The sequence below is a fragment of the Paenibacillus foliorum genome, from assembly GCF_013141765.1.
In the GTDB taxonomy this organism is placed as follows: Bacteria; Bacillota; Bacilli; order Paenibacillales; family NBRC-103111; genus Paenibacillus_S; species Paenibacillus_S foliorum.
The window spans coordinates 230,686-288,356 of record NZ_WHOD01000045.1; the positions used below are offsets into that span (position 1 = coordinate 230,686).

58 protein-coding genes (2 of these 58 only partly in view) are annotated in these 57,671 nt (G+C 42.0%); 1 reads left to right on the forward strand and 57 read right to left on the reverse strand.

Annotation, left to right across the window (positions count from 1 at the left end):
• The 57 genes from nusA to sucC all read right to left on the reverse strand — a co-directional run.
• Positions 1-693, reverse strand: partial view of a transcription termination factor NusA gene (gene nusA, locus GC093_RS09335; RefSeq protein ID WP_171651585.1) — the 5' portion only. Its footprint begins 405 nt before the window's first position; the window shows 693 of its 1,098 coding nt (coding positions 1-693); its start codon is at positions 691-693; its stop codon lies beyond the left edge, outside the window.
• A 39-nt stretch (positions 694-732) separates the two neighbouring features.
• Positions 733-1,191, reverse strand: coding sequence for a ribosome maturation factor RimP (gene rimP / locus GC093_RS09340; RefSeq protein ID WP_171651586.1), 459 nt, complete (start codon positions 1,189-1,191; stop codon positions 733-735).
• A gap of 167 nt (positions 1,192-1,358) precedes the next feature.
• Positions 1,359-5,666, reverse strand: coding sequence for a PolC-type DNA polymerase III (locus tag GC093_RS09345; RefSeq protein ID WP_171651587.1), 4,308 nt, complete (start codon positions 5,664-5,666; stop codon positions 1,359-1,361).
• 91 nt (positions 5,667-5,757) lie between these two features.
• Positions 5,758-7,206 (reverse strand): proline--tRNA ligase, encoded by a 1,449-nt coding sequence (proS, locus tag GC093_RS09350; RefSeq protein WP_171651588.1) that lies wholly within the window; start codon positions 7,204-7,206, stop codon positions 5,758-5,760.
• A 102-nt stretch (positions 7,207-7,308) separates the two neighbouring features.
• Positions 7,309-8,565 (reverse strand): RIP metalloprotease RseP, encoded by a 1,257-nt coding sequence (rseP, locus tag GC093_RS09355; protein WP_171651589.1) that lies wholly within the window; start codon positions 8,563-8,565, stop codon positions 7,309-7,311.
• 246 nt (positions 8,566-8,811) lie between these two features.
• The gene (locus GC093_RS09360; protein WP_171651590.1) at positions 8,812-9,954 is read right to left on the reverse strand and encodes a 1-deoxy-D-xylulose-5-phosphate reductoisomerase; all 1,143 of its coding nucleotides are present in this window, start codon (positions 9,952-9,954) and stop codon (positions 8,812-8,814) included.
• A gap of 22 nt (positions 9,955-9,976) precedes the next feature.
• Positions 9,977-10,777: a phosphatidate cytidylyltransferase gene (locus GC093_RS09365; protein ID WP_171651591.1), complete on the reverse strand. Its 801-nt coding sequence runs from the start codon at positions 10,775-10,777 to the stop codon at positions 9,977-9,979.
• A 20-nt stretch (positions 10,778-10,797) separates the two neighbouring features.
• Positions 10,798-11,565, reverse strand: coding sequence for an undecaprenyl pyrophosphate synthase (uppS, locus tag GC093_RS09370; protein ID WP_171651592.1), 768 nt, complete (start codon positions 11,563-11,565; stop codon positions 10,798-10,800).
• Between the two features lie 58 nt (positions 11,566-11,623).
• Entirely contained in the window at positions 11,624-12,178 is a 555-nt protein-coding gene (gene frr / locus GC093_RS09375; RefSeq protein WP_171651593.1) for a ribosome recycling factor, read from the reverse strand.
• A gap of 4 nt (positions 12,179-12,182) precedes the next feature.
• Positions 12,183-12,908 carry a UMP kinase gene (gene pyrH / locus GC093_RS09380; RefSeq protein WP_171651594.1) on the reverse strand — a complete coding sequence of 242 codons (726 nt, stop codon included), beginning with the start codon at positions 12,906-12,908 and terminating at the stop codon, positions 12,183-12,185.
• A gap of 95 nt (positions 12,909-13,003) precedes the next feature.
• A complete protein-coding gene (gene tsf, locus GC093_RS09385; protein WP_171651595.1) occupies positions 13,004-13,654 on the reverse strand; it encodes a translation elongation factor Ts in 651 nt (216 codons plus the stop codon).
• A 92-nt stretch (positions 13,655-13,746) separates the two neighbouring features.
• The gene (gene rpsB / locus GC093_RS09390) at positions 13,747-14,445 is read right to left on the reverse strand and encodes a 30S ribosomal protein S2 (RefSeq protein ID WP_171651596.1); all 699 of its coding nucleotides are present in this window, start codon (positions 14,443-14,445) and stop codon (positions 13,747-13,749) included.
• 203 nt (positions 14,446-14,648) lie between these two features.
• Positions 14,649-15,158 carry a hypothetical protein gene (locus tag GC093_RS09395; protein WP_171651597.1) on the reverse strand — a complete coding sequence of 170 codons (510 nt, stop codon included), beginning with the start codon at positions 15,156-15,158 and terminating at the stop codon, positions 14,649-14,651.
• Positions 15,148-15,729, reverse strand: coding sequence for a hypothetical protein (locus tag GC093_RS09400; RefSeq protein WP_171651598.1), 582 nt, complete (start codon positions 15,727-15,729; stop codon positions 15,148-15,150). Before GC093_RS09400 ends, GC093_RS09395 begins: the two co-directional genes overlap by 11 nt.
• Positions 15,730-15,756: 27 nt before the next feature.
• Positions 15,757-16,083: a hypothetical protein gene (locus GC093_RS09405; protein ID WP_171651599.1), complete on the reverse strand. Its 327-nt coding sequence runs from the start codon at positions 16,081-16,083 to the stop codon at positions 15,757-15,759.
• Positions 16,084-16,115: 32 nt separating this feature from the next.
• Positions 16,116-17,519, reverse strand: a complete 1,404-nt coding sequence (locus GC093_RS09410; protein ID WP_171651600.1) for a flagellar assembly protein A — start codon at positions 17,517-17,519, stop codon at positions 16,116-16,118.
• 22 nt (positions 17,520-17,541) lie between these two features.
• On the reverse strand, positions 17,542-18,327 hold the full coding sequence (locus GC093_RS09415; RefSeq protein ID WP_171651601.1) for a FliA/WhiG family RNA polymerase sigma factor: 786 nt from the start codon (positions 18,325-18,327) through the stop codon (positions 17,542-17,544).
• Between the two features lie 18 nt (positions 18,328-18,345).
• A complete protein-coding gene (locus GC093_RS09420) occupies positions 18,346-18,762 on the reverse strand; it encodes a hypothetical protein (protein WP_171651602.1) in 417 nt (138 codons plus the stop codon).
• A gap of 3 nt (positions 18,763-18,765) precedes the next feature.
• Complete coding sequence (locus tag GC093_RS09425; protein ID WP_171651603.1) at positions 18,766-19,260, reverse strand: chemotaxis protein CheD; 495 nt, start codon at positions 19,258-19,260, stop codon at positions 18,766-18,768.
• A complete protein-coding gene (locus GC093_RS09430; RefSeq protein ID WP_216624566.1) occupies positions 19,257-19,844 on the reverse strand; it encodes a chemotaxis protein CheC in 588 nt (195 codons plus the stop codon). The genes GC093_RS09425 and GC093_RS09430 overlap by 4 nt, the downstream gene beginning before the upstream one ends.
• A 38-nt stretch (positions 19,845-19,882) precedes the next feature.
• Positions 19,883-20,344 (reverse strand): chemotaxis protein CheW, encoded by a 462-nt coding sequence (locus GC093_RS09435; protein WP_171651605.1) that lies wholly within the window; start codon positions 20,342-20,344, stop codon positions 19,883-19,885.
• 56 nt (positions 20,345-20,400) lie between these two features.
• Positions 20,401-22,443 carry a chemotaxis protein CheA gene (locus tag GC093_RS09440; RefSeq protein ID WP_171651606.1) on the reverse strand — a complete coding sequence of 681 codons (2,043 nt, stop codon included), beginning with the start codon at positions 22,441-22,443 and terminating at the stop codon, positions 20,401-20,403.
• 55 nt (positions 22,444-22,498) lie between these two features.
• Positions 22,499-23,605 carry a protein-glutamate methylesterase/protein-glutamine glutaminase gene (locus tag GC093_RS09445; RefSeq protein WP_171651607.1) on the reverse strand — a complete coding sequence of 369 codons (1,107 nt, stop codon included), beginning with the start codon at positions 23,603-23,605 and terminating at the stop codon, positions 22,499-22,501.
• Positions 23,606-23,652: 47 nt separating this feature from the next.
• Positions 23,653-24,528 carry a MinD/ParA family protein gene (locus GC093_RS09450; RefSeq protein ID WP_171651608.1) on the reverse strand — a complete coding sequence of 292 codons (876 nt, stop codon included), beginning with the start codon at positions 24,526-24,528 and terminating at the stop codon, positions 23,653-23,655.
• Positions 24,521-25,906 (reverse strand): flagellar biosynthesis GTPase FlhF, encoded by a 1,386-nt coding sequence (gene flhF / locus GC093_RS09455; protein WP_171651609.1) that lies wholly within the window; start codon positions 25,904-25,906, stop codon positions 24,521-24,523. Before flhF ends, GC093_RS09450 begins: the two co-directional genes overlap by 8 nt.
• Entirely contained in the window at positions 25,903-27,936 is a 2,034-nt protein-coding gene (gene flhA / locus GC093_RS09460; RefSeq protein ID WP_171651610.1) for a flagellar biosynthesis protein FlhA, read from the reverse strand. Before flhA ends, flhF begins: the two co-directional genes overlap by 4 nt.
• Before the next feature lie 23 nt (positions 27,937-27,959).
• A complete protein-coding gene (gene flhB, locus GC093_RS09465) occupies positions 27,960-29,051 on the reverse strand; it encodes a flagellar biosynthesis protein FlhB (protein ID WP_312886486.1) in 1,092 nt (363 codons plus the stop codon).
• 15 nt (positions 29,052-29,066) lie between these two features.
• Positions 29,067-29,846: a flagellar biosynthetic protein FliR gene (fliR, locus tag GC093_RS09470; protein ID WP_171651611.1), complete on the reverse strand. Its 780-nt coding sequence runs from the start codon at positions 29,844-29,846 to the stop codon at positions 29,067-29,069.
• Between the two features lie 12 nt (positions 29,847-29,858).
• Positions 29,859-30,128 carry a flagellar biosynthesis protein FliQ gene (gene fliQ, locus GC093_RS09475; RefSeq protein WP_171651612.1) on the reverse strand — a complete coding sequence of 90 codons (270 nt, stop codon included), beginning with the start codon at positions 30,126-30,128 and terminating at the stop codon, positions 29,859-29,861.
• A gap of 81 nt (positions 30,129-30,209) precedes the next feature.
• The gene (gene fliP / locus GC093_RS09480; protein WP_246314001.1) at positions 30,210-30,920 is read right to left on the reverse strand and encodes a flagellar type III secretion system pore protein FliP; all 711 of its coding nucleotides are present in this window, start codon (positions 30,918-30,920) and stop codon (positions 30,210-30,212) included.
• A 44-nt stretch (positions 30,921-30,964) separates the two neighbouring features.
• Positions 30,965-31,615, reverse strand: a complete 651-nt coding sequence (locus GC093_RS09485; RefSeq protein WP_246313956.1) for a flagellar biosynthetic protein FliO — start codon at positions 31,613-31,615, stop codon at positions 30,965-30,967.
• 46 nt (positions 31,616-31,661) lie between these two features.
• Positions 31,662-32,024, reverse strand: coding sequence for a response regulator (locus GC093_RS09490; RefSeq protein ID WP_171651614.1), 363 nt, complete (start codon positions 32,022-32,024; stop codon positions 31,662-31,664).
• Positions 32,025-32,050: 26 nt separating this feature from the next.
• Positions 32,051-33,352: a flagellar motor switch phosphatase FliY gene (gene fliY / locus GC093_RS09495; RefSeq protein WP_171651615.1), complete on the reverse strand. Its 1,302-nt coding sequence runs from the start codon at positions 33,350-33,352 to the stop codon at positions 32,051-32,053.
• Positions 33,342-34,343 (reverse strand): flagellar motor switch protein FliM, encoded by a 1,002-nt coding sequence (fliM, locus tag GC093_RS09500; RefSeq protein WP_171651616.1) that lies wholly within the window; start codon positions 34,341-34,343, stop codon positions 33,342-33,344. Before fliM ends, fliY begins: the two co-directional genes overlap by 11 nt.
• Positions 34,344-34,383: 40 nt before the next feature.
• Positions 34,384-34,860, reverse strand: coding sequence for a flagellar basal body-associated FliL family protein (locus GC093_RS09505; RefSeq protein WP_171651617.1), 477 nt, complete (start codon positions 34,858-34,860; stop codon positions 34,384-34,386).
• Positions 34,861-35,082: a flagellar FlbD family protein gene (locus GC093_RS09510; RefSeq protein WP_171651618.1), complete on the reverse strand. Its 222-nt coding sequence runs from the start codon at positions 35,080-35,082 to the stop codon at positions 34,861-34,863.
• Positions 35,083-35,139: 57 nt separating this feature from the next.
• Positions 35,140-35,985 carry a flagellar hook-basal body complex protein gene (locus tag GC093_RS09515; RefSeq protein ID WP_171651619.1) on the reverse strand — a complete coding sequence of 282 codons (846 nt, stop codon included), beginning with the start codon at positions 35,983-35,985 and terminating at the stop codon, positions 35,140-35,142.
• Positions 35,986-36,073: 88 nt separating this feature from the next.
• Positions 36,074-36,451, reverse strand: coding sequence for a TIGR02530 family flagellar biosynthesis protein (locus tag GC093_RS09520; RefSeq protein WP_171651620.1), 378 nt, complete (start codon positions 36,449-36,451; stop codon positions 36,074-36,076).
• Positions 36,448-36,906 (reverse strand): flagellar hook capping FlgD N-terminal domain-containing protein, encoded by a 459-nt coding sequence (locus GC093_RS09525; RefSeq protein WP_171651621.1) that lies wholly within the window; start codon positions 36,904-36,906, stop codon positions 36,448-36,450. Before GC093_RS09525 ends, GC093_RS09520 begins: the two co-directional genes overlap by 4 nt.
• A 38-nt stretch (positions 36,907-36,944) precedes the next feature.
• On the reverse strand, positions 36,945-38,510 hold the full coding sequence (locus GC093_RS09530) for a flagellar hook-length control protein FliK (RefSeq protein WP_171651622.1): 1,566 nt from the start codon (positions 38,508-38,510) through the stop codon (positions 36,945-36,947).
• Between the two features lie 27 nt (positions 38,511-38,537).
• Positions 38,538-39,461, reverse strand: coding sequence for a MotE family protein (locus GC093_RS09535; protein ID WP_312886487.1), 924 nt, complete (start codon positions 39,459-39,461; stop codon positions 38,538-38,540).
• A gap of 28 nt (positions 39,462-39,489) precedes the next feature.
• Entirely contained in the window at positions 39,490-39,930 is a 441-nt protein-coding gene (fliJ, locus tag GC093_RS09540; protein WP_171651623.1) for a flagellar export protein FliJ, read from the reverse strand.
• 16 nt (positions 39,931-39,946) lie between these two features.
• A complete protein-coding gene (gene fliI / locus GC093_RS09545) occupies positions 39,947-41,269 on the reverse strand; it encodes a flagellar protein export ATPase FliI (RefSeq protein ID WP_171651624.1) in 1,323 nt (440 codons plus the stop codon).
• Entirely contained in the window at positions 41,270-42,088 is an 819-nt protein-coding gene (locus tag GC093_RS09550; RefSeq protein WP_171651625.1) for a FliH/SctL family protein, read from the reverse strand.
• Entirely contained in the window at positions 42,081-43,097 is a 1,017-nt protein-coding gene (gene fliG, locus GC093_RS09555; protein ID WP_171651626.1) for a flagellar motor switch protein FliG, read from the reverse strand. The genes GC093_RS09550 and fliG overlap by 8 nt, the downstream gene beginning before the upstream one ends.
• Before the next feature lie 12 nt (positions 43,098-43,109).
• Entirely contained in the window at positions 43,110-44,699 is a 1,590-nt protein-coding gene (fliF, locus tag GC093_RS09560) for a flagellar basal-body MS-ring/collar protein FliF (protein WP_171651627.1), read from the reverse strand.
• Between the two features lie 45 nt (positions 44,700-44,744).
• Entirely contained in the window at positions 44,745-45,047 is a 303-nt protein-coding gene (gene fliE / locus GC093_RS09565) for a flagellar hook-basal body complex protein FliE (RefSeq protein WP_171651628.1), read from the reverse strand.
• 26 nt (positions 45,048-45,073) lie between these two features.
• On the reverse strand, positions 45,074-45,520 hold the full coding sequence (flgC, locus tag GC093_RS09570; RefSeq protein ID WP_171651629.1) for a flagellar basal body rod protein FlgC: 447 nt from the start codon (positions 45,518-45,520) through the stop codon (positions 45,074-45,076).
• A 6-nt stretch (positions 45,521-45,526) separates the two neighbouring features.
• Positions 45,527-45,925 carry a flagellar basal body rod protein FlgB gene (gene flgB, locus GC093_RS09575; protein WP_171651630.1) on the reverse strand — a complete coding sequence of 133 codons (399 nt, stop codon included), beginning with the start codon at positions 45,923-45,925 and terminating at the stop codon, positions 45,527-45,529.
• A 229-nt stretch (positions 45,926-46,154) separates the two neighbouring features.
• Positions 46,155-46,928, reverse strand: coding sequence for a GTP-sensing pleiotropic transcriptional regulator CodY (gene codY, locus GC093_RS09580; RefSeq protein ID WP_171651631.1), 774 nt, complete (start codon positions 46,926-46,928; stop codon positions 46,155-46,157).
• Between the two features lie 157 nt (positions 46,929-47,085).
• Complete coding sequence (gene hslU, locus GC093_RS09585) at positions 47,086-48,480, reverse strand: ATP-dependent protease ATPase subunit HslU (RefSeq protein ID WP_281365213.1); 1,395 nt, start codon at positions 48,478-48,480, stop codon at positions 47,086-47,088.
• Positions 48,481-48,496: 16 nt separating this feature from the next.
• A complete protein-coding gene (hslV, locus tag GC093_RS09590; protein WP_171651632.1) occupies positions 48,497-49,042 on the reverse strand; it encodes an ATP-dependent protease subunit HslV in 546 nt (181 codons plus the stop codon).
• 254 nt (positions 49,043-49,296) lie between these two features.
• Positions 49,297-50,625: an FADH(2)-oxidizing methylenetetrahydrofolate--tRNA-(uracil(54)-C(5))-methyltransferase TrmFO gene (gene trmFO, locus GC093_RS09595; RefSeq protein WP_171651633.1), complete on the reverse strand. Its 1,329-nt coding sequence runs from the start codon at positions 50,623-50,625 to the stop codon at positions 49,297-49,299.
• Positions 50,626-50,645: 20 nt separating this feature from the next.
• The gene (topA, locus tag GC093_RS09600; RefSeq protein WP_171651634.1) at positions 50,646-52,730 is read right to left on the reverse strand and encodes a type I DNA topoisomerase; all 2,085 of its coding nucleotides are present in this window, start codon (positions 52,728-52,730) and stop codon (positions 50,646-50,648) included.
• A 127-nt stretch (positions 52,731-52,857) separates the two neighbouring features.
• Positions 52,858-53,961 carry a DNA-processing protein DprA gene (gene dprA, locus GC093_RS09605; RefSeq protein WP_171651635.1) on the reverse strand — a complete coding sequence of 368 codons (1,104 nt, stop codon included), beginning with the start codon at positions 53,959-53,961 and terminating at the stop codon, positions 52,858-52,860.
• 127 nt (positions 53,962-54,088) lie between these two features.
• Positions 54,089-55,021 carry a succinate--CoA ligase subunit alpha gene (gene sucD / locus GC093_RS09610; RefSeq protein ID WP_171651636.1) on the reverse strand — a complete coding sequence of 311 codons (933 nt, stop codon included), beginning with the start codon at positions 55,019-55,021 and terminating at the stop codon, positions 54,089-54,091.
• A gap of 66 nt (positions 55,022-55,087) precedes the next feature.
• Positions 55,088-56,248, reverse strand: coding sequence for an ADP-forming succinate--CoA ligase subunit beta (gene sucC / locus GC093_RS09615; RefSeq protein WP_171651637.1), 1,161 nt, complete (start codon positions 56,246-56,248; stop codon positions 55,088-55,090).
• Positions 56,249-57,028: 780 nt separating this feature from the next.
• Between sucC and GC093_RS09625 the strand changes: the two genes are divergently transcribed.
• Positions 57,029-57,671 carry the start of a YifB family Mg chelatase-like AAA ATPase gene (locus tag GC093_RS09625; protein WP_171651688.1) on the forward strand. 911 nt of this gene lie beyond the right edge of the window, so only the first 643 of its 1,554 coding nucleotides appear in the window; the start codon lies at positions 57,029-57,031; its stop codon lies beyond the right edge, outside the window.

Sequence of the window (57,671 nt, forward strand, 5' to 3'; positions counted from 1 at the left end):
AAAGCCAGCTTCTCTGGCAACCGAACGAATTTCAACAACACCGTCAAAAATTTCTGGTACCTCCAACTCAAAAAGACGCTTCAGTAAACCAGGATGCGTACGAGATAAAATAATTTGTGGCCCTTTGGTTGTGTTCTCAACCTTAGTTATATAGGCTTTAACCCTATCGCCTTGTTTAAATTTATCGGTCGGCATCAATTCGGTCAAAGGCAGTGCTGCCTCAATTTTACCTAAATCAATGTAAATATTACGCAAATCCTGACGTTGTACAATACCTGTAACGATATCCTCTTCTTTATCAACAAAAGCATTATAGATTAATCCGCGCTCCGCTTCACGTATACGTTGAGTAACTACTTGTTTCGCTGTTTGTGCTGCGATCCGCCCAAAGTCGCGTGGTGTAACCTCAATTTCAACAATATCATTCAGTTGGTAGTTTGCATTAATTTCGCGCGAAGCTTCCAACGATATTTCCAGACGCGGATCCAATACATCATCCACAACCGTTTTACGAGCGTACACTTTAATCAATCCAGTGTGACGATTAATGTCGACACGGACATTCTGGGCTGTATTGAAATTTCGTTTATAGCTTGAGATTAGTGCAGCCTCGATCGCATCGATCAACACTTCCTTGGCTATACCTTTCTCCCTTTCGATTTCCGACAGAGCATCAATAAAATCGGTATTCATTTGAACGGAGTTCCCCCTCTCATAAAATCCACAATTTATTTAAAATACGATTGCTAATCTCGCACCAGCCACTTTGTTAAAAGGGATTGCATGCTTCTTTTTGCCGATTTCAATTTCAACCGTTTCCTCATTAAACGACAGTAGTGTACCTTCAAATTCCTTCAATCCATTAACTGGCTCATAAGTGGTTACAAACACATTTTCACCTACAGCTTTATAATAATCCTGCACTTTTTTCAATGGACGTTCCGCACCAGGTGATGAAACCTCTAAGAAATAGGCAGTAGGAATGGGGTCATCTTCGTCTAATTTTTCACTTAAGAATTCACTAATACGGCCGCAATCATCAATATCGATGCCGCCTTCCTTGTCCACATACACACGCAAAAACCAGTTACTGCCTTCCTTTACATACTCTACATCGACCAGCTCAAATCCGTTCTCTTCCATGTAAGTCTGGAGAAGCGACTCTACTACGGATTTTATTTGCGTGCTCAACCTTCTTTTCCTCCTATCGTCAATGAAAGCCGAGTGCTTTCATGTCTATAACAAAATGTAAAGAGTGGGTTTCCCCACTCTCTAAGATCGGAACTTATTACGTTGTTACCAAAGAAGATTATACCATAAGCCTTATAGGTATGCAATATGATGAGTGCCTGCTCTATTTAGAAGAGCGATAATTGATTGGTCTCCGGTAGTCCACGAAAGCATCCCATACTCCCTAGCAGCTCCACAATTGTTTTGGATGCTTTGCTGCGACTTTGAAAATCTTCTATGGATAGGAACGGACCGCCATCCTTTGCAGCCGCAATATTAATAGCTGCATTCTCTCCAATACCAGCCATAGCAGAAAATGGAGGAAGAAGCGAATCACCTTCAACCAGGAATTTAGTCGCGGCTGATTTAAACAAATCAATAGGCTTGAACGAAAATCCGCGAGCTGTCATCTCCAAAGCCATCTCGAGGATAGAGATCATGCTTTTTTCTTTCGGAGTCGCCTGAAACCCTTTATCCTCAATCTCAATCAGTTTGCGTAGGATCGCATCATATCCTTGACACAGCAGCTCCAAATCGAAATCATCCGCTCGAACCGTAAAATAAGTCGCATAATAAGCAATTGGATAATATAACTTGAAGTAGGCTGTACGGACCGCAGAAATAACGTAGGCTGCGGCATGTGCTTTTGGAAACATGTATTCAATACGTTCACAAGATTCAATATACCAAGCAGGAACCTTGTGTTTCTTCATATCTTCCTTCCACTCCGGCGTCAGCCCCTTGCCTTTACGCACGCTCTCCGTAATTTTAAAGGCAAGACCCGCGTCCATACCTGCTTTATAAATCAAATAAAGCATGATGTCATCACGACAGCCGATAACAGTCTTAATATTACAGGTTCCTTTCTTGATGAGCTCCTGTGCGTTTCCGAGCCATACACCGGTACCGTGAGATAATCCAGATATCTGAAGTAAATCAGCAAAAGAGGACGGTTGTGTCTCTTGAAGCATCTGCCTAACGAATTTCGTGCCCATCTCCGGAACTCCATAAGTGGCAACTGGCGTTCGTATCTTCTCAGGCTCAACACCAAGTGACTTCGTAGAGTTAAAGATGCTCATTACCTTCGGATCATTCATAGGGATGGTTGTCGGGTCGACACCGGTCAAATCCTGCAGCATCCGCATCATCGTCGGATCGTCGTGCCCAAGAATATCGAGCTTCAGCAAGTTAGCGTCAAAGGCGTGATAATCAAAATGGGTTGTTTTCCATTCTGAACTCGTGTCATCCGCAGGAAATTGTACAGGTGTGATATCATCGACATCAATATAATCAGGAACTACTACTATACCGCCAGGATGTTGCCCTGTACTTCGCTTGACCCCCGTAAAGCCCAGAGCCAAACGGTTAATCTCGGCTCCACGCCACTTCTTGCCCTGTTCTTCTTCATACTTTTTCACATAACCAAATGCTGTTTTCTCCGCAATTGTACCGATAGTACCAGCCCGGAACACATTTTTCGGTCCAAATAATACCTTGGTATAGTTATGGGCAACGGGTTGATATTCGCCCGAAAAGTTTAAGTCAATATCCGGTACTTTGTCTCCCTTAAAACCTAAGAACGTTTCAAATGGGATATCCTGCCCCTCGCCTTTTAATTTAGTGCCGCAGTTAGGGCAATCTTTATCCGGCAAGTCAAATCCACTTGGTATACTTCCATCGAGGATCCATTCACAATGCTGGCAGGATGCACAAATGTAATGCGGTGGCAGCGGATTAACCTCCGAAATACCAAGAAAAGTGGCAACTACAGACGATCCAACAGATCCCCGTGAACCAACCAGGTAGCCGTCCTCATTCGATTTCTTAACGAGCCTCTCGGAAATCAAATAGTTCGCAGAGAAGCCGTATTTGATAATGGGCACCAATTCCTTCTCCAGCCGCGCCGTAACAACCTCTGGAACCGGCTCACCATATATACGTTTGGCTGTATCATAGCAGGTATTGCGGATTTCATCGTCAGCGCCTTCGATAATTGGTGTAAACAGCTTGGTAGGGAACAGCTCAAGCTCTTCGATCTGATCAGCAAGCTCAGAAGTGTTGGTAACAACAATTTCATAAGCCGTTTCCTTGCCGAGATATTCAAACTCCGCAAGCATTTCTTTCGTTGTGCGTAAATGAACTTCCGGTTTGCGGATATCCTTTAATGGGCTAAATCCAGTTATACCATTGATGGTGATATCGCGGCATATTTTATCACGTGGATGCAGATAATGCACATTGCCAGTGGCTATCACCTTTTTACCAAGCTTACGGCCTATTTGCAGCACCCGGCGGTTAGCGTCCTCCAGCTGTTCTTTGCTGCCAACTAAGCCTTTTTCCACTAGATGCATATTAACGCAGGTCGGTTGTATTTCCAGAATATCGTAAAATTCGGCAACCCGCTCCGCTTCCTCCACGGACTTGTTTAACACAGCTTCATAGAACTCGCCTTTTTCGCAGCCAGATACAATAATTAAGCCTTCTCTCATCTCCATAAGCTTGCTCTTAGGTATGCAGGCAACCCGATGAAAGTACTCCGTATGGGAAATGGAAATTAGGGAGAATAAGTTTTTCTTGCCCACCGCATCTTTGGCATAAATGCAGCAATGAAACGGCCTTGTAGTTTTTAAATTCTTACCTACATTATCATTCAATTGTACCAAATCAATTAAACCGCGATCCGCTGATTCTTTAATAAGGTTAAATAAAATATAACCAAGAGCAACAGAGTCATCTACAGCTCGGTGATGGTTGTCCAAGCCAATTTTAAATTTATCAGCTAACGTGTTCAATCGGTGATTTTTCATTGTTGGAAACAGTAATCTTGCCATCTCTAACGTATCCAAGGAAGGATTAGTCACTTCCGGCATACCTAGCCGTTTACAATTAGCCTGTATAAAACCCATGTCAAACCGTGCGTTATGAGCGACCAATATGCTATCACCGATAAACTCAATAAACTTCGGCAGTACATCCTCGAGCTCTGGAGCATCGCTAACCATATCATCATTGATATTAGTCAGCTGCTGAATATTATAAGGAATCCGTTCATGCGGGTTAATGAAGCTAGCAAATCGATCGATCTCTTTGCCATTCTGCATTCGAACGCCCGCTATTTCAATGATTTTATTGTTTACAATAGATAAGCCCGTTGTCTCAATATCAAATACAACATATTCAGCTTCACGCAAATCCACTGAACGAGCATTAAGAACAACAGGAACCCCATCATCCACTACATTAGCCTCTAAACCGTAGATCATTTTAATCCCGTGCTTCTTCGAGTACTTGTAAGCGTCCGGATAGCTTTGAATTCCGCTGTGATCCGTTACTGCTATCGCTTTGTGACCCCATTTGGCCGCCATTTTTATATACTTATCAATAGAAGTGATTCCATCCATAGTACTCATGGTCGTATGAAGGTGAAACTCTACGCGCTTTTCTTCAGCGTCATCCTTGCGATCAGGGGGAGCCGACACTTCGTTAATATCATTTGGCATCAGCACCAGCTCAGGAATTTGCATAAAACGATCATATTCTACTTTGCCGCGAACCTTCAGCCAAGTGCCGTTTTGAATCAAGCTATAGATCTTTACATCTTCCTTCGTCTTAGCAAAAGCCTTGACCATCATTGAATCCGTAAAATCAGTTATATTAAACGTAAACAAGGTCATCCCGTTTTTGAGTTCTTTCGAATCAAGCCCGAATACAGCACCTTGCAGTGTAATTTTCTTTTCTTCGTCTTGAACCATTTGGATTGGAATCGGTGCATCTTTAATATCGTAACCCACCATTAGCTTCAATTCTGCCTCATTAAGTGCATCTGCTTCCTGGTCAGCTTCGATTGAGATCATCATTTCTTGGGTAACGACTTTTCCTTCTTCAGCAATTTGCTGGGCAAATTTCTCGTACTCTTCTTCCCTCGCCTCATTCATCGCATACTTTACCTGCAGCTCTACGCCGAAAAAATTAGAAAAATACGATTGTATCCATTGACCAATATTTTTCTTTTTTGCTAGCTCCAGGCCTATTGAATCAAGCATAAGCAAAGTTAATTGATCGCCTTGAACTTCAATCTTAGCCTTATTCATCCAGCCGTTGACTGAAGTCGCTTCACGCTGCACCCACTCTACGAACATTCCCCAATACTCATGGGCAACTGAATCAGGAGCAACATCATCGGTATATCTCAGCATAAAACGTATGGCCGCAATATGAGCGAATTGATCACGAATCATTTTGCAAAACGAACGGTATACCTCTTGAGGAACAAGGGAGTTTTTGATGATATAAAATGTCCACTCCCGGTTCGTACGGCTCGTTTCGACTTTATCAATGTAGCCATCTTGAAAAAAAGAGTTTACGACCTCATCTGGCACCCGAGCCTGAGCCATCAGCATTTCAAACCGTTCTCTTTTCACTGCTGTATTACTCATGAACTTCCTCCCCCAAATCCCCGAAAAAAATACAAAGGGCAAACAGGAGATGTTGCTTTCCGATTTGCCCTATATTTACTAATAACCTGTATTAATACGCTCTGCCAAATACTACAGTATGCTTGGAAGCCTCGCCACATACGAGACAATTCGATTTATGCTCAACCGGTTCAAATGGAATGTTACGGCTCGTTGCGCCAGTTTCTTCTTTGACCTGTGCTTCACACGCTTCAGAACCGCACCAGCCAGCTAAGGCGAAGCCGCGCTTCTCTTCTAAGAAGGCTTTGAACTCGTCCAAGCTGTCGACGGAAGTGAAATTATCATCCCTGAACTGCTTAGCTCTATCATACATTTGTTGATGAATTTCCGCCAGCATGTTTTTCACTTCTTCGACAAAATCCTCCTGCTTCACCATCCGCTTTTCGCCAGATATTCTTGAAACAAGCACCACTTGCCCATTTTCCATATCACGCGGCCCTAGTTCAACACGAACCGGAATGCCGCGCATTTCGTATTCATTGAACTTCCACCCTGGAGTTTGATCTGCCCGATCATCTACTTTGACACGCACTCCAGCTTGTTTCAACTCTTTAAAGAGCTCGTCAACACGTCCAACTACCTGTTCACGCGTTTTCGGAGGTCCGATTGGAATCATAATAACCTGTGTAGGAGCAACTTTTGGTGGCAAAGCAAGACCACGATCATCTCCATGCACCATAATCAAAGCACCAATCAGTCTCGTACTAACTCCCCAAGACGTTGTATGACAGAACTGATGCTGATTCTCACGGTCCAAATATTTAATGTCAAAGGCAACAGCAAAGTTTGTCCCCAAATAATGCGACGTACCAGCTTGAACAGCTTTGCCATCCTTCATCATCGCTTCAATGGAATACGTGTCTACTGCGCCAGCAAACTTTTCGGAAGGAGTCTTTTGACCAATAATTACCGGAATCGCTAAGAAATTCTCTGCAAAGTCCTTATAAATTTCCAGCATTTGCATGGTTTCACGGCGTGCATCAGCTTCATCCTCATGGGCAGTATGTCCTTCCTGCCATAAAAACTCGCTTGTCCGCAAAAACGGCTGAGTTCTTTTTTCCCAACGTACAACATTAGCCCATTGATTGATCAGCAAAGGCAGGTCACGGTAGGAGTTAATCCATTCGGCGTACATATGCCCAACCATGGTCTCTGAGGTTGGACGAATAGCTAGACGCTCCTCCAGCTTCTCGCCGCCTGCTTCCGTAACCCATGGTAATTCGGGATTAAAGCCTTCAATGTGATCTTTCTCTTTCTGAAAGAAGCTTTCTGGGATAAACATCGGGAAATACGCATTGCGATGACCCGTTTCCTTGAAACGTCCGTCCAGCTCACGCTGAATGTTTTCCCAAATCTCATAGCTGTCAGGTTTAAAAACAATACAACCGCGAACCGGTGAATAACTCATCAAGTCCGCTTTCTTAATTACATCAATATACCATCTGGAGAAATCTTCACCTTGAGGTGTTATCTCCTTAACAAATTGCTTTTCATTCGACATGGTTGACGTTCCTCCCAAAAACCTTAACGTAGTTAATCTTCACTAATCTTACGTGTTCAAAAAGTCCACTTTTCGAACAACCTCTTATGTTAACTACTTAGTTTATCCTGTAATAAGCCTTAATATATCATTGTAAGTAACAGCGATCATAAGCAGCATCAGCATCGCAAATCCAACAAAATGTACCATGCTCTCTCTGCTTGGATCGACTGGCTTCCCACGTATGGCTTCAAACCCTAGAAAGACAAGTCGGCTCCCATCCAGTGCAGGAAACGGCAGCAGGTTGAATAAGCCTAAATACAAGCTCATTAAGGCTGTCCAGAACGTATACTGTGCTATTCCGGCGCTCGCTTGTTCGCTTGTGAATTCAACAATTCGCACCGGTCCGCCTAGATCATCCATTTTAAACTGCAGCGTTGCCAGCTTACCGAAGCTATCTAGTATCGAAACTGTTGCTGAGGACATACTCTTCCATCCGTTAACTAAGCCGTCAGTAAAGCCAGCTTTGCGGTTTTCGGCCATTAGAGTAACTCCGACAAGGCCTCCACCTTTATCTTCAGGAGTAATTTCCTTGCGCATCTGCTCTCCGCCACGATCTACAATCCATACCATTGGCTTATTAGCTGATTGCTTGATCAGATTTCTAAGTTTTGTTCCGTCAGCGCCTATCGGCTCATTATTTACGATCATTACAATATCGTTGGCTGCTAGTCCGCCTTTATCTGCAGGTGAACCAGGCTCCGTACTGCGAATTTTAACCTTGTCTGGAACTCCGGCCATAAAAACAACAGCCACAAACAGAACAAAGGCCAAAACAAAATTCATCATCGGTCCTGCAAAAATAGAGAGAGAACGTTGTCCAACCGTCTTGCTGCCAAACTGGCGGTTCCAAGGAGCGATCTGTGTTTCCTTGTTTTTGCTAACCATCATAGCTTGAGGATGAACCTTTAGCTGTCTGATTTCCCCATCCACATCTAACTTGATCATTAGATTGTGTTCCAAATCAATTTCTTCCACAACGCCAACTAAACTATCTAGACGTTTATCGAAATCATTCAAATATATATGAGTGATTTCATCGTCGCCATTCAAAGCAAGCGCAATCCGTTGTCCTTGATTAATCTGAACCATTTCCGGATCTTCACCTGCCATGCGGACAAAGCCACCGATAGGTAATAAGCGTAGTGTATACCGAGTCTCATTCTTCTTAAATGAAAGCAGTTTAGGTCCAAATCCGATGGCAAATTCTCTCACTAAAATACCTGCGCGTTTAGCGAAATAATAATGCCCCCATTCATGTATGGTAACCAGTACAAAAAACAAAAGCACTATTTGAAAAACATTCTGCAACGTAGCCAATTCGCAACGTCCTCCCTTTAGCATCGTTTAGTCAAGTATGTGCCATGGCTAGGCTCGTTCTTTAGAGGGTTGTTTAAAAAGCTTAGCTTCATAAAAACCTACTCGGTTCCAGTGTATGCCACTTTTTAAACTCACACTATTAAGTAAGATTAACATTATTCACAATACGAATACAAGCTGCACCATGTTATGAACATATTATCTTGCTAACGAATTCATGCTAGAGAACATCTTTATTCGAACATATTAATTTATACGTTTGGCAGCGACTCTTGCCCAAGCATCAGCTTCCATAATTTGTTCCAAATCAGGATTAGATACAAGAACATGCTTGTCTAAAGCATCCGAAATGATGTCTTCAATTTGTAGAAATTTAATTTCTCCCTTTAAGAAACGTTCAACAGCTGCCTCGTTAGCCGCATTAAATACAGTCGTAGCTGTACCCCCTGCTAAACCACTCTCAAAGGCCATTTTTAAACAGGGAAACCGCTCGTAATCCATCTCTCTAAAATGTAGCTTCCCAATTTGAGCCAAATTCAAAGAGGCTGTCGGCGTCTTCAATCGCTCAGGATACGTAAGCGCGTACTGAATCGGAACTCTCATGTCAGGGTTACCCAACTGAGCTATAATGCTGTTGTCAGCAAATTCCACTAAGGAATGAATGATGCTCTCCGGATGAATAAGCACCTCGATCTGCGAATACGCCAATTGGAACAACCAATGAGCTTCAATCACTTCAAGACCTTTATTTACCATTGTCGCCGAATCAATAGTGATTTTGGCTCCCATGGACCAATTCGGATGCTGCAATGCTTGCTCAACCGTAACATGCTGCAAGTCCTCACGTGTACGATCTCGAAAAGAACCACCTGAAGCTGTTAATGTGATTTTATGTACATTCTTCATAGATTCACCGTTCAGACATTGAAAGATAGCTGAATGCTCACTATCTATAGGTAACAATTTAACGCCGCGGCGCTTTACTTGCTCCCTTACAATATGTCCTGCGGTAACCAATGTTTCTTTATTAGCCAGTCCTATGTCCTTGCCAGCCTCAATCGCAGCAAGAGTTGGACGAAGCCCTTGACTGCCAACCAATGCACTGACCATATAGTCCGCATCCGTTCCAGCAGCAACCTCGAGCAAACCCTCTTCGCCATAATAAACTCGAGTGGATGAAGGAACCATTAGCTTTAATTCATCTGCCAAGCTTTTCGTTGCAACGGAAACTTTCTTGGGCTTAAATTGATTGACTTGCTCTGCTAGTAAGCTTAAGTTATAGCCTCCAGCAAGCCCTTCTACAGCGAAAAGATCCGGGTAATGGGAGATCACATCTAGCGTTTGGGTGCCAATTGACCCTGTTGATCCGAGGATCGCAATGCGTTTCATCACACTTCACCTCAACATTGAATTAGAAATGAGGAATCAAAGAAAGCAGATGAACCGCGGGAAACACAATCAACCAGCTGTCCACTCGGTCCAGTACACCGCCGTGTCCGGGTAAAAGCGCCCCAGTATCCTTAATCCCTTTAACCCTTTTATAAGCAGATTGAATTAAGTCCCCCATCTGCCCAACTATTGCAATTATGAATCCTAATAACAAAGCATGTCTCCAAGAAAGCATGTCCGGTTGAATAATAGAGAAGATGACGGCGACAGCCATGGATATAATAATACCGCCAACTGCGCCTTCAATAGATTTTTTCGGACTGATCGTAGGCCATAAGAGATGTTTCCCAAATGCGGAACCTGTAAAATAAGCACCGGAATCTGTCGCCCATATACAAAAAAAGACAAGCAACGTCCAAAAAATCCCGCCGTTCTCCATTATCCGGGTTTCAATCATATAATGGAAACCAATACCAATATATACTACACCCAAAAACAACATAGAGATATCGTCGATTGTCACTTTGTTTTTAGATGTTACGGTAATACACAGCATAATAAATAAAATCAACCATGGAAGATGGTCTAACGAGGCAAAGGAATAAGCCCCAGCAGCTTTCCAAGGAAATGCTAGACACCCCACAGCCAAGTAGCCTACCCAATTCGTAATTTTATGTATTTGCAAACCGTTCATTCGAACAAATTCATTATATCCAATTAGTGACAGGATAAGGATTAAACCGGTAAACCAAAAGGACCCCAAGTACAATAAGATGAAAAAAGCAAGACCTGCAGTAATCCCAGTAATGATCCTCTGCTTCAAATCCATTCCTCCATTGCTTACTACAAGCCGCCATATCTGCGTGCCCGACGTTGATATTCTGTCACGGCCTCGTAAAAATGCTGTTCTGTAAATTCAGGCCAGCATAAGTCAGTAAACCACAGTTCGGAATAGGCCAACTGCCACAGCATAAAGTTGCTAATGCGGAGTTCTCCGCTGGTACGGATCAACAAATCGGGGTCAGGTAGTGGATGCGTTAATAAATAGCTTGAAAAAACCGAATCATCGATGGCTTCAGCTGTTATTTTGCCGTCCGCTATATCTTGTGCCATCTGCTTTACTCCAGACAGCATTTCTTTACGACTGCCATAATTCAAGGCAAAATTAAGGATGAGTCCTGTATTGTGCTTCGTTTGATCAATAGCATCCTGGACAGCCTTAAGAGTATAGTCTGGAACCCCTTCTTGCCAACCCGTCATGCGAATTTGCACATTGTTAGCAATCAACTCTTCAATTTCCTTCGGGAAAAATTCAAGCGGAAGCTTCATTAGATATTCAACTTCTTCTTTTGGCCGTTTCCAATTTTCTGTGGAGAATGCATACATAGTAAGCACATTTACACCGATTGCATTAGCAGCCATTGTAATTCTTTTAACGTTTTTCATCCCTGAATGGTGGCCGGCAATGCGCGGCAGCCCTCGCTTCTGCGCCCATCGACCATTGCCGTCCATGATGACCGCGACATGGTTCGGAATATTTTCAGCATCAATGTGCGAGATTTGTTCCTCACTCCGTTGATTGCCTCCAAACCATTTTTTGAAAGGTATCATTTCATTTGCCTCCAATAAGGAAAGACTAAAAGCCCCCTCAAGAGGGGGTCTTTTCCAATTATACTTCCATAATCTCTTTTTCTTTTGATCCTAAAACTTTTTCAACTTCACCGATATATTTATCGGTAAATTTCTGAATATCCTCTTGATGCTTGCGAGATTCATCTTCAGAAATACCGTTTTTCTCAAGCTTCTTGATGTCATCATTCGCATCGCGGCGAACATTTCGAATCGCTACCTTAGCCTCTTCCCCAAACTTGCGGGTCATCTTAACGAGGTCTGCTCTACGTTCTTCCGTCAATGCAGGAATAACGATACGGATCATCGATCCGTCATTAGATGGAGTAATACCCAAGTCCGACTTCATGATAGCTTTCTCAATAGCAGATACTGAGCTTTTATCCCATGGTTGGATCATTAAGGTGCGAGAATCCGGGGTATTAATATTGGCAAGTTGACTAATTGGCGTCATAGCACCATAATATTCAACTTGTACACGATCCAGCAATGCTGGAGTCGCTCTTCCTGCACGTAGGCTGGAAAGATCCTTCTTTAGCGAGCTAATTGCCTTATCCATGCGATCTTCCGCACTCTTTTTAATTGATTGTGGCATATTATTAAACACTCCCTTTTACAATCGTACCTATTTTCTCTCCGAGTACTACGCGTTTAATGTTACCACTCTCGGTTATGGAGAAGACGATTAACGGAATATTGTTATCCATGCAAAGCGATGAAGCTGTGGAGTCCATAACACCCAAGTTTTTGTTCAAAACTTCCATATAAGTTAAGGTTTCAAACTTCTCTGCGCTAGGATCCTTGAATGGGTCCGCTGAATAGACTCCGTCTACTCTGTTTTTCGCCATAAGGATTACTTCTGCTTCAATTTCCGCTGCTCTTAAAGCCGCAGTAGTATCGGTTGAGAAGTACGGGTTACCCGTTCCAGCAGCAAAAATAACAACTCTTCCCTTTTCAAGATGGCGAATTGCTCTCCTCCTGATATAAGGCTCTGCTACTTGCTGCATCGTGATAGACGTTTGTACACGTGTAGGAACATCGATTGTTTCCAAAGCATCCTGAAGCGCAAGTGAGTTCATCACAGTAGCTAACATTCCCATATAATCTGCTGTTGCTCGGTCGATTCCTTTTTCACTACCCGCTATGCCTCTCCAAATGTTGCCGCCGCCTACAACAATGGCCACCTCAACATTAAGCTCCACGACTTCCTTTACTTGCAAGGCAATGGATGTCATAACTTCGGAATCGATACCATACCCAAGCTGTCCTGCCAATGCTTCTCCGCTCAATTTCAAAATAACTCGTTTAAAGATAGGACGTTCCAAGCTTAAATACCTCCGTTCAAAAAAGCAGCTATGGTTGTTTATGTTTAAAAAAGAAGGAACACTAAGTGTTCCTACGTTTCTCGATTCCCTATTTATTACTTCTTAACTTGAGCCATAACTTCTTCTGCGAAGTTTTCTTGTTTCTTCTCAAGGCCTTCACCTAGTTCAAAACGAACAAAGCGACGAATAGTGATGTTCTCACCAATTGTAGATACTTTTTCGTTAAGAAGCTGGCTGATTTTTTTGTCTGGATCTTTAATGAAGGATTGCTCCATCAAGCAATATTCTTCATAGTATTTGCTAATACGGCCATCGACCATTTTTTCAACAATATTAGCAGGCTTGCCTTCATTCAACGCTTGATTTTTCAAAATTTCACGTTCTTTATCTAGAGCTTCCTGAGGTACTTCTTCACGACGTACGAACAATGGGTTTGCTGCTGCAATTTGCATTGCGATGTCTCTTGCAAACTCACGGAATTGATCTGTTTTACCAACAAAGTCAGTTTCACAGTTAATTTCAACTAATACGCCGATACGTCCACCTGCATGAATGTAGGATTCAACAACACCCTCAGTGGCAATACGACCTGCTTTGTTAGCTGCTGCTGACAATCCTTTTTCACGAAGCAATTCAGCTGCTTTAGTCAAATCACCGTTTGCTTCTTCCAACGCTTTTTTACAATCGAGCATACCTGCTCCTGTTTTTTCACGCAATTCTTTTACTGCTGCTGCATTTACCGCCATGATTTGGCCTCCTTGTAAGATAGACTATGTACTCTAAAAAAAGGGCGGTGAAAGGATTTTGCACCTTTGAACCACCCTTTCCTATTCAGCCCTTAAGCTGTTGTTTGTTCACCTTGGTGTGCTTCGATAACTGCATCAGCAATTTTAGCTGTCAACAGCTTCACCGCACGAATCGCATCATCATTACCAGGAATGACATAATCGATTTCATCTGGATCGCAGTTTGTATCAACGATACCAACGATTGGGATACCCAATTTGCGAGCTTCTGCAACCGCGATACGCTCTTTACGAGGATCGATGATGAACAATGCGCTAGGAAGACCTTTCATGTTCTTGATACCGCCCAAGAACTTCTCCAAACGCTCTTGCTCCTTACGAAGAATAATAACTTCTTTCTTAGGAAGCACTTCGAATGTACCGTCTTGTTCCCATCTTTCCAATTCCTTCAAGCGATCGATACGCTTTTGGATAGTTTGGAAATTTGTTAATGTACCACCCAACCAACGTTGGTTGATGTAGTACATTCCGCAACGCTCTGCTTCTTCCGCAACGGAATCTTGAGCTTGCTTCTTAGTACCTACGAATAAAATCGTGCCGTTATCGTCTGCAACGGATTTAACAAAGTTGTAAGCTTCTTCAACCTTCTTAACCGTTTTTTGCAAGTCGATAATATAAATTCCGTTTCTTTCAGTGAAGATGTAACGATCCATTTTTGGATTCCAACGACGGGTCTGATGACCGAAGTGTACCCCTGCTTCTAAAAGCTGTTTCATGGAGATTACTGCCATCTTCACACACCTCCTCTAAATTGGTTTTTGGGTCTCCTCCGCCAGATCGCACTTTCGACATAAAACTTCCCACCAGGAAGCACCATTACGCGAATTGATCAGCGTGCGTTTTAACACCGTGAATAACTATACCACAACTGAATATGGTATGCAATACCTGATATAAATAGAACAAAAGCCAAACCTTATAAGAGGTTTGGCTTTTATCTTGTGGTCAGGTTAGTCACCACTTGACTGAGATCTAATGTGCCTTTAAAAACGTGAACCCCAGCTATGATCTTAGCATTTAATTGCTGCTTGGCCATTAACTCTTCAAAAGCCGCGCGATCAGTAATCACACCGCTTTTTACAAGCATATCGGCAACAATACCTGCGGATTGTCCGTCATAAACATAAATATAGGTTTCTTTGACGGGTGAGGGAGCTGGGGCAACAGCAGGCGCCTTATCCTGCTCTTCCTTCAGCTTCTGCTGCACGATAGTATCCACCTGCGCCTGATTGTACAGCTTCTGATCATTTTCATAGACCTTATAATATTTGGAAGCTGCTTCCTTGAGCTGCTGTCGATCCATCTCAGAAGGAGATACAGGATTATTTGCAGCAATACCTTGCTGTTTTCCTGGGGAGGTAGCAAGGTTCATCAATTGCAGCAGTAGAGCGCCAGCAATCAAGCCGGTTCCTAAACCGTACAACAATGATTTGTTAGTGGGCATTCAATCGCTCCTCCTGCTTCGCCAACTGGATGATCAGGTTGACTTCTCCCTTGTTCATACCCAGCTTCTTAGCAATATGATCGATAGCTTTGCCTTGATCATACATATCAAATAATTCGGAATAACGTACTTTTATGTTCATTGGAGTTGAAGCTGTTTCCGGCACATCTTCGATTATCGCAGCTGCAACTTCAACTGAAGCTGAATTAGGCTCTAAAGGTACAGCAAGAGGCATTTCCCTTGGCTGAGAAATTTGCTTTTGCAGGTCTTCTGTAACAACGCCCAGCTTCATTATATCTTGTCCGACTTGACCCGACTGTTTTTCAAGCATTTCAATTCGTGAGGTCAATCTGGCGGATTGTAATTCGTAGTCGCGCTTCGTTTCCGCAAGCAGTTGAATCAGTGCCTTATTTTGTTCATCCAACTCTGCTGTAAAATGCTCCATGGTTTCTTCAATCTCATTAATAGTAGGATTTTGTTGTCCTTTGGATGTGTTTGATTTAGGCATAATCTTAGCATATACAATAAAAACCAAACCAAACAAAACAATATAGACCCAAGGTTGATCCAATGTGTTCACCTTTTTCCAATCATTAGATTACAGAGACAAATCAATATGTTTACCTTTAAAAGGGTGATCAATCCGTCCGATTGCCTTGGAATCTTCCGATTCACTGACTCCCGGTTTGCTTCTTGCCTTTTGCTTGCGACCACCCGACTTGTCCCGCTCCTGATCATGAACGGATGCATGAAGTACATCGTCCGCTTTACTTGCAACCTGCCGCTCCTTCTCCGCTTGTTTAAGAGAAGCCGAAGCAAGCTGTACTTGATCTTGTTGTGGTTTATGATTTAATTGATTCTGCAGCAAACCTGCTTCATCATTTTTGTGTAAGGCGAATTGGAGCTCAACCGGTCTCATACTCATGGAAATTCCTCCTTGAGTTTATAAAGGTTCTATTATAAAGGTGCCATTGCGATATCTCCGTCGGCTAATCTAAACCTTACACGAGTAATAGGATCCTTAATAAATTTAGTATAACGTCCTATTACCACTTTGGCACCACTATAAATAGTAGAAACGACTTCGACCTTAGCCTTGTCAGAATCTTCGAGCGACTTCTCAATCTCAAATATACGATCTTTAATCGTAGCTTGCTCTTCCGAAATTTGTTTTTTGGTGTGATTAAGTTTTATACGCATGGCGACTTTGTCAGGTCCCATTTGACCCGTTGCGGCTAATTGATCCAACAGTACCAATGCTTTATCTGTTTTATCAACATTCTCATTCACACTTCGAAGCTGTGTTCTTAATTGAACGAGTTCATTACGCAGATCAGGCAATACCCCAACCTCAATTACGGTTGCCGTTGACATCGAGTTTCCTATAGTTCGCGCGGCAACAAGCTCCCCTGCTTGAATGGTACCGCCAACAATAAGGCCCTTTGTACCCTTGCAAATGACTTCTTTACTTGCGCGAACTGTTGAATGCATTATACTCTGGCTGACAAGAACCTCATGGGCTATAATCGTAGCGTCTTGTATAAAGGAACTTTTAATACGCTTGCCAGCACGGATAGTCCCTTTATTGTGACCTAAAATACCGGCACTAATTTCAATAGAACCGTCCGCGTCCAAGTCGGCACCTTCAACGCTTCCTGTAATTCGGATATCCCCAGCAGCTTTAATTTTGAACCCTGTCAATACACTGCCTCGAATAACAACAGACCCGACAAAATCTATATTTCCTATGTTGTAGTCAACATCGCCATTTACTTCAAAAATTGGGAATACATTTATTTTATCTCGATCAGATTGCGTGATCATTCCGTCTATAGCTGCATACATGGCGACTTGCTCGGCATCCATAACGACATTTTTCCCAGGTTTGAGACGAGCTTCCTTCCCATCCTTTGCCGGCAATGCTTCACCCGTCACTGCTCTTCCAGGAGTACCTTGAGTCGCAAGAATACGTTGGGCTATCAATTGACCTTTGCGAACGTTATGTATCGTTGTAACCTCTTTAAAATCGACTTTACCGTCCTCAAGCTCTGTCGGCTTTTTGGAATCGTTCCCCAAGTCAAATTGATACTTAATAAATCCATCGTGACCGTTCTTCGGAGGTGTTCCTGTAGCAATAAGTGTTTTGTTCAAAAATATCTCTTTAGGATTGCGGATGATCTCGTTCAGTTTAGAACGATCAATTCCGTGGGAAATTTGATAGCTTTTTAGAACCTCTTCAAGCTGTTCCATGTTAAAAGTCAAGCTGTCTTCATAGTTTTTAAATTGTAAGAAAGCATTAAGCTTATTATCGGATAGAGAAATTTCCATAAAAAAACTTAGTGGAATAGCTTGCTCCGCCATAATTACCCTCACCTTCTAAGTATCAAGAATCTTGAAACAACTGCTCTTGGTAACGTCCCAGTGAGCCACGAAGTCTTAAGATTGCCTTTGAATGCAGCTGTGAAATGCGTGAAGGTGAAAGGTTCATTACTTCAGCAATTTCACTTAATGACAATTCCTCATAATAAAATAGAGAAACCACCGTTCTTTCCTTCTCTGTAAGCCTTTCAATAGCTTTGGCTAAAGTTTCTTTCAAATAAAACTCATTTACTTTATATTCAGGATTTTTAGCTTTCTCATCAATAAGCAGGGAAAGCCTCGTCTCCGAATCTTCTTCACGAATGGGGTCGTCAATAGAACAAACGGTAGTAATAGCTATTTCTTGTACCATTTGCCGAAAGTCATTTTCACTAACTTGTAAATACGAACTAATTTCCTCATCGGTAACAGTACGTAAGTATTGTTGTTCCAGCTTCTGGTAAGCCTCTTCAATCTTCTTTGATTTTTCACGAACGGATCTTGGCACCCAATCCCCCTGGCGCAGACCATCAATGATAGCACCACGGATACGCCAGGAAGCATAAGTTTCAAATTGCAGTCCGCGCAGGTAATCGAATTTTTCAATTGCATCAATTAATCCCATAACGCCAAAACTCGCTAAATCATCTTTTGCCACATTTTTCGGTAAACCTATAGACAGACGGTTCGAAACATAATCCACTAAAGGTAAATAAGTTTCGATCAGCGACTGTTTTGCTTCAATCAAGCCGGATTCTTTCCACTGCTTCCAGACATCAATATTGGATAAATGCGACTTTTGTTGAATCATTAACGGTTGCCACCACCCTTATTCTTCCGTCATGTGACGTACGGCTTGAGCCAACTCCCCTGCATCCATGTTCTGTTTACTAGATAGCTTTGGGGGATTCAACGGAGCAAAGCCCGTTCCTCCACCGGATGAATTAGATCCTTTCAGCATATCGTGCAGTGCTGCATCTTCATCCGGTGTAGACATATCTAGTGTTGTTCCTTTGTGATCATCTGCAGGTTCTTGGTGTAGCGCCTCAGTTACGGCTAATTGGTTAAATCCTGCAATCGTCCCTAGCACCCAACGGAACAAAAAGACGACTGCAAACAAAATAATAAAACTATAAAAACTTCTTAACAATGTCGTCAGCCAAATATTATTGAAAATAGATATCAAAAATGTAAGTACAAACGATATGCCGCCAACGATAAAATTCCAACGAATAGTCCCTAACATAGCCTACAGCTCCTTTACTCCTTGAAGTACACTTCGGATTAAAAGGACGCCGGTCTCACAGTTGAATTCAATAGTTCTTCCATAATTGCCACCCGTGTCTTCAGCCCGTAATGGTATGGAGAATTGCTTCAGCATTAATTTGCAGGATTCAACATTTCTGGGTCCAATACGCATCGTGTCCGAGTTGCTAGCAAAGGCGAACATTTGTGCGCCACCTGCCATTTTTGCTTCTAATCTACTTTTCACAGCACCTAAAGCTTGCATCTTCGAAATCAGATCCGGAATCGCAGTGTCGGCATACTTAGCAATATTCAATTTGCCTTCTCTCGCAATCTCAGAATCAGGCAGCATAACATGTGCCATCCCTGCGACCAGCGCTTTTGAATCATAAAGAGTAAGACCAACGCAAGACCCTAACCCTGTCGTTTTCAGCACCCCGGTCAAGTGTGTAACATTCAGATCAGCCATGGCTACTTTAATAAAATTATCTTGAATCATGGAGTTTGCACTCCCAAAGCAACAAAAATTTTGTCGAATGATTCCGGATCAGGGATGAGGAAAAAATGGCCTTCCACTTCATCGTTACCATCCAAAAATTTCGTGTCAATAAGTAATGCGGAGTCTCCCATTTGACCGAATTGTAGAAGACCATAACTCAGAATAGCACCCGCCATATCAATAGCTAATGCCGGAACTGTCGGTGACATATACAGCTGTGTAAAATCAGCTAATGAAGATAAATAAGAGCCCGCCAAAATATTACCTATTTCGCTTAAAGCAGAAAGTTCCATCTCTGTATAATGTTCGTCATCGACTACCTCAATACCTACCAGATTGCGCAATAATTTTTTGGCTGAATCTAGTGATATTATGAAAAATAGGTTGCCGGGAGTTTCTCCTTCTACCCTTAGGAAAATGGCAATGACTACCTGCTCCGCACCGCCAACACTTTCTGCTATTTCCTCAAAAGCTACCATCCTAACTTTGGGAACCAACATATCTACCGGTTTATCGAGCAATTTCGACAAAGCTGTAGCCGCATGTCCAGCGCCTATATTACCTATTTCCTTGAGAACGTCCATCTGAAAATCTGCGAATCGATCAAATAGTTCCACACAAGTTACTCCTCTAGATTTTCTAATTGGACAATTTCGCTTTTATTTAAGACTTCCTCAAGATTCAAAAGAATTAATAATCGAGTATCGCTTACCTTCGCTATTCCTTGCAAGTATTTGGCTTTAATTCCACCAACCACCTCGGGTGGGTCATCAATGCAATCCGTGTCGACATCAATGACATCATTAGCGGAATCCACGATCAAGCCAACCTCGATATCTTTTACAGCTACTATAATAATTCGTGTATTATCCGTATATTCGCCTTCCTTAAAGCCAAATCTGCCACGAAGGTCAATGACCGGGGTAACCACACCGCGCAAATTAATGACGCCCTTAACAAATTCAGGTGTTTTGGGAACTCTTGTCATTGGCTGCATACGCTCAATCGTACGCACCTTTTCTACCTCAACGCCATATTCCTCGTGTGCCAAAGCAAATACGATTACTTTGATCTCTTCTCCCATATTCCCGTGCCTCCTCTTAGTTATCAACTAGCATCAGTTAAGTTAATTTGCAGGGATTACTTAATAAGTGCATTTGTATCGATAATTAAAGCCACTTGTCCATCTCCCAAAATAGTAGCCCCAGATACTGCAAACAAATTGGTAAAATATTTGCCCAGTGTCTTTAATACGATCTCTTGTTGACCAATAAATTCGTCTACCACCAAGGCGGCCAGTCTTTCACCTTTACGTATGACCACAATCTGTGTTTCACCTTCATTGATCTCATCAGCAGCACCAGGCACTTCAAACAGCTTAGCTAATGGAACTAGAGGGATGACGCTGTTGCGGTAATCTACCATCAAGTTGCTATGTACGACGCGAATCTGCTCTTGTTTAATAGCTGCTGTCTCAACAATGGAAGATAGTGGGATCGCATATTTCTCGCTGCCCATACGAATAAGCATTGCAGATATGATGGACAAAGTAAGCGGAAGTTGAACTGAGAATTTCGAACCTTTACCTAGCTTGGAGGTAACTTGAACTTTTCCTCCTAAACTCTCAATCTTAGTTTTTACAACATCCAATCCTACTCCACGTCCAGATAAATCAGAAATTTTATCGGCCGTACTGAATCCAGATGCGAAAAGCAGCAAGTAAACTTCTTCATCCGATAATCGGGATGCCTGATCTTGCGTCACTACGCCTTTTTTAATAGCCGTCTTAAGGATATTATCCCGATTAATGCCGCGGCCGTCATCTTCGATTTCTATGAAAACATGATTGCCGCTATGATATGCACGTAAGTTGATTGTACTTGTTTCTGATTTTTTTGCCGCAATTCGATCTGCCGTAGGTTCAACTCCATGATCAACCGCATTTCTCAGCAAGTGAACAAGCGGATCACCAATTTCGTCAACTACCGTTCGATCTAGCTCCGTGTCAGCACCGGTAATGATTAAATCTACCTTTTTATCCAAGCTTTTAGCAACGTCGCGGATCATCCTTGGAAATCTATTAAATACCGTATCTATTGGAACCATGCGCAGCTTCAAGACGATTCCTTGAAGATCGCTGCTCACTCTAGTCATATGCTCAACCGTTTCGGTCAGCTCGCTCTTTTTTATTTCGCTAGCTAGCTGTTCAAGTCGAACCCTATCAATCAACAACTCACTAAATAGGTTCATCAACGTATCCAAACGCTCAATATCCACACGAATGGTTCGGTTAGCTACTGGAGCATTTGCTGCAGCCGGCTTCTTAACTTCTACTTTTTCTGGAGACTCCGTCTTAGCTACTGCTGAAGCAGCCGCAATTTCCTGTTGAGCAGCCATAATTGGAGGCTTCATCAACTCTTCTAGTTTAGCCGAGTCCAACACGCTAACTACTGCTTTATCGATTTCCGATACACTAGAGATTTGTTTTTCCAGGCTTGCTCTATCCGTACTAGATATGAAGAATACCGAAAACTCATTGTCAAATCGTTCTTGTTCAATATCTTCAACAGGAGGATTAGATTTAATAACCTCACCGTTTTGTTCCAATACATTGAACACCATATAGGCACGGGCAGCCTTTAGAACACAATCCTCACGAACGCCAACCTCAATGTAAAACACACTAATTCCTGCTTCAATGGACTGTTGAATAATGGATAATTGAAATTCGTCTAAAATTTCAGCTGAGGAAGTTTCTACCTTTGCAGCAGAAGCACTACCACCTGTACTGCCTTTCAAATATTCACCGGTAACGATAGATTTCAAGGCGGCAACGATAACTGTAACGTCCGCCTTCCCCGTCCCTCCTTGAATGATATCTTCAACCATGGACTCCAAGGAATCCAAGCTTTTGAAGATGCAGTCAAAAATAAACGAATCCATTTTTAATTTAAGGTTCCGTACCAAGTCCAATACATTTTCCATCTCATGAGTTAATGATGCCAGATCCTCAAAGCCCATCGTTGCCGACATCCCTTTGAGCGTATGTGCAGAACGGAAAATATTATGTACGATGCTTATATCTTCAGGGTTGCTTTCAAGACTCATCATATTATCGTTCAAAGCTTGTAAATGCTCTCTGGATTCGTCAATAAACATAGATAAATATTGATTCATCTCCAAAACCATACACCTCCGTCAATGTAGTTCATCCCAAATGCTGTAGTCTTATTTCAATTTAATTTGTAATGACTGCTTGTGATATCTTCCGAGCAATTTCCTGCTGAGGCAGAACATGCATAACGCAGTTCAATTCTACAGCTGCTCTTGGCATCCCATATACAATGCATGTTTCTTCCGATTCCGCGATAGTAGTTGTGGCTCCAGCTTGTTTTAATGCCAGCATCCCCTTGGCTCCATCCGCCCCCATCCCTGTCATAAGAACAATATGACGCTTCAATTCTTTGAGCGGAAGCAAAGATTCAAAAAGGATGTCAACGGATGGTCGATGACCGGCCCTAGGATCTTCTAGGTTCAAATGAATTTTGTATGCCCCAGGGCCGTTCCGAGCTATAGTCATATGGTAACCCCCAGGCGCTATATACGCTGTGCCATTTTGAAGGATCATTCCATTCTCGGCCTCTAGTACATTCAGCTCAGATACAGAATCCAACCGCTGTGCCAAAGATTTGGTAAAGTTGGGCGGCATGTGCTGTACGATTACGATTGGAGCTGGCGTATGTCCAGGGATCTGTGAAATGACTTGATGCAATGCCCTAGGACCCCCAGTAGATGTCCCTATTGCAACAAGTTGGCTTACATGTGATGACGGTTTCAATTGTTGTTGCTGCTTTTCTGTAATGGACTGCACGACGGTTTCGGTAGCTACTGCTAATCTGGGTGATGGTTTGGAAACCAACGGATTTAATTGAAACTTGTTAACATTCGTTTTCACTGCTATATGAAGCTTCTCTAAAAGAGCTGTCTTCACTTTATGAAGATCCAAGGAAATGGAACCTGATGGCTTTCCTATAAAATCAACGGCGCCTCTTTCTAAGGCAGTTATAGTTTCCCTTGCACCATCTTGTGTTAAACTGCTCAGCATGACCACTGGTGTCGGCAGTTCAGACATGATTGCCTTTAGAGCATCTAGTCCATTCATTTCCGGCATCTCAATATCCATAGTAACCACGTTCGGTTTAAGCTTTTTAACAAGCTCCAAGGCTTCCTTACCATTTTTTGCGGTTGCCACTACTTGAAACTGAGGATCCTCCGAAATGAGGTCTGTAATGATTTTTCTCATAAAAACAGAATCGTCGACTACTAGCACTCCATATGGTTGCATTATTTGTCTAACACCTCCATGTTGTCTGTTTGGTTGGCAAGAGGTTGTTACTGTTTAAGAAGTCTTATCATTTTTGATAAAAAACCTTTGACCGCACCATCTTGATTTTCTACAGGTGTTTGTCTGGCAATGAAATCTTCCACTAACTTTTCAATTGCTAGAGAAGCCGGGGAAGAAGGAAATTCAATTGTAAAGGGAACCTGCTTTTTAACTGCTTTGGATACATGGCTGTCGTCAGCAACAAAACCTAGTGTCGGTATATCCAGCTGCAGAAACTGTTTGGCTACCATGCTGATCTTGTCTGCCGTTTGCTTGCCTTCCTTCCAATCTGTGGCTCGATTTACAACAAGCTTGAATTTAACGGGCTCGTTCATAGAATTAACCATCTTAATAATGGCATAAGCATCAGTAATGGAAGTAGGCTCAGGCGTAGTAACAACAAATGTTTCCTCTGCGGCCAAAATAAATTTCAACGTTTCCTTAGACAATCCAGCTCCTGTATCAAAAATAATAAAATCAACAGAGCCGTTTAATTCATTGACCTGATTAGCAAAATAATCAAGCTGCTCCTCAGTTAACCTAATTAAATCATTAAAACCGGAACCGCCTGCGATAAACTGCAGGTTATTATAACCCGTTTGAATAATCTCCCATATCGTTTTCTCCTTTTTAAGGAGGTGGTACAAATTATACTTGGCTGTAATTCCCATTAAAACATCAATATTGGCTAAGCCGATATCGGCATCGAACACAAGGACCTTATATCCTTTCTTCTGTAAGGTAAGCGCAAAATTCAAGGTGAAATTAGATTTACCCACCCCACCCTTGCCGCTCGTGACAGTAATAATTCTTGTTGTTTTGGGCAATTGTTGGTTTTGTTGGCTCGAGACGAGATTCCGAAGTCCTTGTGCCTGATCATTCATTGTTACTGGCCCCCAGTATCAAGTCAATGATGTGTTGTTCCGCCAATTCTGTAATATCATCTGGTACGCTTTGCCCATTTGTAACATAAGACAATTGAAGCTTGAAATCATGGACTAGATTGACTACAGAGCCGAACGAGTCGGTTTCATCCATCTTCGTAAACAAAACCTTGTCCAATTTAAATTTAGTAAAGTTGTCAGTTATTGCTTTCATATCTTTATATTTGGTTGTTAAGCTCAATACAAGGAACGTTTCACTCTTTCCCTGAGAGCGTAAAAGCGAATTTAATTCCGATACATACATCTCATTACGGTAATTGCGACCAGCAGTATCCATAAATATAAGATCACAATCTTTTAATTGTTCATAGGCTTTGGACAAATCCTGTGGTGAAAAAACTACCTCTAAAGGAACATTTAAAATGGTCGCATACGTTTTTAACTGTTCTATTGCAGCAATTCGGTATGTATCCGATGTGATAAATCCAACCTTACGGTTATATTTAAGCACCTGTTCTGCCGCAAGTTTAGCAATTGTAGTTGTTTTACCTACTCCAGTAGGTCCAACGAAGTGGACTATTCTCGTATCAGGGGCCATATGCTTCGACTCCCCTACCATAAACAGACCGAGCAATTGCTTACGTATTAATTTCATTGCCAGCTCTTCAGTTAACGCAATACCTTCCGATTTAGCTGTTTCCGTTACTTCAGTAATAATTTCTTGAACGAGAACAGGATCTAGTTCTTGATCCAGCATCCGCTGCTGTAATGGTGCCAATGCGGGGTCTATTGGAGACTGCTGGAAGCTCTGAACTGAAAGCTTGTGCATGAACTCCTTCATTTGCTTAAGTTCTTCGAGCAGCATATCTTCCTTCGTATTAACCGGTACCATTGTTGATGGATGTGATACTTGTGGAGCCTGTGTTAATTGTGGTGCATGTGATACTTGAGGTGCCAGTTGTACTGGTGGAGCTTGAAAAGGAGCCTTTACGGCGACAGGCGGTGAGCTGGGTATTAGCACATCAGGCACCTCAGGAAAAGACAGTGCCGATTGATCCGCTATCTTATTTGGTAATACGGCTCCTGCACTGGTAGTCGGTCTTGAGTACGCGTTCTGAGCAGTTTGTAAAGAATTATAGTTTCTAGGAGCTTGCTCCTGTGACACCGTTGGTGTAGGTGCCGGAGCTTTAGAAGCACTCGCTGCGGCTGTCGAATCTGTTGCAGCAAGCACTTCAATTTTTTTCTTGGAAAACATCCCCATAAAGCCGCCAGAACGAATTTCTTTTGTACTTAAGATGACGGCATCTTTTCCTAAATCCGTACGAATCTTTTGTAAAGCATCTGGCATAGAATCGACTACGTAGCGCTTCACTCTCATAAATTAACTACCCCCATGCTTTGAATTTCAACGTTGGGTTCGAGTTCGCTGTAGGAAAGAACCGGTATATCCTGCATAGTCCGTTCCAAGAGCTGTCTTAAATACATCCGAATGGTAGGTGAGGTCAGCACGATCGGTTGTTGACCTGATTGAATAAGTTTGGTTACTTGATCTGATATACGCTGATAAATCATCTGTGTTGAAGACGGATCTAATGCCAGATAGCTTCCCTGATCTGATTGCTGAACGGATTCAGCAATTTTCTTCTCAAGTGTGGGACCAACAGTAATGACCTTAAGTGAATCACCATGGCTTGCAAATTGTTGTGTGATTTGCCTTGATAAGGCCTGTCTAACATATTCGGTCAAGATCTCAGGGTCCTTCGTATAAGTACCGTAATCTGCCAAGGTTTCTAGTATGGTAACCAGATCACGTACCGATATTTTCTCTCTAAGTAATTTCACTAGCACTTTCTGGATATCCCCAATGGACAGCACATTTGGAATGAGGTCATCCACTAATACTGGGTAGCTTTCTTTGACATTCTCTATTAAAGATCTTGTTTCTTGTCGTCCAAGCAGCTCGTGTGCATGCTTCTTGATTATTTCAGTTAAGTGAGTAGCGACAACAGAAGGTGGATCAACTACTGTATAACCAGATAATTCAGCTCGTTCCTTCATAACTTCATCTATCCACATCGCTGGTAATCCGAACGCAGGCTCTAGCGTGTCGATACCTGAGATCGAATCATCATCTACTCCTGGGCTCATGGCCAGATAATGATTTAATAGAAGCTCACCGCGGGCAACCATGTTACCCTTTATTTTAATTACATATTCGTTTGGCTTTAATTGAATGTTGTCACGTATTCGGATTACGGGTACGACAACCCCCATCTCTAGTGCGCATTGACGACGAATTAAGATAATACGATCTAATAAGTCTCCGCCTTGTTGAGTGTCAGCTAGTGGGATTAGGCCATATCCAAACTCAAACTCAATCGGATCCACCTGCAATAAACTAATGACACTCTCGGGACTGCGGACCTCTTCTATTTGCTGCTCTTCTTCCAGCAATTCTTCCTTCACTTGCTGCTTGACCAGATTTTGCTGCATTTTCATTGCGGCAAAAGCAAGTAGAACAGCGATCGGAAACGTAGTAAAGAAATGAATCGGCGTAAAGATACCAAGTAATGTAATGGTGCCTGCAACAATATAAAGCAATTTAGGGTAGGAGAAAAGCTGTTTAGTTAAATCATGTGCAAGGTTGCCGTCTGAAGAAGCCCTGGTTACAATTAAACCCGCTGCAGTAGAAATTAAAAGCGCCGGAATCTGACTGACTAACCCGTCCCCGATCGTCATGATCGAGTACTTTTCTCCTGCTTCGGCAATACTCATTCCCTTCATGGTCATTCCAATGATCAGTCCGCCCAATAAATTAATAATCAGGATGATAATGCCCGCTATGGCATCTCCCTTTACGAATTTACTGGCTCCATCCATCGCACCATAAAAGTCAGCCTCATTTGAAATTTTCTCACGTCGTTCTTTTGCTTGCTGTTCATTGATCAGCCCTGCATTTAAGTCTGCATCGATCGCCATTTGCTTACCTGGCATAGCATCCAATGTAAATCGGGCAGCTACTTCGGCAACGCGCTCAGAACCTTTGGTAATAACGATAAATTGAACAATAACCAGGATTATAAACACTACGAAACCAACTACGATGTTCCCCTGGGCGACAAATGAACCAAAGGTTTTGACCACATTACCGGCATCCGCATTTGCCAATATGTTACGTGTTGTCGAGACATTTAAAGCTAGCCTAAACAAGGTGGTTATTAACAATAAGGATGGAAATATTGAAAATTGCAAAGCTTCCTGCGTATTCATGGAAACAAGGATAATCATTAAAGCAATTGAGATATTAATGATCAGCAATACATCTATGAGCCATACGGGTACCGGAACAACCATCATCATAATAATACCGATTACGCCTATCAGTACGACTAGATCTTTTACTTTCATCACGTATGTCCTCCTTTCCTAAGTTAGTTAGCCTTGCCCTTCACCTTATATACAAAGGCTAAGACTTCAGCTACAGCTTGGAACATGTCGGCCGGAATGGCTTCTCCAATCTCAACTTGGGCATATAACGCACGAGCCAAAGGTTTGTTCTCCATAGTTACAATACTGTTTTCTTTTGCAATTTGTTTAATCTTTAATGCTATGTAATCTGTACCTTTAGCTAAAACCGTAGGTGCCTGCATGTTTTTCGAGTCATATTTCAATGCTACCGCGAAGTGTGTTGGATTCGTAATAACAACATCAGCTTTTGGAACTTCCTGCATCATACGCTGCATGGCCATTCTACGCTGCTTTTCACGGATTTTTCCTTTTATTAACGGGTCCCCTTCCGTCTTCTTATATTCATCCTTAATATCTTGTTTGGACATTCTCAGGTTCTTTTCAAACTCATACTTCTGATACATATAATCAAACAGAGCCAGTACAATGAGGATAAGTCCTATCTTAATTCCCAATTTAAAAGTAACAGATCCTGCGAATAGAAAAATATTTTCAAGCGGCAGCCTGGCAAGATCCATTAAATGACTTTTTTCACCCCATAGTGTTGAATAAACAACATAGCCGATAATAGACATTTTAAGCACAGACTTCATAAAATCTACTACTGTCCGCATAGAAAATATGTTTTTTGCGCCTTCTATAGGATTTATCTTGTTGAACTTCATCTTAAGTGGATCGCCGGTCATTAGAAAACCTATCTGTAAATAATTACTGAAAATTGCTATGACAACCGTAATTAACAAGATAGGAGTAAGCAGCAACAAGCTTTGAATAACCAATTGCTTAAAAAGCGAGCTTACGTTTTCAATGGATAAATCAAGTAACAAGTAGTCGTTGAATACAGATCGAAACACATCCATCAATTGATCTTTCATATAGCCGCCAAACAAATAAAACGATAAGAATGCAAAAAACAAAATAAATGCAGCAGGCAAATCCATACTTTTTGCAACTTGTCCCTTTTCTCTGGATTCCTGCCGTTTTTTGGGAGTAGCCTGTTCTGTTTTTTCACCCGCGAACATCTGTAAATCTAGCTGTAAACGAATACGTTCCACATCCAGTCCTCCCGGTTAACCTGCAAATAACCCAAAAAACTTTTGCAAGTGGTCGAGCATAGAAATAAAGGTTTCCTTAAATACATCTTGATAAGCTGGGAATAGCAAAATCAATAATATAAAGCCAATGATCATTTTGAGAGGAGCCCCAATAACAAAAATATTAAATTGAGGTGCCACCCTAGTGAGCAAGCCTAACCCAATATCCGTTAAAAAAAGTGCTACGATAAGCGGGGAAGCCATCTGCAAACTGATACCAAATATGGTTGAGAATGTTTTTAATAAAAACTCTGAAATTTGTCCACTGTACATTCTTGTAAACAAGTCATTGGATAATGGTATCCATTCATAACTTTCTATTATTGCTTTAAGCAACAGGTGATGCCCGTTAAAAGAAAGAAACAGCAGCATCGCGATCATATATTTCAAATTACCTATAACTGGAGAGGATGCTCCGGTCATAGGATCAATAACATTAGCAATCCCGAATCCAATTTGGATATCTATAAAGGACCCTGCTATCTGCACGACAGTAAAAAACAAGTAAGCAATAAATCCAAGACAGATGCCTACTAGAATTTCCCGTATGACTGTCAGTAAGTAGAGTGAATCAAGTGGGACTGTTGTTGCAGTGCCTGTTACTGTATAAGCCATTAATGTTACAAAAAAAGCAATTCCCACCTTAAAATGTGCCGGGACATTTTTTGCCGAGAAGACCGGTGCTACGACAAAAAAAGAGGTAATCCGACAAAAGAAGAGCATGAAGCCAGGAAAAAATTGATTAACCCATTCCATTTCATTCACTACCTAGCCGACATATTTATAAAGGTTATTCAACAGGTTGTAAGTAAAATCAACCAACGTTGTCAGAATCCAAGGACCAAAGGCCAATACCGCAAGAAGTACGGCCACAATCTTCGGAACGAAAGCCAAGGTCTGCTCTTGGATCTGAGTGGTTGCTTGAAAAATACTAATGATCAATCCAACTACCAAAGCGAGTACCAGCATGGGAGCACTAGCCTTTAAGACCGTATACACAGCCTCACCGGCCAAATGGATAACAAACTCGGAACTCACGATTTATTCTCTCCTTCTGCTTGGGTCAGATTACCCTGAGAGTTTTTGGCTAGGCAAAAACTAACTATGTTAGCAAAGATCCTACGTATTGTAACTAAGCAGCAGGGATCTCACGACAAGATACCACCCGTCAACCAAGATAAACAACAATATTTTAAAAGGCAAAGATATCATTACGGGAGGAAGCATCATCATCCCCATTGCCATAAGTGTACTTGCTACTACCATGTCGATGACCAAGAATGGAATGAATATCATGAAACCCATTTGAAATGCTGTCTTAAGTTCACTTATTGCATAAGCGGGAACCAATGCTGTGAGAGGTGTATCTGCTACACCGCTTGGTGGCTGCGCTTTGGAATAATCCAGAAACAGTTTTAAATCCTTCTGTCTTGTGTGTTCAAACATAAAGCCCTTTATCGATGTTGAAGCTTTCTCCAAAGCTGCTGATTGCGTGATTTCGCCCTTGAGATAAGGCTGTAATGCGGTTTGATTCAAGTCTCCTAATGTAGGAGCCATAATAAAAAAGGTAAGGAACAAAGCTAAACCTATTAACACCTGATTGGGTGGCATTTGCTGGGTTCCTAGAGATGTTCTGACAAAACCGAGCACTATAATAATTCGGGTAAAGCTGGTCATCAATACAAGAATTGCAGGTGCTATGCTCAATATGGTGATTAACAATATGATATTGATTGTGTTTGAAGCTCCCCCAACATTGCTTGAGGAACCTATATCGATATTAATACCAGGTATCGGATCAGCCGCATAAGCATGTGTATTAATGAACATGATTGCTAACAAGGATACTACGGTTAAAGCTGCAGCTTTCCATTTCATGGCTTATCATTCAACCGATCTTTGTTTTTGTCATCCATCAACAATTCCTCCACCATCTTCTTGCGGTCAGACAAATGTTGCATTTTATTGTGGAATACTTGCTGAAAGGATGCCGTTATATCGGATTCTTCTACTTCTATCGTGTCATCCTGCTTCTTTCTTAGCTTGCTTAACCATCCGCTGAAGGTCTCGAAAGTTACTGTATTAGATGTGCTGGCTGTCAGCATTTCCGTTATATAGGCAACTTCTTCGACATCATCGATCTTCTCCATCAATTGTACGTTGTCTCCGACACCAACAATATATAGCGAACGACCAACTTCAACTACTTGTATGGATTTATTTGGCCCGAGCGGAACCCCACCCAACGAGCGAAGCGAACGACCAAATAAAAATTTATTTTTTTTGGCAAGAAACTTAATAATCACGAAAAACAATCCGATAATAAGGATAAGAAAAAAAATAACTTTGACGACCATCCACATGGTATCAGCAGTGCTTATGCCGGGATAGTCAATACTTGGTGATTCATTAGGAAACCTATCGGCAGAAGCGCCGGATTCCCCATAACAAACTATCGAGAATCCAGCTAATTGAATCATCCCCACGAATATAAATGAACATAATCTGGTTACGAGTCTATTCAAGTTTCACATTCCTTTCGGTTTATGTCAGACTCTCCCCTTACCTTTATTATCCCAACGTTTTCTTAATAGCTTCAATAACACGATCTGCCTGGAATGGCTTCACAATAAAATCTTTGGCACCAGCTTGAATGGCATCAATAACCATAGCCTGCTGGCCCATCGCTGAACACATAATAACTTTGGCATTCGGATCTATTTTCTTGATTTCCTTTAGTGCAGCAATTCCATCCATTTCGGGCATCGTGATGTCCATAGTGATCAAATCAGGACGAACCTCTTTAAATTTTTCAATAGCTTGAGCGCCATCATTTGCCTCACCACAAACCTCATAACCATTTTTAGTCAAAATGTCTCGGATCATCATTCTCATAAAAGCTGCATCGTCTACAATCAAAATTCGGTTTGCCATGGGTAAACAGTCCTCCTAGGGGTTAGTTAGTATTGTAATTTTTGAATTCGATCCCACTGATTTACTATGTCAGTAACACGTACCCCAAAGTTCTCATCAATTACGACGACTTCACCTTTAGCGATCAGCTTGTTGTTGACAAGGATGTCAACAGGCTCACCGGCAAGTTTGTCCAATTCGATAATGGAACCTTGAGAAAGCTCGAGAATATCCTTGATTACTTTATGAGTTCTTCCTAATTCAACAGTTACTTTAAGTGGTATATCCAGCAGTAAATTAAGGTTAGTATCTTCAGCAGGAGTTAGTTGAGTTGGATTAAATCCTGTGAACTGCGCCGGTTGCACATTAACGTCCCTTACAGGGCCGGCACCATAAGCCGCAGGCGGCTGCTGATACATCGGTTGCTGTGGTGGGTACATAGGCTGTTGATACATCGGCTGCTGTGGTGGATACATAGGTTGCTGGTACATCGGTTGCTGTGGCTGCATAGATGGATCTTGATACATTGGCTGCTGATACATCGGCTGTGCATAAGGATCCTGCATAGGTGGTGCTACAGGCTGTTGTTGAACCGGTGCTGCTGGCGCTGGTGTTGGAGCTGCAGGAGCTGCGGATGCAGCCGTTTCCTCAACAACGTCTCCCCCACCCATCAGAATCGATACCATGTCCTTAGCAAAAGGAACAGGCAACAATTGCATGATTGTGGAATCGATCAAATCTCCTATTGTTAAACGGAAGGAAATTTTGATAAAGACATCCTCAGGAGGAAGTGAATTAGTACCTTCTCCTTCAGCCAAATTTAAAATATCAATTCCAGGTGGAGAAATGTTAACAAAACGATTAAAGATGGTCGACATCGATGTTGCTGAAGAGCCCATCATTTGATTCATTGCTTCTTGCACAGCACTGATATGAATTTCTGACAATTCAATATTTTGACCGGTACCGTCTCCACCCATCATCAAGTCGGCGATAACTTGAGCATCACGAGTTTTAATCACAAGCAAGTTTATGCCATCAAAACCATCTACATAATTTACATGAACAGCCACATGCGGTTTAGGAAATTCTTGAACCAATTCTTCTCTTGGAATAATGGAAACCTTGGGAGTCGTAATATCGACTTTCTTACCGAGCAGTGTGGATAAAGCTGTTGCTGCACTACCAAAGGTAATATTACCTATCTCTCCAAGAGCGTCCTGCTCCAGGGAGGTTAGATAATCATCGATATGAACCTCTCCGCTCGCGTTATCAAAACTATCACCGGAAGACTGTCTTAACAATGCATCTATTTCCTCTTGAGACAAATAATCTTTATTATTCGTCATTCTCATCCGCTCCTTCCTCAGTGACAATCTCTGTAATCTGAATAGCCAACTTCCCTCTACTCGTTCCTGGAGTTCCTATGTATTTCAATTTCTCTCCAATCCGGATGTTCAATAAATCTTCTACTGGTTTATTTAATGCAATGACATCACCAGCATTTAAATTTAGAAACTCTCGAATCGAAATTTGGGATTCACCTAATTCAGCAATAATAGGAACTTTGGCCTTATGTAATCTGGATTGAAGTGCCATTACTTCTTCTGGTGCACTTGTTTTCTTTTGCGATACAAACCAATGATGGACAGACAACCTTGGCATAATGGGCTCAATTACCACATGTGGAATACATAAATTGATCATGCCCGTTGTATCCCCTATTTTAGTGCTTAGGGAAATTAACGCAATCGTTTCATTGGGTGACACAATCTGCATAAACTGCGGATTGGTTTCCAATGCTTCCAATCGAGGTGATAGATCAATGACAGTTTTCCAAGCTTCTTGGAGACTCTCGAACGCTCTGCTGAATATTCGTTCCATTACAATGGTCTCAATCTCAGTTAGTGCGTTGATTTTAGTGGGTGAAGTCCCTGCTCCGCCAAGCAATCGATCCAACATGGCGAACGCTACGTTAGGATGAACTTCGAGCACCATTCTTCCTTCCAAAGGTTCTGCTTCAAAGATATTAAGTATCGTCATCTTTGGAATAGAGCGGATAAACTCATCATAAGGCAATTGTTCGACTTGTACCACATTTATTTGCACAAAAGTCCGTAATTGCGCCGAAAAATATGTCGTTAAATAGCGTGCGAAATTTTCATGAATTCTAGTTAAGCTTCGAATATGGTCCTTTGAAAATCGAACCGCCCTTTTAAAATCGTAAGCTCTGACTTTTTTCTGGGTATCTTCCTTTTTTAGCTCTTCTGCATCCATCTCACCGGAAGATAACGCGGCTAACAAGGCGTCTATCTCATTCTGCGAAAGCACATCAACCATCTCGTCACCTCCTTCATGCAATTTCTTTTAAGTAGCACCATTATTGAAGAACACTATCCGTAATCCAAATTTGCTTGATTTTCCCGGAGGAGAGCAATGGGTTCATTTTATTCATAAGGGCCGACGTAAGATTATCCAAGCCTTTGCTGCCTTGTACCTGCTCTGGGGTCATATCGGAGAGCGTTTGTACGATTATGGCTTTCATTTTAAAATCCAGCTTTTCAAATTCATCCTTGGCCTTCGTATTTTCCAATTCAATAGCGAAGCTTGCTTTAATGAATCTATTGTTAGTTGCAAGATTCGTCAATATATCTTTTAAAATTACAGTGCTGGCCTTAGTTTCTTCAGGAGAAAGCTTTTTGGCCGGTTTTACTTCTTTAGCTGAATTTTGTGCGAGCTCTTGAGGATCTGAGCTTGCCTTTTCCATGTAGTTCCATAATATGAAAGCTGCTGTCAAAATTAAGGTTATAGCAATAAGGACTGCCACCACTAGCAAGAATATTTTACTTTTAAACAACTACAACCCCTCCGAATCCAAACTCTTAATTGTTCCGGCAACCGCACCAATAGATTTCATATACTGGGTCACTAGCTGGACCACATCTTTCTCTGGTTCTAATACGGTGATTTTTTTACTTGTTATTAATGTAATCATAGTATCAGGAGTTTCCTCGATACTTTCAATCAGCAGAGCATTAATTGTAATTGTCCTCCCATTGAGCCGTGTTAGTCGAATCATGACTATCCTCCGTTTTATAAAAATTAGAGGGAGAGGTTAAGCTCCCCATCATTTCTATTATTGTTTCAAATTGACAACTTCCTGCAAAATTTGGTCAGAAGTAGTAATAATTCGTGAGTTAGCTTGAAAAGCACGCTGAGCAACTATCATTTCTGTAAACTCGCCAGTCAAGTCAACATTTGACATTTCAAGTTGACCAGCCACGATTGCGCCTGTTCCATTAGTTGGATCATTCGCTGTCAGAATCGCTCCGGAAACAGGTGCTCCAGCATCATTAGAGTTTGGAGATTGACGGTATAAATTTCCACCAACCTTTTCAAGACCAGAAGGATTAGCAACTTTCCCTATTCCGATAAAAACACCTGAGCTAGTAGTTGTTCCTGTACTATCAACCGTAATGATCTCACCTGAGTTAGAGATGGAATAAGCAGTTACAGGTCCACCAGCACCCAAATTGTCTAGGTCGATTATTGCATTATCCGAACTAAGCACATACATACCGTCTGAAGTAACTAACTGGTTGTTTGCATCAAATGAAAAGTTCCCTGCACGAGTTAAAAACGGTTCACCCGTTCCTGGTGTATCACTAACAAGGAAGAATCCATCCCCGTCAAGTCGCAAGTCTGTTGGTACATTGGTAGTCATTGCACTTCCTGGTGTATGTATCGTATCAATGGCGCTTATCGACACACCCAGACCGATTTGCTTTGAGTTGACTCCACCTTTGGTTCCATCTACGGATGGAGTAACGCCTGCAACCGTTTGGCTGAGTATATCCTTAAACATAACGCGTCCGGCTTTAAAGCCAACTGTATTTACGTTGGCGATGTTATTACCGATAACATCCAATTTAGTTTGAAACCCTCTCATGCCGGAAACTCCGGAGTATAGAGATCTTAACATAGAATGTTGCCTCCCGTTGGGTAATAAGATTAGGTTGCTTCGGTCGTTCCACAACCAGGGGCTTCCTTATAAAGGTCCGGCCCTTCTGTTACGAAATAATGACCGCACTGTCAATTTGGGTGAACAAGTTATCTTTCATTGATGCTTCATCAAGGGCGGTAACTACAGTCCTGTTCTTAATATTCACAATAAGTGCGGTATCGTTGATCAGCATTAGAGAATCTTTAGCGCCTTTGGACGCGGCTTTATCAATAGCAGACTGAATTTTGGCCAATTGTTCCGGCTGGAACTCAATCCCTCTTTGGCGAAGCCTCTGCTCTGCATGGTGACTAAAACGGACTAACTCATTTTGTAGCACATGTTGAAACGTTCCGTCCTTCGTTTGGGATGGAGCATCGTTTCTCTTTAGCTGCTGAGTCCTTAAACTTCCCGGATATAGCTGGCCTACAGAAATTCGTTCGGTCATGGCTTAACCTCCGAGTTTGAAATTTCTGTAATTCGATCCAACTTAATCTGTTCCTTATCAACCACAACATACTGTCCATCTGCTTTCACAACTATGGAGCCAACAACACCCTTTTTAATGACAGGATTGTTGCTATCACTTGTAACATTAGTCCAGGAAATTTCTTTTCCAATCAATCCCGATGCAAAGCCCAAGGTTTGACGGAGATTCTTCATTTCCGTGTTCATATTGGTTAACTGCTCGACAGACGTAAATTGAGCCATTTGTGCTATAAATTCTTTATCCTGAAGCGGCTCCATTGGATCTTGGTTTTTAAGCTGAGTCATCAATATTTTCAAAAACTCATCTTTGCCTAATTTGCCAGCATCCTCTTTTTTTACAGTACCTGAATTTTCGATGTTCGTCTTAGCGTAATAAGGATACACATTCCTGGTACTTACTATTGAATCAGACATTCGTTCACCTCCTAATCATTCATAAGGCCGTGTTATGCCTATGCCGTTGTATCGATAGAAGTTTGTCCAAGTCGATTTGTAACCGGTGTAGATGTAGCAGCTTCTTGAGCCAATTCTTCATCCAAGGATACAACATTATTCGTGCCGTTACCCTTTTGCTGCTTATTGGACTGTTGGGATTGCTGCTGCCGTTGATCTTGGAACATTCCTGATTGGAAAGATTGGCTTTGTGTTACTTCCAACTTTTCTACATGAATACCCTGACTCTGCAATGTAGTTCTAAGCTGGCTCAATTGACTTTCCAGCATTTCTTTGCCAGTCAAGCTATCTGCCATAAACTGCGCGATCAATTGGCCGTTGTGGATCGTTAGTTTCACATCTACTTGACCCAAGTGCTGCGGGTATAAGGAGAGCTTCGCTTCCGTGATCCCTTCTGCCCTTGCGTCTACGGTAAAGGATTTAATAATAAATTCAGTCATCTCTTCCGTAAAGTTATGTGAGTGCATTAGTAAAACCGGAGTTTTAGAAAGTTGTTCCCCGCTTTGAACCTGCTTCAAAAATTCATGCATAGGCATTACGTTATTATCAGCAGTTGAATCCACTATGACATCCTCTAACGGCTCAAATAATGGAGTATCCTTAACTACTTCATCCACGGTTGTCTTAAGCGGGAACGCTTTAGCTGCCAAAAATTCCAATTTAGGATTAACAGCCGTTACATTCACTTGGAATGTAGTATCTTTTTTAAATGGATTGGTAATGGTCGATGTTCCTGCTGTTCGATCTGTTGATGGAGTCGAAAATAGCTGAGCAGCAACTTCGCTATCTGTAACCGAATCCGTTGAAGTATCTCTTTCCAATTGAACGGCAATTAATGGCGATAATACTTGCTGTAGATCTGCAACTATTTTTTGCATAGCATTTCCAGTCAAAAGATTGGAATTCTGATCACGGTTAGATTGTAAAAGATCCTTAAAGCTTTCCAGTAGTTTATGAGCTTCAGCTTTGGTCACTGGCTTTAGTTCATCAACTGATACAGTCTGAGCGGAATCATTATCAGTAGTCGATGTTTCCAAAGGAACAAACAGCAACGGATTCAGTCTAGCGTTCTGTGAATTTCCAATCGCCTGCGGTAGAGCTTCATTAACCGTACCTTCTCCCGCCTCATTTCCTTGAGTTGGAGTCACGGTTAGAGCAGTTTGAGTTTGAGTCAGCAGAAGAGCTTGGATTTGTGCCAACCAAGCCTGTACACCAGGATCCTCAACCAAGGCAGAAGAACCTTCAGTATCCGTATCTATAAGCTTGATTAGATCATCTAACTGTTTCAATGAATCGGCCAAGCTCTGATCCGATGAAACCGCTGAATCTTCTTTTAGAGCAGCCATTAACTGAGCTAACGCATTTAAACCAACAAGGGATATTTGTGCATCACCTTGACTTACTTCAGCTTCACCTGCAAGCATTCCATTCAAAGTTGCCGAAAACCCTGTTTTGGCTTGACCGGTTAATAAAGGTGCTGCAGATGTATTTCCGTTAGCATTGGTTGATGCATTCGATGAAGCTGAATTGGTTGGAGCTACTGATACTTGCGCTTGAATTTCCATAATTTTCTCTTTCACCTCCTTTCGATATTATTGTGCTAAACGTGTGGAAATTAGTGCTGCTGTTTCCTTCTCTTGATCAGAAATAGCTGTAATGATTTTGGAACGACCTGCACTGTCCATAGAACTTAATATAGAGATCACCTTCTCTGGATTCGTTTTTTGTATCTCCAAGAGTACGGTTGCAGCGCTCTTAGGAGTCATATTCGAGAAGGTTGCTCCTAGATCATCCTTGCTAAGCTTTTGACTGGCATTTGGATCTGGAGTCGATACCTGCTTGAGACGTTCTTGAAGTGCTGCGATTTGCTTGTCTTTTGTTGTTGTGAGATCTTTCAACAATATCGATGCGTCTGCAGCCATTTTAGGATTCATCTTTTCAAGTACCTTCACCCTCTCATCAACTTTCATCATACTAAGCACCAGTACCATCTCAGCTGTGGTTAAATTCTCCATAATTGGCGCAGCCTTTGAAGGTGACATCTTAGCATACATCGAAGATAACTGTTGAATTTTGGCGGTGTATTCATCATCATTTTGCGTTTTCGATTTCATTTGCTCTTCTAATGTACTATTTTTAAGCTGAAGCTCCTTAATTGTTTGGTCCCTTTGTTGAACAATAGTATCTGTTTTCTTAAGCTCCTGATCTTTTTGCTCCAGTTTGGAATTAAGCGCTTGAGCTGTCTCTTCCGCTACAGGGGCCGAAGTTGTTTGCTGCTGAGCTACCTTATCAGACGGCTTTCCCTCTGTTGATTTGACTTTTGGTTCTGGGATAACCGTATTAATAATGGGTATTTTGTTCGCTGCGCGTAGAACGTTATTCATCACATCGTAATCAAAAATAGTCAACAATACGCCAAGCAGTACAGCAGTGAATACAAAAGGGATCAAGAACCAAATTAGAAACCGTTCCATTGCGCCATACGAGGAGTTATTCTCAACATCCACATCTGCCACTAACCACACCTCCTTGTACGTTTATGCACTATGACAATCTCCGAAATCGGTTTGTAGCCATTTCGTCTAACTGCTCTTGCTCCTTCTTAAGAGCCGTTACGGTAAAACGTTGCTGCGCCCTATCTTTGGCTTTACACCAAATTTTTTCTTCCAGCATTTTTCCATTCAACACTTCCTGCTTGGTAACCATAACTTGCTGTGCTTGTTGCAGGTCTTTGTTTTTTGTCACAATTTTTTGGTCAATGTGGTCAACAAAATGCTGCAGCAACAATATTTGTGAAATTGTCGCTTTGTTCGAAGATACAATATGTAGTTGATCATGCAGGTCATCTTTCTCCGAGTGAAGCTCCGTTAATGAAGACTCCTCTTCCCTTACTTTGCCTATCGCTTCGGAGAGCATCCACTCCGCTTGAGTTTTCTCATTGGTTTTGAGATCAACAATTTTTTGGAACGCATATCGGAATCTCATAATTCGTTTTCATCCCTCATCCTTTTTGGAATTCTTGGATTAATCTTTCCTGAGCATCGCTATAAGTCAACTTGTCAGTCACTCTTTGCTTTGTGTAATCCCAAATGGATTGAATATATTCTAAGGAAAGATCAATCTCAGGATTAGAACCTTTTTGATACGCCCCTATATTTATAAGATCTTCCGAATCTTTATAAACAGACATCAACCGTTTCAATTGTTCGGCAGCGAGCATATGTTCTGAGGGCACAATTTCCTTCATTACACGGCTCACACTGGACAGTACATCGATCGCTGGATAGTGGCCACGATTCGCAATACTCCGGTCAAGCACAATATGTCCGTCCAAAATACCTCGTACTGCATCTGCGATCGGCTCATTCATATCATCGCCATCTACAAGTACGGTATAGAAAGCGGTAATTGAACCCTTAGGTCCGGTGCCTGAGCGTTCCAGAAGCTTAGGCAGCATGGCGAATACGGATGGAGTATATCCTCGTGTTGCAGGAGGCTCTCCGACAGCCAATCCAACTTCACGCTGTGCCATAGCGAAACGAGTTACCGAATCCATCATCATCATCACATTAAGTCCGCGATCCCTGAAGTACTCTGCAATACTGGTAGCAATTAAAGCTCCCTTGATACGAATTAACGCAGGTTGATCGGAAGTAGCGACAATAACAACGGATCTTGCAAGCCCCTCAGGTCCTAGATCGCGTTCTATGAAGTCAAGTACTTCACGGCCACGCTCTCCGATTAGCGCAATAACATTTACATCTGCCGATGTATTTCTTGCGATCATTCCCATAAGTGTGCTTTTACCAACGCCTGAGCCTGCAAAGATACCAACGCGCTGGCCTTTACCAATAGTAAGCAGCCCATCGATTGCACGTACTCCTACACTAATTGGCTCCAGAACACGCGGTCGCTTTAAGGGATTCCCCGGAGCATTGTTTGTTGAATATTGGGTCATTCTTGAAGGAAGAAACGTTCCATCCAACGGCTGGCCTAGCCCATCTAGAACTTTACCGAGCAATTCGTGACCAACCTGTACTGTAAGAGGCTTCCCTGTTCCAACAACATCGCAGCCAGGCCCAATCGCATGCAGCTCTCCCAGTGGCATTAGCAATACTTTGTTATTCTTGAAGCCAACAACTTCAGCCTTAAGAGGCTGATTGGATTTAAGTGGGTAAATGTAACACACATCACCAATGCTTGCATCAGGTCCTTCAGATTCAACCGTCAAACCGATAACCTGAGTAACCTTTCCATTTACACGGATTGGGTCTATCTGTCTAAGGTGCTCAATGTACTTGGAAGCATTCGGTACTTGATTCATCTAAGTTCCCTCATTTCTGATGGCCAGATGCTGCAAAGCATTTTTGATTTCCTTAAGCTGTGTATCAATTCTTGCGTCTATGCTGCCAAAGGATGATCGGACAACACAGCCATGGTCATGAACTGAAGGATCTGGAATAATCTGCAACTCTGCTTGAGAGTCAATATGTAGCAATAGTTCTTCACGGGCATCTTGAATGTTAGAGAAATGAGTAGGAGCTACACAAAGTGTAATAATCCCTTTCTCTCTTCTTCTGGAAAGCACATGTTGAACAAGTTCGATAATCCATTCAGGTTCAACAGTTAGCTGACGTTCAACAATTTTTTCTGCAATGGAACAGCTTAATTCGATTAAGAATGGTTCGGACTCTTGTATAATCTGCTGTTTAAGAACATAAGCCTGATCTAGTATCTGAGAAGCTTCTTGCAGCATTCCATCGTATTGCTCACGCAACTCTGTCTCTGATTGTTTAATCCCATCCTGATAGCCCTGTTGAAAGCCTTCATCTTTTAATTGGTTCTGTAGATCTATATCTCGCTGTCTTTGTTCGTTCCACCAGACCTCTGATTCTGCTTGAACTTGCTGTCTTATTGCTGCAGCTTCGTCCATTGCTGTCCTTATCTGTTCTTCAGCAAAAGTTTCAGCGTCTTGCAGTATTTGTTCTTTGATTAGTATAGCTTCATTAAGTTCTTCCAACTGCTGACTGTTTGTTTCATCACTCGATTCTTCAAGTGAAGTATATTCGGACTTCACTGCAACTTCTACGACTTTTTTATCGTCTAAAGCAATATATTGTGTATATTTGATGACATTAGACAATAATATCATCTCCTCCACCACGAGCGATAATAATCTCGCCGGCCTCTTCTAGTCGCCGGATAGTAGCAACAATACGGGTTTGTGCTTCTTCAACATCTCGCAAACGTACAGGACCCATAAATTCCATCTCTTCTCTGAACGTTTCAGCCATCCGTTTCGACATATTCTTAAATATCGCTTCACGTACTTCTTCACTAGCAACCTTAAGCGCTAGCTGCAAATCCGCATTCTCAATATCACGAATGATACGTTGAATGGAGCGATTGTCAATATTGACGATATCTTCAAACACAAACATCCTTTTCTTGATTTCTTCAGCCAATTCAGGATCCTGAATTTCTAATGAGTCAAGAATGGTACGCTCTGTACCGCGATCAACGCCATTCAATATTTGTACGATAGCAGCTATACCACCAGCATTTGTGTAATCTTGTGTTACCGTTGCGGAGAGCTTTTGCTCTAATACTCGCTCAACTTGACTGATAACTTCCGGTGAAGTACTATCCATCAAAGCAATCCGCTTTGCAACGTCAGCTTGTTTCTCCTGAGGAAGCGAGGAAAGAATGATTGACGACTGTTCCGGCTGCAAGTAAGCCAATACCAACGCGATTGTTTGTGAATTCTCATTCTGAATAAAATTAAGAATTTGTGCGGGATCCGCTTTCCTTGCGAAGTCAAACGGTCTAACCTGCAACGTTGCCGTTAACCGATTAATAATGTCCAACGCTTTTTGGGATCCTAGAGCTTTTTCCAATATATCCTTTGCGTAAGCAATACCACCTTGGGATATAAACTCCTGAGCCACACATATTTGGTGAAACTCTGCTAAGATAGATTCTTTCTCAACATTATCGACTTTTCTTACATTTGCAATCTCCAAAGTTAACTGTTCGATTTCTTCATCGCGTAGATGCTTGAATATTTGAGCCGAAACTTCGGGGCCTAGACTGATTAACAATATGGCTGCTTTTTGACGCCCTGTTAATCCTTGCTGCTGAACTTTTGCCAACAAAGCACACCTCTATTCATCTACTAGCCAAGTACGAAGCAGATTGACAAATTCCTCCGGCTTTCTCTTCGCCAAAGTTTCAAGCTGTTTGCGTATTTGGTTATCATTAGTCACATTATCAATATCGATAGTCGGAAACTCCACTGTTGCAGGTTCAGCAGCCAGTTCATTCTCAGCTTCTTGTTGGGCTTTGCGTCTACGCATAAGCATATAACCTCCAATAGCAAGGAGTGCTAATGCAAGTCCACCTAACCCCCCGTATATTAACAGTTGATTTGAGCTTGGAGCCTCAGTTTGCGGTCTAGCAAACGAATGTGCAAATACGGTTACCTTCTTAGAAAGATCTGCCTCTGCTACAGGCGGTTTATTATCAGCTAATGCCGCTCTGACAACATTCACTAGTATTTGTTGAACTGCATCCTTCGTTTCCTGAGTTAATGAATTGGGATCAGCAGGATTAGGTGGTTCAACACCGACATTAATGGTTAAATCTTTTACAAGGTAAGGAGTTGCCACTATATCGTTAGTAATTCTATTGACCTCATAATTAACCGTTTTTTGAAGCTCTTCGGACTGAGATTTCCCATTATTAGAACTACCCGGATATCCTGGAACATCCGTTTGTCCGGTTCCGGGAACCCCTGCGGCGGCAGCACCTCCGTCACTGTTGTAGTTCTTTTGAATTTCCTGTACAGAAATTTCCAAGCCCTTTTGGTCCACCGCATTCGGTGCGGTTACCAACTGCTGCTTCGAATTAGTTTGATCAAAATTCATAGTTGAGAAAACTTGAACAATAACCTTGTCTTTTCCAAGAATAGCTCCAAGCATTTGCTGGATATTCTTTTGAATATCATTTTTGAATTGATTGTTAATTTCAAAATTCTGTGTCGCTAGGTTAGCACTTGTAACTTTGCTTTTACCTTTGGAATACTCAAGCAGCTCACCGTTCTGATCGGAAATCGTAATATTTTCTATCGGCAAATCCTTCACGCTATGAGAAACCAAGTTATACATAGTGTCTACCTTAGCCTGATCTAAAGTGTAGCCTTGTTTCATGTTAAGAACTACCGATGCGCTAGCTTTCGCCTTATCCGAACCCTTGGCTAGAAACACACTCTCTTCAGGCAAATTAATTAATACCTTTGAACTGCTCACTGCATTGTTAGAATTAATTAGCTGCTGCAATTCCCCTTGAACTGCATTCACATATTTAATGTTGAATTCTTTGTCCGTTGTACCGAAGGTGCTGTTCTGATTAAAAGCACCATAACCGACGTTACCCGTTTTATTTAAGCCTTGAGATTCAACGGCAAGCTTAACATTGGCAACCTCACTTCTTGGAACACCTATGCTTTTACCATCCTCGCTTAGCTGATAAGGAATCTTAGCTCCATCCAAGTAAGTTTTGATCGAAGCAGCGTCACTAGGCTGCAAATTCGTATAGGCTAGCGCATACTCAGTCTTTGAAAAATTGTAACTAATTATAGCAATAGTCAATATAACAAGCACTAATGTCGAAACAAAAGTGATTTTTTGAGTTCTACTAAACTGACTCCAATATTGCTTCACACGGTTCCAATATTGGACTATATTCTCGTTCACTATTCCACCCCATCCAAAGACCGTAGCTACGACTCAACAGCTCAATTACACTTGCATTCTCATAATTTCTTGATAAGCATCGATGACTTTATTCCGAACTTGAACCGTTAGCTGTAAACCTAAGGAAGCTTTCTCCGTTTCGATCATTAGCTGATGTACATCCGAAATTTCACCTTTCGCAAACTGATCGTTAAGCTTGTCAACATTTTGTTGTTGTTGATTTAGCTTATTCATCGCATCTGTCAGATAATTTCCGAATTGATCCGTTACCTCTGAAGCGCTCAGACCTTTAGATGCAACTGGCTGCATAATGCTTTGCAAAGGTTGCAGTCCCAACTTGTCTATCATAATCAAACCTCCCATTCATAAATTACCTATCTTCCTATTTCCAAAGCCTTTGTGATAATCGATTTCGAAGCATTCAAAGCCGTAACGTTAGCTTCGTAAGAACGAGATGCTGAGATCATATCCACCATTTCTTTAAGCACATCAACATTGGGCATCATGATAAATCCATTCTCGTCTGCATCAGGATGCGTAGGATTGTAAACCTGCTTAAAGGGAGAAGTATCTTCAATGACCTTCGTTACTCTAACCCCTTCTCCTGCCGTTTCGGCCTTCGCATTTTGAAGTGCTTGCTGAAACGACGGCTGTTTTGCTTCAATTGAAACCAATTTCCTTTGGTAAGGCACCCATTTTCCATTGACTAATCTTGCCCTAGTCGAATCGGCATTAGCAACGTTGGAAGAAATAACATCCATTCGAAATCGCTGTGCCGTTAATGCGGAAGAACTGATGTCAAAACCATTAGTAAGCTTCATCAATCGCTATCTCCCTTCAATGGCTGTTCTGGCTTTTTTGATTTCACTGTTAACTTGTTGAACCATTACATTGTATCGCAGTTGATTTTTAGCCATTAAAGACATTTCATAGTCCATATCTACGTTGTTTAAATTATTGTTGATCGTAGATTGTCCATCTTTAACTATCTGAGCCTCTGGCCTAGCAGGACGTCCGATAACAAAATGTCTTGGGTCGGTTCTGTATCCTTGGATAGAAGAGCCGTTCAATTCGCTTTGTAGTAATTCTTCAAATTGAACTTCGGATCTTTTAAAATAAGGAGTATCCGCGTTTGCAATATTATCAGCTATCACACGATGCCGCATTGTGGAGGCATTCAAGGATCGTTCCATCTGATTAAATGCGGGTTTATTGAGTATATCCATTCGATCTCCCTGCCTTTGTGTGATGTTTGAATGTACTATTCAACAAGTTGTTTGCATTATCCTCCTTTCTTCGACAATTTAAGCGAAAAAAAATATTGTTATGTAAGGAGCAATTTATATCCATATCTTAGTAATTCTGAACTATATCTATATTGAATAAATATAGAAAGAATTACAATATGAAAAAAGCCCTATATTTGTAATATAGGGCTTTCTATAAGAGAAAAGATTATAATTTTATACTTTGGATACCTTGTATTAGTTGGTCATTTAGAACTCTAATATAGGTCCCTTTCATACCAAGAGAACGAGTTTCGATGACTCCCGCACTCTCTAATTTACGCATTGCATTGACAATAACCGACCTCGTAATTCCGACACGATCTGCTATTTTACTCGCAACAAGCAATCCTTCCGAACCCTCAAGCTGATCAAAAATATGTTCTACAGCTTCTAATTCACTAAAAGATAAGGAACCAACCGCTACTTGAACTACAGCTTTGCTTCTGGCTTCAATCTCAATTTGTTCCGTCTTTTCCCTCAAAATCTCCATCGCTACAACGGTTGATCCGTATTCAGCTAGAATCAGATCATCATCTATAAATACACCGTCGCGTTTAGTTAAAATCAAGGTACCAAGCCGTTCCCCGCCTCCTACAACAGGCACAATGGTAATGGAAATGACTGCTTCCGGCATATGGTCACCAAATAAATGATGATCATTTTTGGCATCCATATTGGATGAAGTATCTTCTACCTTCAGCAGCAGTTGGTTATATTCTGGCGAAAAACGGTTTTCTTGCAGGATCGTTTCAAGCAATTCAGAATGCTGCTCCGTTGTTGAAACAGCCCTCCCAAGCACCTTGCCCTTACGGCTTACAACAAATATATCTACACGTAATATATCACTCAAAACTTCTGCCATGTTCATAAAACTAACCGAATTTCCGGCTTCTTTTTGCAATAATTTATTTAACCTTCTAGTCTTTTCTAACAATGTCATGGTACTGCCTCCCAGTGCGACCTACGGTTTATTAAATTTTTATAAGAAAACCTCTATCGAGGCCTATCAAGGAATAGAGACCGCGACTTAAATGAGGTTTTTCTTGAACATAAGAATGGTTTAGCTTCGCAGAACTGAAAACTGATAAATTCTTATATTATAAGATATATTGACTTAAGTCACGGTTTTGTACGATATCCGATAGTTTTTCCCTCACGTACTCAGGAGTAATCATGATTTGCTCCAGAGTAATTTCAGGCGCTTCGAATGACAGATCCTCAAGAAGTTTCTCTAGAATAGTATGGAGCCGTCTTGCCCCAATGTTATCGGTATTTTGATTTACTTCCGCTGCTATTTTAGCGATCTCCTCTATGGCTTCATCCGAAAATTGGACCTGAATGCCCTCTGTTTCCAACAAAGCCGTATATTGCTTAGTTAAAGCATATTTTGGCTCTTTTAGAATGAGCACAAAGTCCTGTTGAGTCAAGCTGCTTAATTCCACTCGAATTGGGAATCGTCCTTGAAGTTCAGGAATTAGGTCTGAAGGCTTTGCTATATGAAAAGCTCCCGCAGCAATAAATAAAATATAATCGGTTTTCACCGGACCGTATTTGGTTATAACCGTAGATCCTTCCACTATCGGAAGAATATCTCGCTGTACACCTTCACGGGAAACATCGGGTCCACCACCGCGACCGGAGCTGCAAATCTTATCAATCTCATCTATGAAAATGATCCCCAACTGCTCTGCCCGTAGTACAGCTTCTTCAATAACCTCATCCATATCTAAGAGCTTTTGGGCTTCTTCTTGAATCAATACTTTGCGTGCTTCTTTAATTGGAAGCTTACGTTTTTTCGGCTTCTTGGGCATCAGACTTCCGAACAGCTCCTGCATATTCATACCCGTCTGCTCGTTGCCTTGACCTGACATCATATCGAGTACAGAAGGAGAACTGTCTTCCACCTCAATCTCGATAACCTTTTGCTCCAGCTCGCCTCTTACCAGTTGATCTTTAACCTCCTGCCGCCGTGAGGTCAGATTAGGATCATGCTCTGGTTCCTGCGTTTCATTAGTAGAGGTATTACCAAACAGCATCTCTAAGGGATTGCGCTGAGACTTCTGTTTGGATGGTCCAGGCACAAGGATGGCAACAATTCGTTCATCTGCAAGCTGCGCAGCTCTGTCCTTCAACTTATCTGCCCACTCTACCTTAACCATGCGGATGGATGTCTCCACCAAATCACGCACCATAGCCTCTACGTCACGCCCTACATAGCCAACTTCCGTAAACTTAGTTGCTTCTACCTTAATGAAAGGAGCGCTAACCAGCTTAGCTAGACGTCTTGCGATTTCTGTTTTGCCAACACCGGTTGGGCCAATCATCAAAATATTTTTAGGCACGATCTCATCACGAATGGCTTCATCCAATTGGCTGCGGCGGTAACGATTACGAAGTGCAACTGCCACTGACTTCTTGGCATTTTTTTGACCGATAATATATTTATCCAGCTGGGTGACAATCTCTCTGGGTGTTAGAGCCATATGCTTCAAGAGAGTACCTCCTCATTCACTCGATTTCTTCTACTATAATATTGTGATTGGTAAATACACATATTTCAGCAGCCATTGTCAATGCCGCCTGTGCAATTTCTTTGGCACTCATGTGAGATGCATATCGATGTAGTGCTCTACCTGCTGATAACGCAAAGCTACCTCCAGAACCAATAGCAAGAATTCCATCATCCGGTTCGATAATTTCTCCATTGCCTGAAATTAGCAGTACATTATATGTATCCATAACTATCATCATAGCTTCCAATCTTCTTAGCACACGATCAGAACGCCAATCTTTGGCAAGCTCTACAGCAGCACGCTGCAAATTGCCTTGATGCTCCTCAAGCTTAGCCTCAAACTTCTCAAATAGCGTGATTGCATCGGCTACAGAGCCAGCAAAGCCTGCTATTACTTTCCCTCGGTACAGTCTTCTTACCTTCTTAGCTGTCGACTTCATAACCATGCTGTTACCAAAAGTGACCTGTCCGTCCCCTGCAATGGCACCTTTACCCTGATGCCGTATGGCAAATATCGTTGTTGCGTGAAAAGCTTGCTCCATACCAACCTACCTCCAAATAGTACTCCCAAAACAAAACAGTCATTCAATAGAAAAACCTCGTTCGAGACGCACTAACAGAGCAGCCGCGATGTAGAGGTTAGATTTACATGATATATGACTATTTAAGGATAAACGGCCGCGCCGTTGTCAAGGACGAGCTGGTTCAGCTCCGTTGAATAAATGAATTTTAGTGTTATAAGAAATCCTTAATTCTGATGTTATCAAAACAATATTATCGTATCATACTACAGCTTTTACTTACAAGTGGAATTGTATTCATTTTCCGAAAAATTCTGAATTTTCTCAATTGCGCGCATAGCTATTTTTTCATTTTTAAGCTTTTTGTTTTTAATTTTTTCACCAAGAGGCGGAAACAACCCGAAATTCGCATTCATAGGTTGGAAATGTTTGAAATCCGCTGTTGTAATATAATGAGCCATGCTTCCAAGAGTGGTGTCCTCAGGGAATACTATACATTCTTGTCCCTTAGCGAAACGCGCAGCGTTCAGTCCTGCAATCAAACCTGATGCAGCTGATTCAACGTATCCCTCAACACCTGTCATCTGACCCGCAAAAAACAGATTGTCTCGATTTACAAATTGATAAGTCGGTTTCAAAAGCTTAGGTGAATTAATAAATGTATTCCTATGCATCACACCATAACGAACGAATTCAGCATTTTCAAGTCCAGGGATCAATGAAAAGACTCGCTTCTGTTCTCCCCACTTCAAATGAGTTTGGAACCCAACCAAGTTATATAAGGTACCTGCTGCATTATCCTGACGAAGCTGAACAACCGCGTAAGGAAGTTCATTGGTATGGGGATTCATAAGACCAACTGGCTTCATAGGGCCGAACAGGGCCGTCTGCTTACCTTTCTTGGACATAACCTCAATAGGCATACAGCCATCAAAGTAAATTTCTTTCTCGAATTCCTTGATAGGCGCCACTTCCGCTGTTACGAGCGCATCATGGAAAATATTGAACTCTTCCTCTGTCATCGGACAGTTTAAATAAGCGGCTTCTCCCTTATCATATCTCGAAGCCAAATATACTTTACTCATATCGATCGAATCTTTCTCAACAATCGGCGCCGCTGCATCATAGAAATATAAGTATTCCTCTCCCATAAGTTCCTTTAAATGAGAGGAAAGTGAAGGTGAAGTTAAGGGGCCGGTAGCAACTACCGTTATTCCTTCAGGAAGTGACTCGAGCTCAGCATTCCGTACTTCTATTAGCGGATGATTTCTGAGCATCGATGTTACTTCACCTGAAAACCCATCGCGGTCAACAGCCAATGCACCGCCGGCAGGCACAGCATGCTTGTCCGCACATTGAAGAATTAAAGAATTCAACATACGCATTTCTTCTTTTAACACACCGACAGCGTTTGCCAAACCATTAGAACGCAATGAATTACTGCATACTAGTTCAGCAAATTGATCGGAAATATGCGCCGGTGTCTTCTTCACCGGGCGCATTTCATATAGAATAACAGGCACTCCTTGACTTGCAATTTGCCATGCAGCTTCACTGCCTGCCAAGCCTGCTCCAATTACGGTAACTTTTGATGTCTCTGACAAAATCATTTCCTCCTGAATCTTTACTCTTTCTCTTGTTGTTCTTCTTTGAAATCACATTGGATACATTGATGGAAGGTACCATTCTTGTTTCTCTTCTCAATCATCATAGAAGCGCATTTCGGACAAGGCCGATCCACCGGCTTATCCCAAGAAACAAAATCACAGCCTGGATATTGGTCGCAGCCATAAAAAATTCGTCCCTTTTTGCTGCGGCGTTCGATGATTTTTCCTTCCTTACAGTTCGGACAGGTAACACCAATATCTTTGACGATCGGTTTAGTATTACGGCATTCCGGGAAACCGGAACAGGCTAGAAACTTGCCGAAGCGTCCCATTTTATACACCAGATGACGTCCGCATTTTTCACATATTTCGTCAGATACTTCATCTTGAATCTCGATCTTTTCCATTTCTTCTTCGGCGACCTCTAGCCTTTTCTCAAAAGACTCATAGAAGGTTGCAAGAACCTTGACCCAATCCTCTTTACCTTCCTCAACTTGGTCGAGCTCTCCCTCCATCTGCGCTGTAAATTCAACGTCAAGAATTTCAGGGAAATACTCAATCATTTGTTGAATGACCAGTTCACCAAGCTCAGTCGGAATAAACTTTTTCTCGTCTATAGCCACATAACCGCGCTTCTGAATCGTCTCTAAGGTAGGCGCATACGTACTTGGTCGGCCAATCCCCATTTCTTCCAGAGCACGAACCAACCTTGCCTCAGTATAACGCGGCGGCGGTTGTGTGAAATGCTGCTTGGGATCAATTTGTTGTTTCTTAACCTTATCTCCAGGCTTCATCGGCGGCAGCAGCTTATCTTCCTCAGTTGTGCCATCGTCATTACCTTCTACATACACTTTCATAAAACCCGGGAATTTCATCTTTGATCCTACAGCTCTGAATATAGTATCGCCTGCTGTTATATCCACGGTCATTGTATCCAGCACTGCGGAGGACATTTGGCTTGCCACAAAGCGCTCCCAAACCAACTTGTACAAGCGCAATTGATCGCGACTTAGATGATCCTTCATCTGATCAGGTTCGCGCAGCACCGAGCTGGGCCGAATCGCTTCATGAGCATCCTGCGCATTTGCAGCTTTCTTAAGATATACACGCGGTGTCTCCGGATAATAAGCCTCTCCATACTTTTGTTGGATAAACTCTTTAGCTTCTTCTTGAGCCACGGGTGAAATCCGAGTAGAGTCGGTACGCATGTAAGTAATTAAACCTACCGTGCCTTCACTACCCAAATCAATCCCTTCGTACAATTGCTGAGCAACTGACATCGTTTTGGATGCGCGGAAATTCAGCTTTCGAGCAGCTTCCTGCTGCAGTGAGCTTGTAATGAACGGTGGTGAAGGGTTACGCTGCCGTTCCTTTTCCTTAACCTCATTAATAGTAAATTCAGATTTAGCTACACCAGCTAATATTTCATCCACTTCCTGCTGGTTGCTAAGCTCCTTCTTTTCTCCTTTGAGGCTATGGAATTTGGCTTCAAATTCTGTAGTTCCTGCCAGCAGCCTGGCTGTTATCGACCAATATTCTTCCGGAACAAACGCTTTAATTTCATTCTCTCGGTCATAAACCAGCTTTACAGCTACAGACTGTACACGTCCGGCCGATAAACCCTTTTTAACTTTTTTCCACAAAAGGGGACTTATTTTATAACCCACTAACCGATCAAGTATACGGCGTGCCTGTTGTGCGTTTACAAGATCGAGGTTGATTTTTCGAGGTGTTTTAAAAGCATCTTTGACAGCCTGCTTCGTAATCTCATTAAATACAACACGACATGTTTCAGTTTCATCCAGCTCCAAGTAATGAGCCAAATGCCAAGCAATTGCTTCACCTTCGCGATCAGGGTCAGCCGCCAGGTAAACTTTTTTCACTTTTTTGCGGGCATCCTTCAGTTCCTTCAGTATAGAGCCTTTACCTCGAATGGTTATGTACTTAGGTTCGAAATTGTTATTTATTTCAACACCAATTTGGCTTTTTGGAAGATCGCGAATATGGCCCATCGATGCCTTGACAATAAATTTGCTACCTAAATATTTGCCAATGGTTTTCGCTTTTGCGGGTGACTCAACAATGACTAGTGAATCTGCCATAGCCGTTCTTCCCCCCTCGATTATAAGATATAGTGCAACCTTTGCTTCGAGCATGAAAGAAGCTGGCTGTCATTTATCATTCAACCATTACTCCAACTCTACCTCAGCTGGTTATCACTTATGTATTTCAATTTAAAGCATATATAGAACCCGATAACTGTTCCACTCGCTTTGTCAATAGTAAATTTAACAGAACTGCGTGCAAATGTCCAAAGTTAAATTGACTTTTTGCTAACAGCTCATCAATAGACAGGGCTTGATTTTGCAGCAAATTCACAATAACTTGCTCATCTGGCGACAGTTGTGCCTTTATTTCCTGAGTATGGTTACTATATGAGTGTTGAATATCCGGTATAAGGTGCGTGTATTCCTCCAAAATATCTTGAACATCGCTGACTAGCTTTGCACCCTGTTTTATCAACGATAAGGTACCCTTACTTTTTGGTGATGAAATAGGTCCCGGTACAGCGAAGACGTCCCGTGATTCCTCCAAAGCTTGGTCTACCGTAATAAGCGATCCGCTGCGGAGAGCAGCCTCTACGACAAGCACACCAAGACTTAAACCTGCAATTATCCGATTCCGCTGTGGAAATAAGCCTGGATGTGGTTTAGTTTTTAACGGATATTCGCTTAAAATTAAACCTTTATCGGCAATTTGATGGTACAGCAACTTATTCTCAGGTGGATAAACATGCTCAATACTACAGCCTAAAACAGCAATCGTACTCCCACTCTCACGAAGAGCAGCTTCATGTGCCGCGCTGTCAATTCCTCTAGCCATTCCGCTGACGACACACAATTGCGATGCTGATAGCGCTTCCGACAGCTGTTCAGCCGTTTTGCGCCCATAGACGGTTGGCGTTCGAGTTCCAACCACTGCAATGCATGGACGCTTCATTAACTTCGGATTTCCTCGATAATATAAAACCCATGGAGGCTGTGCAGTCTCCTTCAGCAAATCCGGATAATCCTCATCAAAGTAGGACACAATTCCGATTCCCTTACTATTATAACCTTTCAGAAGGTTCTCCAACGTCAGTGCGGTTAGCTCATTAAGATTTTTCGCTAATTCAACAGCACGAGAAGCGGTTAATCCCAATGCTTGCCAATCACCTGCTTGTAAATACAACATCTCTGATAACACTGGAAATCGATTAACTATGGTTTGAATGGTTTTCCAGCCTACATTTTCAATGTGATGAAGAGCTATTAAAATATTTGTATTGTTCATTAGTATATATCACTCCTTCTTTGAGAACAACTTTTGGCCGATATGAACGAAAAAAAGCCCTCTACTCCCTTATCAGGAATAGAAGGCTGCTTGCCTATCTATATGAGCTTACTTCTCTTACGTATAATTATTTTTTAGTGATACATTTGTCCAAAAGACCTTTTTCTTCCAAAACACTCACAAGAGTGGAGCCCATTTCGGAAGGTGTAGGAGCAACCTTGATGCCGCAACGTTCCAATGTGGATACTTTCTCAGCAGCTGTTCCTTTACCACCGGAAATAATTGCACCCGCATGACCCATACGTTTGCCTGGAGGAGCTGTTTGCCCGCCAATAAAGCCTACAACCGGTTTCTTCATATTAGCAGCGATCCATTCAGCAGCTTCTTCTTCCGCAGTACCGCCGATTTCACCGATCATAATAACCGCGTAGGTATCAGGATCTTCATTAAACAGTGTCAAGATATCAATAAACTCGGAGCCTTTCACCGGGTCGCCGCCAATACCTACTGCAGAGGATTGTCCAATGCCGCGGGTAGTCAACTGATGAACCGCTTCATAGGTCAATGTTCCGCTACGGGAAACAACGCCTACATGGCCTGGAGTATGGATATAACCAGGCATAATTCCGATTTTAATTTCACCTGGTGTAATAAGACCCGGGCAGTTTGGACCGATTAAACGGGTTTTCTTGCCTTCCATGTAACGAGATACTTTAACCATATCCAATACTGGAATTCCTTCTGTAATACAAATCGTCAGGTCAAGCTCAGCATCTACAGCTTCCATGATCGCATCTGCAGCGAATGCAGGCGGTACATAAATAACGGATACTGTTGCACCAGTTGCAGCTTTTGCTTGTTCTACAGTATTAAAAACGGGCAAGGAAACTACGGAGCCATTATCCAAAGTAATATCGATGTTGGTTCCACCTTTACCTGGAGTAACACCACCAACCATTTGCGTACCGTATTCCAGACCACCCTTAGTGTGGAACATGCCCACGGAACCTGTGATCCCTTGTGTGATAACTTTTGTATCTTTATTTATTAAAATACTCATTTGAATTGGTCACATCCCTTGATTTTTTTCACGAAGAAGTCGTGGAGTTTAGCACAATGGCACGAATTACGATACAAGAGCAACAATTTTTTGTGCTCCATCCGCCATTGAGTCTGCTGCCACAATATTCAAACCGGATTCATTCAAAATCTTCTTGCCGAGGTCAACATTCGTACCTTCTAGACGGACAACTAAAGGACGGCTTAAGCCTACTTGTTTTGCAGCTTCAACTACACCATTAGCGATTACGTCGCATTTCATGATGCCACCGAAAATGTTAACGAAAATACCTTTTACTGCCTCGTCAGAAAGAATGATTTTAAAAGCTTCGGTTACTTTCTCCGCTGTAGCACCGCCCCCTACATCAAGGAAGTTGGCCGGGTCCCCACCGTAATATTTGATAATATCCATAGTTGCCATAGCAAGACCCGCTCCGTTAACCAAGCAACCGATGTTGCCTTCAAGCGCAATGTAGCTCAAGTCATACTTGGAAGCTTGAATTTCTTTAGCATCCTCTTCTTCCAAATCACGAAGCTCAAGAATGTCTTTGTGACGGTACAAAGCATTGGAATCAAAGTTCATCTTTGCATCCAATGCCATAACATCTCCGCCGCCTGTTACAACAAGAGGATTAATTTCCGCAATGGAGCAATCTTTTTCAACAAATGCTGTATACAATGCAATCATAAATTTAACTGTTTTGTTTACTAATTCGGACGGTATGTTAATGGCATATGCCAGCTTGCGTGCCTGGAATGCTTGCAATCCAATTGCAGGATCGATAACTTCTTTGAAAATTTTCTCAGGAGAATGCTCAGCAACCTCCTCAATCTCCGTACCGCCTTCTTCTGATACCATCATAACGACACGGCCAGTTCCACGATCAACTACGACACCGACGTAGTATTCTTTCTTAATATCGCAGCCTTGTTCAATTAAAAGGCGCTTTACTTCTTTACCTTCAGGACCGGTTTGGTGAGTTACAAGAACCTTACCCAAAATTTCCTGTGCGTATGTACGGACTTCATCCAGGTTTTTGGCTATTTTAACACCGCCTGCTTTACCGCGTCCGCCAGCATGAATTTGTGCTTTAACTACAACTACGGAAGTTCCGAGCTGCTTAGCTGCCTCAACTGCTTCATCGACTGTAAAAGCAACTTTTCCTTCAGGTACGGCAACCCCATATTGCTTTAGTACTTGTTTGCCTTGGTACTCATGGATATTCATTTAGCAAAATCCTCCTATCAGTTATAGCTTACTATTTGAATCAGAACTTGCGGCTCGTGCGCGAGTCCCGCATCAAACGAAGAATTCTTTCGCTGCCAATCATGCGGAATCCTGCTTGCTGCAGCTAGTGCAACAAAACCTTCATAATTGTACCACTTTTTTTCGACGGTTTCCTCTTTTTTTCTTGTAAAGCTGTCATTTTTCAATCAATCTTTTTTATGCCTCTGAAAAATTTCACGTATTATATCATTCCCAAGGAAATAAAAAGCATAACAAAAACGCATTCTTCCGAATTATTTCAGAAAAATGCGCCATGAATTACAACAGAAATATCATCCATATTCAACATCACATATAACTGGGATCGGTGGGCGTCATCATCCGCGGTTCTCTTTCTGCTTGCTTAATGAACCGCATTTCATTGCCTGTGAAGCTACATACTAAACACTGAATCATCGGTTCTGTCTCTTGGATTTGCTGAGGCTCTGTCACCTCTTGTACGGAACCTGAAAGTGCATCTTTTAAAAATCGCTGCGAGAAACTAGAAATCACACTAAATTTTACACGATTTGATCTACAGTTTGGACAGAAATAAGGTTTGTCCTGCATTGTCATCACCTCTTTAACTGTATATCCAGTTTTCAGCAGGTTTAATCGTTGTCTTTTACAGAGAATTGCCAAAATGCATGTTAACCTGTACAATTAAAACCAATTAATCATAAGGCTTGTAAGGAAGCACCTTTGCCAATGGATCTTATTCCGGGAGAGGTGTTATTTGTTATGTACGGTAAAGTAATAAGTGCCTGCTTGCATGGAGTTGAAGGAAAACTGGTCGAGGTTGAAGTAGATTTAAGCAATGGTCTCCCTCAAATGAATATAGTAGGTTTGCCGGACAGCGCGGTTAAAGAATCTATGGAGCGAGTACGTGCAGCTATAAAAAACTGCGGGTACACTTTCCCACTGCAGCGCATCACGGTTAATTTAGCTCCTGCAGATGTTCGGAAGGAAGGTGCTGCATTCGATCTGGCCATTGCTCTCGGAATATTGTCCACTAGCGGTCAACTAGTCTTGGAGCAGCTACAGGATACACTGATATTGGGCGAGCTTGCATTGGATGGTTCCGTCCGTCCGGTTCCAGGTGTTCTCTCTATGATGGCAAATGCGAAAGAAAAAGGAATACAGCGCGTCATCGTTCCCCGCCATAATGCAGAGGAGGCTGCCCTTATCGCAGGTATGAGCGTTTCGTCATTGGCCCATATAAGTGAGCTGCAGCAGGACAAGCTTTTAGTTAACAATATTAACATTTCGCATTATTTATTAAATTCAGACAAGAAAAAAGAAAGCATTCATGCATATAGTGAAGATTATAGTGATGTATGCGGACAATTACATGTTAAAAGAGCTTTGATGATATGTGCTGCAG

Bases quoted from the DNA above. Each gene is read 5' to 3' on its own strand.
- GC093_RS09410 (WP_171651600.1), bottom strand. From the start codon at position 17,519: ATGGCGGAGCAAGCTATTCCACTAAGTTTTTTTATGGAAATTTCTCTA.
- fliI (WP_171651624.1), bottom strand. From the start codon at position 41,269: ATGAATCAAGTACCGAATGCTTCCAAGTACATTGAGCACCTTAGACAG.
- GC093_RS09395 (WP_171651597.1), bottom strand. From the start codon at position 15,158: ATGCCCACTAACAAATCATTGTTGTACGGTTTAGGAACCGGCTTGATT.
- sucD (WP_171651636.1), bottom strand. From the start codon at position 55,021: ATGAGTATTTTAATAAATAAAGATACAAAAGTTATCACACAAGGGATC.
- GC093_RS09415 (WP_171651601.1), bottom strand. From the start codon at position 18,327: ATGATTCAACAAAAGTCGCATTTATCCAATATTGATGTCTGGAAGCAG.
- dprA (WP_171651635.1), bottom strand. From the start codon at position 53,961: ATGAACAATACAAATATTTTAATAGCTCTTCATCACATTGAAAATGTA.
- fliR (WP_171651611.1), bottom strand. From the start codon at position 29,846: ATGGAATGGGTTAATCAATTTTTTCCTGGCTTCATGCTCTTCTTTTGT.
- frr (WP_171651593.1), bottom strand. From the start codon at position 12,178: ATGCCACAATCAATTAAAAAGAGTGCGGAAGATCGCATGGATAAGGCA.
- flhA (WP_171651610.1), bottom strand. From the start codon at position 27,936: ATGAAAGTAAAAGATCTAGTCGTACTGATAGGCGTAATCGGTATTATT.
- GC093_RS09405 (WP_171651599.1), bottom strand. From the start codon at position 16,083: ATGAGTATGAGACCGGTTGAGCTCCAATTCGCCTTACACAAAAATGAT.
- tsf (WP_171651595.1), bottom strand. From the start codon at position 13,654: ATGGCGGTAAATGCAGCAGCAGTAAAAGAATTGCGTGAAAAAACAGGA.
- fliJ (WP_171651623.1), bottom strand. From the start codon at position 39,930: ATGAGATTCCGATATGCGTTCCAAAAAATTGTTGATCTCAAAACCAAT.
- GC093_RS09520 (WP_171651620.1), bottom strand. From the start codon at position 36,451: ATGACCGAACGAATTTCTGTAGGCCAGCTATATCCGGGAAGTTTAAGG.
- fliP (WP_246314001.1), bottom strand. From the start codon at position 30,920: ATGTTCATTAATACACATGCTTATGCGGCTGATCCGATACCTGGTATT.
- proS (WP_171651588.1), bottom strand. From the start codon at position 7,206: ATGTCGAATGAAAAGCAATTTGTTAAGGAGATAACACCTCAAGGTGAA.
- fliE (WP_171651628.1), bottom strand. From the start codon at position 45,047: ATGATAGACAAGTTGGGACTGCAACCTTTGCAAAGCATTATGCAGCCA.
- GC093_RS09515 (WP_171651619.1), bottom strand. From the start codon at position 35,985: ATGTTAAGATCTCTATACTCCGGAGTTTCCGGCATGAGAGGGTTTCAA.
- flgC (WP_171651629.1), bottom strand. From the start codon at position 45,520: ATGAAGCTTACTAATGGTTTTGACATCAGTTCTTCCGCATTAACGGCA.
- GC093_RS09525 (WP_171651621.1), bottom strand. From the start codon at position 36,906: ATGTCTGATTCAATAGTAAGTACCAGGAATGTGTATCCTTATTACGCT.
- GC093_RS09360 (WP_171651590.1), bottom strand. From the start codon at position 9,954: ATGAAACGCATTGCGATCCTCGGATCAACAGGGTCAATTGGCACCCAA.
- GC093_RS09435 (WP_171651605.1), bottom strand. From the start codon at position 20,344: ATGGGAGAAGAGATCAAAGTAATCGTATTTGCTTTGGCACACGAGGAA.
- GC093_RS09430 (WP_216624566.1), bottom strand. From the start codon at position 19,844: ATGGACGTTCTCAAGGAAATAGGTAATATAGGCGCTGGACATGCGGCT.
- GC093_RS09345 (WP_171651587.1), bottom strand. From the start codon at position 5,666: ATGAGTAATACAGCAGTGAAAAGAGAACGGTTTGAAATGCTGATGGCT.
- GC093_RS09425 (WP_171651603.1), bottom strand. From the start codon at position 19,260: ATGATTCAAGATAATTTTATTAAAGTAGCCATGGCTGATCTGAATGTT.
- codY (WP_171651631.1), bottom strand. From the start codon at position 46,928: ATGACATTGTTAGAAAAGACTAGAAGGTTAAATAAATTATTGCAAAAA.
- GC093_RS09420 (WP_171651602.1), bottom strand. From the start codon at position 18,762: ATGTTAGGGACTATTCGTTGGAATTTTATCGTTGGCGGCATATCGTTT.
- uppS (WP_171651592.1), bottom strand. From the start codon at position 11,565: ATGATACCTTTCAAAAAATGGTTTGGAGGCAATCAACGGAGTGAGGAA.
- rpsB (WP_171651596.1), bottom strand. From the start codon at position 14,445: ATGGCAGTAATCTCCATGAAACAGCTTTTAGAAGCAGGGGTACACTTC.
- GC093_RS09490 (WP_171651614.1), bottom strand. From the start codon at position 32,024: ATGGCAAACCGAATTTTGATTGTAGACGATGCAGCTTTTATGAGAATG.
- GC093_RS09530 (WP_171651622.1), bottom strand. From the start codon at position 38,510: ATGGAAATTCAAGCGCAAGTATCAGTAGCTCCAACCAATTCAGCTTCA.
- hslV (WP_171651632.1), bottom strand. From the start codon at position 49,042: ATGGAGCAAGCTTTTCACGCAACAACGATATTTGCCATACGGCATCAG.
- flgB (WP_171651630.1), bottom strand. From the start codon at position 45,925: ATGGATATACTCAATAAACCCGCATTTAATCAGATGGAACGATCCTTG.
- fliM (WP_171651616.1), bottom strand. From the start codon at position 34,343: ATGGTTGATGTGCTTTCGCAGAATGAGATAGACGCCTTGTTAGCCGCG.
- sucC (WP_171651637.1), bottom strand. From the start codon at position 56,248: ATGAATATCCATGAGTACCAAGGCAAACAAGTACTAAAGCAATATGGG.
- flhF (WP_171651609.1), bottom strand. From the start codon at position 25,906: ATGAGAGTGAAGCGCTACGTAGTCGATTCTATGCCAGATGCTTTACAA.
- GC093_RS09450 (WP_171651608.1), bottom strand. From the start codon at position 24,528: ATGAATGATCAGGCACAAGGACTTCGGAATCTCGTCTCGAGCCAACAA.
- topA (WP_171651634.1), bottom strand. From the start codon at position 52,730: ATGGCAGATTCACTAGTCATTGTTGAGTCACCCGCAAAAGCGAAAACC.
- GC093_RS09510 (WP_171651618.1), bottom strand. From the start codon at position 35,082: ATGATTCGACTAACACGGCTCAATGGGAGGACAATTACAATTAATGCT.
- GC093_RS09445 (WP_171651607.1), bottom strand. From the start codon at position 23,605: ATGCAACCATATGGAGTGCTAGTAGTCGACGATTCTGTTTTTATGAGA.
- fliY (WP_171651615.1), bottom strand. From the start codon at position 33,352: ATGACGAATAATAAAGATTATTTGTCTCAAGAGGAAATAGATGCATTG.